Origin of the sequence: Polyangium sp. 15x6 (assembly GCF_029960785.1) — a bacterium.
Classification (GTDB): Bacteria; Myxococcota_A; Polyangia; order Polyangiales; family Polyangiaceae; genus Polyangium.
On the sequence record NZ_JASBQE010000085.1, the window covers coordinates 1 to 54,240 of the forward strand.

A 54,240-nucleotide genomic window follows, 5' to 3' on the forward strand; every position below is an offset into this window, starting at 1 on the left:
GCAGCGAAGGAGCCGCCACCCAGAGCGACGCCTGCTTCTCACGTGTTCGCCCCATCGACATGACGCGGACAAACTACCATCGTCGCCAGTTCTTGTCGATCCTCCTTCGGGATAAGTCCACGGGCTGCTAGCGACTCCACAGAAATGCAACCCGATCCGTGCGTTGGCGCATAACCCAAAGACGCCCGACCAGATCGTCGCCCTCGTCACCGTGGTTCCGATGGCTGTCGCCTCCAGGGAGGTGATCCCGCGCATCTCACCCAGGAGGGAGAACCTCGGCCACCTCAACGCCAGCGTCCCGGCCCCGCCAAACCCAACGGCGGGGAGCCCGTAGGGCACGACCAGAGCGGTCGCCCCGACCTCCAACGTTGGCCCTTGACTCTCACTCGGGTTTGTCGGAGGGGCGGGGACCGTCGTCACCTGGTAAAACGGATCCGGCGTACGCTGTCGAAGCGGGCCGTCATCGTCGTAGGCGACGAAGGGTCGCAGCGGGGGGGACGGGGCCGGCGAGCCCACCTCGATCTGCGGTCGCAGGAGCAGCCACTCCGGCGCGGGCTGCTTCCGCAGCTCCCACCGCCCGAGGTTCAGCGCGATCGCGTAGGCTGCATCCTGCACCAGCTCGCGACAATCGAGCTGCGTCGGGATGACGGCCTGCCACCGCTCGACCCCGTGCTCGTCCGAGGCAGAGACGTGCGCCTCGCTTTCGCGACCTTTGCGCGTAAGCTCGACACGGACGAGGGCGCGCGCATCATCCCGGACAACCGGATAACCGAACCCCGACGAGAGCCACATGATGAAGTCTTCGCGGCCCATGCAGCCGCGAATCGTGCGGGGCGGGGTGTATTCGAACCGGAACGCCACGCGGTTCGGCTCCTCGCCCGCGCTCACAGGCGCGAAGAGGAAGAGGGAAAGACAGAGGAGCGGGGCGAGGGCTGCGGCGCGCGGCATGGCAGGGAGAAGATACCGCAACCTGCACAGAAAAAGGCGGAGGCCAACGCGAACGTCTTGGTGCAACTCGGGTCAAGAGCGCACGCCCAACGTTGGCCTCCGAGGACAACCCTTACCGGCGACAAACGGGGCTGTCAAGTACCTTGACAAACTTTCGGTTCCGGGACGAACGGGGGGGCGGCAGTCCCTTGCCGCGTCGAAATCGATATCCGTGGAGAGCGAGCGGACCGTGATCGTCACCTCGAAGGGGGTGGACATCGCTTCGCGGCCCCGGACCCGGCGGACGTGGAAGGCGGCGTCCCACCCCCGAGGTTCAGGGCGAGTCATCGAGGCGACGTGCTCCCGCTTGCCAAGTCCGCTGAGCTCGTCGTACCGTCCGCTACATACGCGACGTCTCCGCCTTCCAGGCGCGGATCCGGCCCTCGTGGCCGCGGCCAAGCGTATTCGCGCCGCGTTGATTCCCGAGCTCGAAGAGCTCCGCGACAGCTACGCCGACGAGGCCGCCGCCGCCGTCCGGCGCAAGGACGACCTACCCGCACTCGAGGGCGATCTCGAGCTCTTCCCTACCGCCAAGGGCGGCACACTCCACGACTGGGCCAACGCATACGTCGGCGCAGGCGAAAAACTGTCGATACTCCTCAGCAAGCGAGCCGACGTGGAGACGGACGGTCGCAAGCACGCCTCGAAGCTCCGGTCGGAGATCGTGGCATTGCTGAACCGGGTGCGGAATGCCATCGCGGACGATGTCGCGGCGACGCCCGAATTGCCGCGGGATCTCGACGCGCAGATCTCCGGCTACCTCGACGAGCTCGAGCAACGACGCGAGGACGCAAATCGCGCGGCGAAGGCGACGAAAGAAGGACGCGGGGCCCAAGCCGGGCTGAACGTCACGCTCTCACGGACACGAACCCGCTCTGCGGGGAGGACGAGGCGGGCGGGTGAATTCGGCCGCTATCGGGTGAATCGGACCCGGATCGGCGGCGTCTTCGCCGCCATCGGCCGGCCCTGTTTGTCGAGCGCCGGCGAATACGTTCTCACCATCGCGCATTGCGCCGCGACCATGCCGAACCCGTGACCCGGATCGTTCAGGATCTGCACCCACTCCGGGGATCCATCGGCGGCGACCGCGACCGTCAGCGTGACCGTGGCCTCGTCGATCTCCGCCGCGTCGGCCGCTTTCGGGAATTCACAATCCCACGCGGTCTTCCCGGGCCCCGCCCCGGGTGGCGGCGGCGTGGCGTTGCTCGGAGCCGGCCCTTGTCGGTTCACGCCGAATGCGACTTTCGCGATTCCGCCTTGTTTCAAGAGATCCATCGTGTGCAAGACGTTTCTCCACGACGTCGACGAATCCGCCTGGATGATGGCCCTGACGTCCGGGACTCGTTCGTGCGCGCGCGCCGCTGCCGCGCGGATCTCCTCGTCGGTCTGGACCACGTTCCCGTCGATGATCGTCAAGCCGTTCGCGTTGAGCACGACGCTGAAGAGCATCAGGACGCCCGACCATTCCGCGGCCTGCGGCAGGTCCAACGGGATTGCCGGCACCGTCGGCGCGGCGTCGGGGGGCGCAGGCGCGGGTGGCGCCGGCGACGTCGGGGCGGCGGGCGGCGCGGCCGCCTGGCACGCGGCGAGCAGCGGGAGCAAGCCGAGGAGGGCGCGGCGGAAGGGCACGGGTTGTCGCATCGAACCCGCATCCTGCCACGAGATGGGCTCAGGGCGAGAGCTTCATCACGAAGATATCGTCATACCCGGCGCTCGAGAGCTCCGTGGCGCCGAAGCTGATCCTCCCGTCGAACGATCCCGCGAAGATCGTGTTCCCCTCGCGGTCGATGGCCATGGCTTCGGTCACCTGGGCAGCCCCGTCCCCGAACTGTTTGGCCCAGAGGAACGCTCCGTTCGGATCGAGCTTGAGCGCGAAGAGGTCGTAGCCTCCCTGGATGTTCACGAGCGGTTCGCCCACGCCGAACGAAAGAACGCCGAGGAAACTCCCCGTGACGATCACGTTGTCGGCCGCGTCCACGGCGATGGCCTTTCCCTCCTGCGAGGTGACGCTGCCGGATCGGAGGCTCCACAGGTGCTCGCCATTCGGGGCGAATTTCGCGACGAACAGGTCCGGGTCGCTGTTCGACGAGGTCGAGAGCGGCTCGCCGCCGAAGTTCACGGTGCCGGCCATGTCCCCCGTGAGGAGGATGTTGTTCTTGGAGTCGACGGCGAGCGCGCGGCTCCGCTGCTCCGTATACGCGGCCCCGAAGACCTTTTGCCAGAGCGGCGCCCCGTTCGTGTCGAACTTCGCGAGAAGAATGGCGCGGTTGCCGGGGCTCGCCTGGTCGGGGAGCGGCGCGCCAAGGCTCATCGTGCCCGAAAATGCTGTCTCCAGGACGATGTTGTCCAGGTGATCGACCACGACGCGGCACAGGAGGTGGTTCGGTGGGTCGCCCGGTGACCCATTGCCCAGGCGCTTGCTCCAGAGCGTATTGCCGTCCTTGTCGAGCTTGGCGAGGAAGATGTCTCGACCGCCCATCGCGTTGAGCGGCTGGCCCGGGATGAACTCCAGCGATCCGTCGAAATACCCGGCGATGATCGTATTGCCCTTCGAATCGACGGCGAGCGTCGTCGCGAGCTTCGGCATCGTGGAGCCGTCTCCGAATCCCTTCGCCCACACGGGCACGCCCTCCGGGGTGAGCCTCACGGCGAACACGTCGGACTTGCCGCCGGTGCTCATGAGCTTGACGCCGTTCAGCAGCGTGAGCTCCCCCTGGAATGAGCCGGCGAGGAAGATGTCTCGATCGGCGGAGACGGCGACGGCGTTGACGTACTGGGCATCCTGGTCGCCGGACCGAATGGCCCATTGAGCTGCGCCCGTCGCATCGAATTTGGCCAGGTAGATGTCCTCGAGCCCCGAATGCGGCAGCTCCTCGAGTCCATCGAACGAGAATTGGCCCTCGTAGTTCCCCACGAGGAAGATGGAGTCGTCCGTGGGATCGAGGGCGACGCCCGAGGCGTGCTGGTCGCCGAACTGGGCGCCGAACGCCTTTCCCCACAGAACATCCCCGGTCGCCGTGCCTCCGGTTCCGCCGGCGCCTCCCATCCCCCCGGCTCCACCGCTGCCACCCACGCTCGACGAGCTGGTGCTGCTCGTGCTGGCGCTCGGCGGTTTCGATGTGTCGAGCGAGAGGCATGCAGTGAGGATGGCCGCGGCCGTTCCTGCGAAGAGGATGGCACGAGAGGAGGCAGCCGCCGCGACCGAGCGTTGATGATGCGTTCGTTTCATGGCGGGCCTCTATTACTTTACGGCGAGAGCTTCACCACGAAAATATCGTCGTCCCCAGCGCTCGAGAGCTCCGTGTCGCCGAGGTTGATCTTCCCGTCGAACGCTCCCCCGAAGATCGTGTTCCCCTCGCGGTCGATGGCCATGGCTTCGGTCACCTGGACGTCCCCGTCCCCGAACCGCTTCGCCCACAGATACTTTCCATTCGGATCGAGCTTGAGCGCGAAGAGGTCGTATTGACCCCCATTGATTCCGCTGTTCACGAGCGCGTCGTCACCCGTGAACTGAAGGACGCCGGTATAACTGCCCGTGACGAGGACGTTGTCGCTTGCGTCCACGCCGATGGCCTTGCCCTCTTGCGCGCCGACGCTGCCCGCGCGGAAGCTCCAGAGGTGCGCTCCCTCGGGATCGAATTTCGCGACGAACAGGTCTGAATCGTCATTCGACGGGCTGGAGAGCTGCTCTCCGCCGAAGCTGATCGTGCCGGCGAGCTCGCCAGTCAGGAGGATGTTGTTGTTCGAATCGATCGCGAGGGCGTGGCTGCGTTGCTCGGTGTTGGCGGCGCCGAAGACCTTCTGCCAGAGCGGCGCGCCGTTCGTGTCGAGCTTCGCGAGCAGAATGGCGCGGTTGCCGGGGCTCGCCTGGTCGGGCAGCGGCGCGCCGAGGCTCATGGTGCCCGAGAAGGCCGTCTCCAGGACGATGTTGTCCTGGTGATCGAGCGCGACGCGGCAGAGGAGGGGGGTCGTCGAGCCGATCGCGGTTCCGTTGCCGAGGCGCTTGCTCCAGAGCGGATTGCCGTCCTTGTCGAGCTTCGCGAGGAAGACGTCTCGACTGCCCATCGCGTTGATCAGTTGGCCGTCGGCGAACTGGAGCGAACCCTCGAAATACCCCGCGATGATCGCATCGCCCTTCGAATCGAGGGCGATCGTCGTCGCGACCTTCGGCTGCATGCTGCCGTCTCCGAATCCCTTCGCCCACACGACCGCGCCTTTCGGGTCGAGCCTCACGGCGAACACGTCGGACTTGCCGCCGGTGCTCATGAGCTTGACGTCGTTCGGCAGGTTGAAGTCCCCCTCGAACGAGCCGGCGAGGAAGATGTGGCCATCGGCGGAGACGGCGATCCCATTGACGAACTGGGGAGAGAAGCCGCCGGCGTGGACGGACCATTGAAATGCGCCCATGGGGTCGAATTTGGCCAGGTAGATGTCCCCGCCCCCCGGATCCGTCAGGACGTCCATTCCATTGAACGAGAATTGGCCCTCGTAGTTCCCCGCGACGAAGATGGAATCGTCCGTGGGATCGAGGGCGACGGCCGAGGCGCGCTGGTCGCTGAACTGGGCGCCGAACGCCTTTCCCCAGAGGACCTCGCTCGTCGCCGCGCCGCCCGATCCGCCGGCCCCGCCGCCGCCCGTGCTCGACGAGCTGCCCGGCCCGCCCATCCCGCCCGCGCCCGCGTCGCGCTCGGGCGACGGGACGGCGTCGGGCGTGAGGCAAGCCGCGAGGAGGAGGACCGACGAGCCCAGAGCGACGATAGGTTTCATTGAAATCGACCCCCGATGGCAGCACCTGCGACATTCGGTCCGATCCAGGGGACGACCACGGGGCCCGCCGACGTCCCCCGAGAGGGCGAACGGGACCCGAGGACAAACCCCGTCACCGCCGCGCCGAGCGCCATCACGCCCCCGGCGCCGAGGCCCACGAAGAGCGCAAAATCCCGTTTCTTGCGGGCGTTGTCGTCCGCCGGATCGTATTCCGAGAGCGGCGGGCACCCGCGCTCGAGGTCGCCCCCGCAGAGCGCCTCTTGCCGCCCTTCGACGCGGGCCTGATCGACGCGGAAGGCCGCGGCCGCGACGCCGAGCGCGACGCCCCCGCCCGCGGCGACCCACGCCCAGGCCGGGATGCGCCCGCCGCCCGGCGTGGTCGCGTCGCCGCGCTCCGGTTCGAGCTTGATCGCAATCTCCTCCGTCTTGCCCTCGGCCGCGGTGAACGATTTGCGGATCGCGCGGAAGCCCGGCGCTTGCACGGCGATCGTCTGCGGGCCCGGGTCCACGGGAATGACGCTCCCGAGCATGGCCGCGGGCACCTCCTGGCCATTCCGCGTGATGTAAAGGCCGGCGGGCGGGTTCGCGACGGTGAGCTTCACGCGCGGCAGCTTCGGCTCGATCTGGGTGATGCCTTCCTTCGCGATCGTGTCGAGCGCGCTTTTCCGCTCCGCGCCGGGCGTCTCTTGATTGAGGACGAGCGCCCGCTTGTACGCGGACCAGGCTTTGGCGAGCTTGCCCTCGTGCTCGTAGCACTTCGCGAGGTTGAGCATCGTGCTCGGCGCTGAATACACCATCAGGCTCGCCTCGAACTTCGCGCAGCCGGCGGCCCAGTCGCCCTTCTCCACGAGCTCCCGCGCGCTCTCGAAGAGCGCGAGCGCCGCGGGATCCGGCACGGCGGGCTCCGCGGCGACCGCGGGGCGGGTCCACGCGGTCGCCGCGACGAGGCCGAGCCAGGCGGCGCGCCGGGAATGCCTAGAGAGTCTTGAGCTGATCATAAACAGAGGTCTTGCGGGCGGGCTTGGACGGTGCAGTCTGCGACGGAGGTTTCCCGCGAGGCGAAGCACTGGCGCTGGCTGTCGGCGCGGTCGGGAGCGCCGAAGCCGTCGTCGCGACCGGGACCAGCTCGGCTGTCGTGGGCGGCGCCTGCGCGGACGGCCGAGGCTCGGGCGGCGCAGCGTTCGTGCTCTCGGCCGGGGTCGCATTCGTGGCCCTGGTTTCCTCCTGCGCAGGCGGCCGCGCGAAAAGGACGACGAGCGACGCGCCCAGGAGCGAGGCCACGAGGGCAACGAGGATGGCCGCCACGCCGGTCTTCGATTTGGGTTTGTCCGAGGCGACCGCGTGCGCCGGGGCGAGGGCCAGAGGCCGGAGCTCGGCCTCCATGGGCCCCGGCAGCGCCACGCCGAGCGTCGTCGCGAGCGCGGCGATCTCCTCGGAAGCACGCTCGAACCTCACGGAAGGCACGATGTCGGTTGCCCGGGCAAACCACATGTCGAACGCGTCGGGGAGCGTCACGCCATATCGCTTCGCCCGCTGCGTCGGCGGCTCCTTCGCGCCCTGCATCATGGTCATCAGGAACGCATACACCGAGTCGCTCGTCTTCGACTCGTCCATCCAATACGGGTGCCCCACGAGCAGCGCATACGCGATGTGCCCGAGCGCATACAGATCGGAGCGCGGCCCGATCGTCCCGTCGCCCGTGATCTGCTCGGGCGACATGTACGGGGGCGTGCCGAGATTGCGGGTTTGTCGATCGGCGGCCTCGCTTTGCGCCACCATTTTGGCGATCCCGAAATCGAGCACCTTCACGCGCGGCGATCCGTCGTCGCGGTGCGTGACGAAGAGGTTCTCGGGCTTGAGATCGCGGTGCACGATGCCCGCGGCGTGGGTCTTGTCGAGGGCGCGCGCGACCTGCCAGAGCAGCGTCACGACCTCGGCCGGCGCGAACCGGCCGCGGTCGTGCAGGAGCGTCGCGAGGTCGTCGCCCTGGAGGAGCTCCATCGTGAGGAACGGCGCGCCCGTCTCGGGATCCACCCCGGCGTCGAACGTCTCGACGAGGTGCTCGCTCACGATGTCCGCGGTGATCGTGGCTTCGAGCTTGAACCGCTCGCGCATCTCGGCGTTCTGGATGATGGTCGGCAGCATCACCTTGAGCGCGCGCCGCCGCCGCGTCTTGAGGTCGACGACCTCGTAGACGACGCCCATCGCCCCGGCGTTGACGGAACGCACGATCTGGTAGTGACCGTGAAAAATCGTGCCTTCCGAGAGCTCCGTTCGCGAGGGGGCGTTCACGTGAACGCATCGTACCGCGGCCTCGCGCGGCGGTTCAAGAAGGAGGAGGCGCCGGGGGACTGCTCGTGATGGCGATTGCCGGCGCCCGCGGGGCGCGTTTCACTTGGGCGATTCCATGATGCATTTCTGATCGCATCCGTCGCCCGGCGTCTTGTTTCCGTCGTCGCACGACTCGAAGCCCGTCTGCACGATGCCGTCGCCGCAGCGCGGCCCGAGCGTGCAGCCCGCGGCGCATTCGCCGTAGCCGCCGTCGTTCGTCCCGTCGTCGCAGAGCTCGCCGAAGAGGCTGTCGATCTGGCCGTCGCCGCAGGACGCGGCCGTCTTGCAGCCCGGCGCGCACCCATTGCCGTACGGGGTCAAATTCACGCCGTCATCGCACTCCTCGTTGCCTTCCGGCTGCACGATGCCGTCGCCACAATACGGGCCCTTCTTGCAATCGGGCGTGCACGAGCCGTAGCTGCCGTCGTTCGTCCCGTCGTCGCAGGCCTCGTTCGGGGTGACGATGCCGTCGCCGCAGACGCTCTGGCAGGTCGATTTCGTGTTCACGAAGTTGGAGAGCGTCAGCCGGTAGTTCGATTGCGTCGTGTGCCGCTCGGCCTGGAGCACGACGGTCTCGTAGATCTTGCCGACCTCGAGCCCGAGCTCCACCGCCTTCGCCGCGTTCAGCAAGACGCTGCCGGAGAGCGCCCCGTGCACGCCGCCGAGGTTCACGGCGAGCCGCTTGTTCACGAAGACCCACACGTCGTCGTCACCCGTGAAATCGAGCTGCTCGTTGCCCTTGTACTCGAACCAGTACCGGACCTCGCTCGTGAAATGGAAGTTGTTCGCGTTCCCTTCGTTGCCGAATCCGAGCCCGTTCAGCGGGAAGAACGTCGTGTCGTCGAACCGGTACGCGCCCGAGGGCAGCTTGTTCAGCACGAGGTTCTGCAGGACCGTGAAGTTCACCCCGGCGACGTCGCGGTACCATTGATCGAAATTCGCCTTGCCCGAGGTGGTCGGCGTGGTCGGGTTGCCCGCGTAGACGGGTTTGCCGTCCGGGCCGAGCATGTTCTGCACGATCCCGAGGTCACTGCCGTTCGGTCCCTCGAAATCGGGGTGCGCGATCTTGAAGTCGCGCAGGACGATCGGGATCTCCAGCGTGTCCCCCGCATTCTGCGCGACGTCCTGGCAGGAAAAACCCGGCTCGATCTGGCAGGTCGAGGAGCAGCCGTCGCCGCTGGCGCTATTGCCGTCCTCGCATTGCTCGTCGTCGCCCGGCAGCTTGAGGCCGTCGCCGCAGGTCGACTTGCACGCGCCCATCATGCAGTCGGGCTCGCGCTGGCAAAACGGCGTGCAGCCGTCGCCCATGTCGTTGTTGCCGTCGTCGCAGGGCTCTTTGCCCTCGACCACGGCGTCGCCGCAGACGGTGGGCTTGCAAGGCATTCCAGGCGGACAAACCCACCCGATTTCGAGCTGGCAATTCGCGTCGCAGCCGTCGCCGGGCGCCATATTGCCGTCCTCGCATTCCTCCTGTCCCGCGAGGATGCTGTCGCCGCACGCGGCCGCCTGGCAGGCGGCGCCGATGACGGGGCATTGCCAGCCGAGCTCGACCTGGCAAAGCGCGTCGCAGCCGTCGCCCGGCACCGCATTCGTATCGTCGCACGTCTCGGCGCCCGTCACCTTGCCGTCGCCGCAGACGACCGTGCTTACGCAAGCCATGCCCGGCATGGGGCACGCGTAATCCTTCTCGATCACGCTGCAATCGTTGGAGCAGCCGTCCCCCGCGTTCACGTTGCCGTCGTCGCAGACTTCCCCCGGCTCGATGACCCCATTGCCGCACACCGGCCCGCAGGGCCCGCCGTCGCAATCGCCGCCGCCGCCCCCCGCGCCGCCCACGCCCCCCGCGCCGCCAGAGCCACCGGGCCCGACGAAAATGTCCCCGCCCTCGCCCCCGCCGCCCGAATCGCCGCCGTCGGGCGCGCCTCCGGTCCCGGTCCCGCCCGGCGTGCCGGGGTTCGACCCGCCTCCGCAGCCGACGGCGATCGCGGAGGCAAGGGAAACGGCCGCGAGGGGGAAGAAGATCAAGGCGTGTTTGTGTCGCATGGGCAAGCTCCTTTGCTGGGGGCAGGGTGTGCTTTGGGCACAATCATGGAAGATAGCGCGAACGGGCGGGCTTGCTCGCGGATGGCAAGGGCTTGACGGGTCCGCTGGCTCGCTCTAGCCCGAAGAGCCCCGAGGCCTTGCCCCGCTCCCCTCCGAACCCCCATGAAACTCCGAACGCCATGAGCGAAAACGACATCGCCACCCTGCGCCGCGCCCTCACCGAAGGCGCGCTCCTCCTCCGCGCGCCCGAGCTCGGGACGCTGTCGGTGCGCGGCAAGGACCGACAAACCTGGCTGAACGGGATGATCACCTGCGACCTCGGGCCGCTGAAAGCAGGGCAGGGCGCGTATGGATTCGCCGTCGCCAAGACCGGCAAGATCCTCGCGGAGTTGCGCATCCTGATCGACGACGACCGGATCCTCGTGGGCGCGCCGCGGGATCGGATCGCCACGCTCGTCGAGCACTTCGAGCACTACCTGATCATGGAGGACGTCGAGCTCGAGGACACGAGCGAGGAGGTCGCCTGGATCGTCGCGCACGGCCCCGGGGCGAAGGATCTGCCATCGCTCGCGCGCGCGCACGGCGCCCTCGCCGCGGCGTCGGTGGACATGTCGGGCAAGGGCGGGGCGCTCCTCGCGTTCGAGCCCAAAGACGTCGATGCCGCGCTCGGACGCTTGGAGCGCAAAGGATCAGCGCCGGTGCTCCTCGCGGACGAGGCCGCGTGGGACGCCTTGCGCGTGGAGATCGGCCTCGGCCGCTGGGGCAAGGATTTTTCCGGGGAGAACTATCCGCAGGAGGCTTCGCTCGAGGCTTTCGCGGTGTCGTTCCAGAAGGGCTGCTACCTCGGGCAGGAAGCGGTCTTCATGCTGCAGAACCGCGGGCACGTGAAGAAGAAGCTCGTGCCGATCTCGATCGAGGGCGACGCGGAGGTGCCTGCTTCCGCGGAGATCACCGATCCCACGGGGAAGGTGATCGGCGCCGTGACGAGCGCGGCGAAGGGCGTCGAGGCGGGTCGCGTGCTCGCGCTCGGGTACGTGAAGTACAAGCAAGCGGCGAAAGGCACGGCGATCTCGGTGGCAGGGCGGCCGGCCGTCGTTTCCTGAGGGATCGGCCAAAAAAAAGCGGCGCGCGGATCCGAGATCACGCGCGCCGCAAAGACGGCTTTTATCGGGCTTGGATCAGGGGAAGATGTCGCGCTCGCCGTAGGCGGCCGCGATGCGCTGGAGCGCGACGGCGTAAGCGGCGACGCGCATCGAGCACTTCTTCTGCCGCGCGAGCTCGACGACCTCGCGGTAGGCGCGCTGCATTGCCTTCTCCAGGCGCTCGTCGACCTCTTCGAGCGTCCAGTGCTCCGAGCGCTTGTTCTGCACCCACTCGTAGTAGCTGACGGTCACGCCGCCGGCGTTCGCGAGCACGTCGGGCAGGATGTCGATGCCACGATCGATCAGGATCTTCTCGCCCTCGGGCGAGCAGGGGCCGTTCGCGCCCTCGGCCACGAGCTTGACGTTCAGCGCCTTCGCCTCCTCGATGCCGATCTGGTTCTCCAGCGCGGCCGGGATGAAGATGTCCGCCTTGATCTTGAAGAACTCCTCGCGGCTGATCGTCTTGCCGCCCGGGTAGCCCGCGATCGAGCGGTTCTTCTTGACGTAGTCCTGGAGCTTGTGCGGGTTGAAGCCCTCGGGGTTGTAGAGGTAACCCGTGTGATCACCGACCGCGATCGTCGAGGCGCCGAGCCGCGACAGGATGAGCGAGGTGAACGAACCGACGTTGCCGAAGCCCTGCACGATGAGCGTCGCGCCGCCGAGCTGGAAGTCGCGCTCCTCGGCCCACTCCTGGATCGTGTAGACGAGGCCCTGGCCCGTGGCCTTCTCGCGCCCGAGCGTGCCGCCGCAGGCGACCGGCTTGCCCGTCACGACGCCCTTGACCGACTGGCGGAAGAGGCTGCCGACGGTGTTCATGTACGTATCCATGGCCCACGCCATGGCCTTCGCGTCCGTGCCGACGTCCGGCGCCGGGATATCCGTGTCCGGGCCGATGTTCGAGCCGAGCGCGTGGAAGAATCGACGCGTGATCCGCTGCAGCTCGTCGCGCGAGACCTTGTTCGGGTCGAACTTGACGCCGCCCTTGCCGCCGCCGAGCGGCAGGTTCATCAGCGCGCACTTCCAGGTCATCATCGCCGCGAGCGCCTTGACGTCGTCGAGCGAGACACCCTCGTGATAACGAATGCCGCCCTTGTACGGGCCGAGCAGGTTATTGTGCTGGACCCGGTAGCCCTTGAAGAGCCGGATCGAGCCGTCATCCATCTTCACGGGGAAGTTGATGATGATCTCGTTCTTCGGCTGGCTGAGGATCGTCTTGATGTACTCGGGCAAATCGATGACGCGGGCGGCCTCGTCCAGATAGCCCTGTACGACCTTGAAGAACTCGTACTTGTGGTGCTTCTCGACAGAGGCGGGCGGCACGCTCACGGACCCGGCAGTGCTCACCGTCTGTTGGTTATCCATGGGTGGCCGTTCTAGTCCGTGCCAAAGCCCAAATCCATTTTTTGTTTCGCGGTTCTGCGCACGCGCCGCGCGTCATTCGACGATGACGCGCGTCATCGACCCTTTTGCGAAAAAATTGCCATTTGTGCGGTGCAACATCACGCCCATGCGACGACACGCGTCATTGGGTGGTCACTCCATCGATCAAGGGCGAGGCCAGAAGAACAGGACGTAGATGTATGTGAACGTCCCCGTCACCATCAACGCATCGACACGATCGAGGATGCCGCCGTGCCCAGGCACGATGCCGCCCGAGTCCTTGACCCCGGCCGATCGCTTGATCATCGACTCCGCGAGATCTCCGGCCTGTCCGGCCGCACCCGCCACGAGCCCGAGCACGATCGCGTGCTCGAGGGGCAAACTCTTCAAGTAGAGATAGGTCCCCGCGACAGCACCGCCGACGGCCGCCGCGAGCCCGCCGATCGCGCCCTCGATCGTCTTCTTGGGGCTGACCGCCTCGTAAAGCTTGTGTTTGCCCAGGAACCGGCCCGCGAAGTACGCGCCGGTGTCGCTGAACCACGAGAGCATGAGCGCGAGGAGCACGAAGCCTGGGCCCGAATCACCGCCGTCGCGCCGCAAGAGCGCGAGCGAGCCGAGGCCGCCGCCGAGGTAGAGCGGACCGAACCCCATCGCCATCGCGCGGAGCGCCGCGGTTTCGATCGACCCGAGCCGCGCGAGCGTGAGGAAGAGCGCGACCGTCGGCAGGAGGAAGAGCAGGGCGACGAGCGCAGCCGCGTTCGTCGTAAAGAACCAGAGCGTCGCCATCACGCCGAGCGACAAGAGGACGCCGAGGACCCGCGAGGTGCGATCCTGCGGGTGCGTCATGCCGAACAGCTCTATCGCGCCCACGGCGAGCGCAAGCGCGAGGAAGAGCGCCCAGCCCCACGCAGGGCCGAGATAAAGCAGCGCGAGGAGGAGGGGGATGGCGACGACCGCCGAGAGGAGGCGCATCGCGAGGTTGCTACGGGCCAAGGTCAAACCCCAATCGCCCCGCCGTCGAGGGGCGAAGCCGTGCGCGGAGACGTAGCATGCGAGAGGACGCGACCGAAGCGTCTCTCGCGGCGCTGGTAGCTCGCGAGCGCCTCGAAGAGGTCCTCTTCCTTGAAGTCGGGCCAGAGGACGTCGGTGAAGGCGAGCTCGGCGTACGCCGCGCCGAAGAGCAGGAAGTTCGAGATCCGATGCTCGCCGCCGGTGCGAATGATGAGGTCGGGCTCGCCGACGCCGAGGCTCGGCAAGCGCGAGGCGATCGCCCGGGTGTCGATCGTCTGCGGGTCGAGCTTGCCCTCGCGCGCCTCGACCGCGAGGTCCCGCGCCGCCCGCGCGATCTCCTCCTGGCCGCCGTACGAGAGCGCGAGCGCCAGCGTCATCTTGCGGTTGTCGCCCGAGGCCATGCGCAGCGGATCGAGCGCGTCCCGCACGAACGGCGGCAGTCGCTCGAGGTCGCCGATCGCCACGAGCCGGATCTCGTTGTCGAGGATCTCGTTCCGCTCCGAGACCAGAAACTCGTGCAAGAGCCCCATCAAGGCGTCGACCTCACCGGTCGGCCGCGCCCAGTTCTGTTCGCTGAACGCGTACAAGGTCAGCGCCGTCAGGCCGAGCCGCCGCGCCGCTCGGACCACCCTCCGGACCGCTGCGCTTCCGGCCTTGTGGCCAGCCTCACGAGGTTCGCCGCGCAACTCGGCCCAACGGCCGTTGCCGTCCATGATGATCCCGACGTGGTGTGGGAGGTTGCTCGCGTCTACGTACGTCATCACAGTCTCGAACGCCCGAGGGGGTTCGGGGCTTCGGACGCCGAAGGCGATCCGTAGCCCCGAGCGCTAAACCAGAGTTCGGGGCTTCGGATGCCGAAGGCGATCCGTAGCCCCGAGCGCGAACCGCGGCGCGGCGCAGTTTCCCCTGTTGACTACCGACTGTCGACTGTTGAGTCTCCCGCCATGAGCATCGGCCTAGGTTTGACCGTCACGCTTCGCGTCCGTATCGGAGCCCACGACGCCCACTACGCGGGCGAGCTCGTCGATGGGGCGCGGATCCTCGGGCTCTTCGGCGACGTCGCCACGGAGCTGCTCATCCGCCTCGACGGCGACGAGGGCCTCTTCCGCGCCTACGAGGCCGTGGAGTTCCTCGCGCCCGTCCGTGCCGGCGACTACATCGAGGCGACCGGCGTCATCACGAAGGTCGGCAATACGTCGCGCACGATGGCCTTCGAGGCCCGCAAGGTCGTCGCGAACGTGCGTGATCCCGCGCTCTCGCCCTCCGCGGCGGACGCGTTCGCCGAGCCCGTCGTGGTCTGCCGCGCGATCGGCACGTGCGTGGTGCCGAAGGATCTGCAGCGCCGGCCGCGTCTCGTGCTCCCCGCGCTCTCCTCGCCCGGCCCCGAGCTCGTGGCGAAGCTGCCCGAGCCGCGCCCGATCATCACGCCGCCGCCGAACGTGATCGTCACGCCGCCCGAGTCGCCGCTCGTGCTCACGGCCGCGATCGTGGGCGCCGAGGTGACGCGCGCGCACACGCCCTACCTGCCGATCACGGCGCAGGAGCTCGCCGACGAGGCCGCTCGTTGCCGCGACGCGGGCGCCGCCGTGATCCACCTGCATGTGCGCAACGCCGACGGGACGCCGTCGCAGTCGACCGAGCTCTTCGGCGAGGCGATCGCTCGCATCCGCGAGAAGACGGACGTCATCATCCAGACCTCGACCGGCGGCGCCGTCGGCATGAGCGTCGAGGAGCGGCTCGGCCCGCTCGCGTGCAAGCCCGAGATGGCCACGCTGAACTGCGGCACGATCAACTTCGGCGACGACATCTTCGTGAACACGCGCCCCGACATCCGCGCGATCGCGCGTCGCATCCGCGAGGCCGGCAGCATCGCGGAGCTCGAGTGTTACGAGGTCGGTCACATCCACGAGGCGCTCGCGCTGCTCAAGGAAGGCCTCATCGGCGCGCCGCTGCACTTCCAGTTCGTCCTCGGCGTGCCCGGCGCGATCATGCCGAGCGAGGAGGTCGTGCAGTTCATGCGCTCGCAGATCCCCGCCGGCGCGACGTGGGCCGTCGCCGCGGTCGGTCGCTACCAGCGGCCCATGACCGAGCTCGCGATCAAGCTCGGAGGCCACGCGCGCGTCGGCCTCGAAGACAACATCTACCTGGAGAAGGGCGTCCTCGCCGAAGGCAGCGCGCCGCTCGTCGCGCGCGCCGCTGCGTACGCGAGGAGCCTCGGCCGCGAGATCGTCGACCCCGATCGCGCCCGCGTGCTCCTCGGTATCACCACGGCCGCCGCGTGATCGTGCGATCCCAGAACATCCTCGTCCAGAAGCCATGACGTCGCCGCGAGGCACATTTGTCGACACCCTCGCGGCGCACGCGCGCTCGCGTGGACCGTTCGTCCTCGGGATCGCGCTCGTCGCGCTCCTGATCCGCGTCGCCACGAGCCCCGCGCCTCCCGCGCGCAGCGTCGAGGCAATCGCGGCCATGCTCGGCGCCTCCGTCGGTGGCTCCGTCCGGCCCGAAGATTTCGTGTGGGAAGAGCGCGGCGGGCTGGTGCACGACGCCATGCTCGGCCGGCGCGTGCTGTTCCTGGCGGCGCGGCCAAGTGGTCCGAATGCTACGCCCACGAACGATCTCTACCGCGCGGAGGTACGTATCTCGCGCGGCGGTAGGCCGGTCGCCGTGCGCAGGGTCGTCAACCTGACGAACACGCCGCTCGGGCACGAGCACGACCTCGTCGCGCACGGCCGCTGGGCCGCGTATGCCACGAGCGCGGATGGCCTCGTCCAGGGGATCACCGTCCTCGATCTCGCGGGCGACGCGGCCTCGCAGGCCGCGCGTACCCGGAGCGAGCGCCTGCGCGCCTCCGTGGAGAACTGGCTCTCCGAGGGCGCGCGGCGTGGCATCGGGGAGACCGCGGTGCTCTTCGGCGTGCCGCCCAAGGAAGCGCGCTTCGAGCTCACGGAGGACATGCTCGTCATGGCCCTCGGCGAGGCCGCGCTGCCCGCCGCGGTGACGCTCGAAGGCGCCTCGGTGAACCCCGGCCCGCGCGACGAGCACGCGCTCGCGGCGCAGCGACTCCCTCACGACGTGACCCCGTGGTCGCGGTTCCTTGAAGAGACCACGCGTGAGCTCATCGGCGAGGGCGCGGCCGGCCGCGTGAAGCGGATCGCCACGAGCGCCCGGACCACGGCGATTCGCCTGCGCGAGGCGACCGCGTCGCCGCCGCCCGAGCTCCCGGCCGCGCCGGCACCGGAGACGCCCTCGGACGAAGGCTTCCCGCCGCCGCGCGTGGCCACGAAGCGCGACCGGACCTTGCCCGGCGAGGGCCTGTGGATCCCGGCGCCGGCGGCGCATCCCTTGCCGATGAGCAAGCCCGAGGCGCCGCCCGCGATCTTCACGACGCTCGTCCGCCCCGATCCCGATCGCCCGCACGCCGTCGTGCACCTCGTCGCGATGGATGGCCGTCGCCTCGAGCTGCGCCCGATGCCCGGCACGCTCGCGCCGCGCACGCCCACGGGCCTGCGCGGCGAGGGCCGCATCCCGGCCGCCGACGTGCCCGCCGCCGTCGCCGTGTTCGCGGGCGGCCCGCCGGCAAACACGTCTCCGCTCGGCCTCGTCGTCGAGCGCCGCGCCTTCCTGCCGCCGCGCCCGGACGCCTCCACGCTCGCCATCGATCGCTTCGGCCGTCCCTCGATCGGCGCCTGGCCCTTCGGCGCAGACGTGCCTGCGGGGATCCGCTCCCTCCGGCAAACCGGCGCGCCGCTCGTCACGTCGGGCCACATCGGAAAGCTCTCCGAGGCCGACGCCGTCCTCGCCGATCGCTCCGCGCTCTGCGTGACCGAAGCGGGCCACCTGATCTACGGCTGGGGCGAGGCCTTGCCTGCGGAGCTCCTCGCGCGCGCGTTCGTGCTCGCCGGCTGCCGCGAGGCCCTCCCGCTCGCCACGAGCCCGGATCCCACGGGCATCGGCTTCTTCCAGCGAACGGGCGACGAGATCGGCGCGCGCGCGCACGCGGCCGGCATGTCCCTCGCCCCCGAGCGCGCGCTCTCCGGCTCGCCCACCGAGCTCGTCTACGTCGTCGTGCGCAAGGCGAACCCGGACGCGCCGCTGCCCGAGGGCGTCGCGTGGGAGCCGGATCCCGGCACGCAGCCCGCGCCGCTCTGGCAACCGGGCATCTACACGGCGACCGTCTCCAAGCTCGGCGCGCAGGTGCGCCTCGCGTGGTTTGCCCCCGAGCGCTTCACCTTCCACATCCGCGCCGGCGAGAAGGAGCTCTCGCACCGCTTCGGCGGCACCTTCCCGGCCGCGCTCTCCGATGCCGAGCGGCCCCACGTCCTCGCCGCCATCGGCCTCGGCACGGGCCGGCGCAAGGCCCCGCGTGGCCTCGCCATCGACGGCTCCATCGGCATCAAGTTCGGCCCTGGCGCCGGCGTGCTCGTCGTCTCCGACGGCCCCGTGCGCATCGACAAGAGCGAAGCCTTCACGCCCACGCCCGACGCCGACGCGACCGAGCTTCCTCTCACCGCGGACGAGGGCCGACCTCTCCCCGAGGCGCGCGTCGTCGGCTCGATGCGCCCGCGCGCGGCCCTCTGCGCGCTCGGCGACGGTGCGGTCCTCCTCGCGTCGACCACCTTCGACACGGACGAAGCCACGACCGAAGCGCTCGTGGACGCTGGATGCTCGCGTGTCGTGGCGCTCGATCGCGGCGCGCACCTCAACGCCTTCGTCCACCGCGCCGGCGGCGACGCGCCGCCCGAGGCGCGTTACGAACAGACGACGCTCTACGCCCTCGAGAGCCCCATGCGGGGCCGCGCGTCCACGTTGGTTGATTCTACGAAAGCAAACTAGTTGCGTGCGCCCCTCTTCCGAACGGGAGAGGGGAGGGGGCGGCTAGGCCGCGGCGCGCTGGATGAGGATCTTCAGCCGCCCGAGGGCGCGCGCGTGGAGCTGCGACACGCGCGGCTCGCTCACGCCGAGATGCGCGCCGATGTCCTTCAGCTTCACGCCGTCGAAGTAGTGCATGCCGACGATCTGCCGTTCGCGCTCGGGCAGCTGCTCCATCGCCCGGAAGAGCGCGCGGTACGACTCGCGGGCCTCGTACGCTGCCGCCGGGTCCTCGTCCTCGGCGATGAGGTGCACCTGCTCCTCCGTCGGCGTGAGCTCGTGCAGGCTCACGAGGCACGTCGGCCGCGCGGTGCTCGACTCGCCGTCTCGCGCGGCCGTCACCGCGGCGCGCCTTCGCCGGCTCAGCCAGTCCTGGGCGCGCAGCTCGTCCACCACCGCGCCGCGGATGCGCATGCGCGCGTACCACTCGAACGTCTCGCCCCCGTTGCCGCCGTTTCTGCGGAGCGAGTCGAGCAGCCCGAACACGCCTGCGGCGAGCAGGTCGTCCCGCAGCACGTTGGCCGGCAGCCGCCGCGCGATTTGCGCGACGATCTGGTTCACGAGCGGCAGGTAACTCTTGAGGGTCTGCGCGCACACCGGTGCCAGGCTCCCCTCCGGGAGCGCGCGTGCTCTCCGAGGTCTCACGTCGGACACCGGGCCTTCGGGGATCGAGCGGCGACTGACCATGCTGGCGGGCTCTTGCGGGGCGCAGGGCGACACCATGGACGTGCACCCGCTCAGATCCGCCTGGGCGATGACGGTCGCGTCTCGTTCCTGAACATCCTGTCGGTGGAAGTAGGACTGCTGCATCTGTTCAGGGACCTCGTGATGTAAGCAACGTTCGTGGCACATCCTTGTGAGGTGGCAAGGAACGGCTCGTCCCAAACGTACACTGGTCCCGTCCTCCAGAGAAGGACCGCAGACGAATCTACACCACGCATTCTGCACCAGGAAATTCCCTCAGACTCTCAGGAAAATCCCTACGGTTGCCTTGCCGAAGCTGGGTCAGTTCTGACCCGCCTTCGGCGCGTTTCGAGGCGTCGGATCCTGCGTACTGGAGTTTCCAGTTGAAGGATCAACGACTTGCGAAGGGGGGGGATGGGTATCCCCGGACCCACCTCCCTGCGCGGGGGGTGTAGTCGGCGTTTCTTTTCCTGCCCCACTGGGGGCAGGGGTTGCGCCCGAAGGCGCTTGATCCACGTCCGCGGTCGACTCGTCCGCCGAAGCCTGGGCCACGGGGGAATCGTAGCGGGGGGCCTCACCTGGCCTGGAGTAGTCGATCCAGAAGGCCTTCGTGGTCCGAACGTCGAGGTGAACGAATGTGCTGTTCGGGTAGTAACCTACCCCAGCATTGCGGAAGGTCCGACAGAAATCGCGCAGCATCGTGTTCGGCACGCCCTCGATGCTGAAATCGATCGCCCTGCCCAGGTTGTGGTTGCTGTGCTTCGTGTACTGGGTGGGGGAATAGGGCCGGAACCCACTCGTGATGTGGATCGTGCGCCCGCCGAAGTGATCGCTGACCATGCCGATCAGCGTGGCGAGGCGCGGATCGATCGCGGTCTTCGCGCCGGAAGGCCCGTGCCGCATCATCTTGCCGAGCCCCGTGAGCGCCGACGGCACGAGCCGCCCGTGCTTCGTGAGCAGCTGCGTCTCGAGCCGATCGGTGCCGCGCACGAGCTTCACGAACCCCGGACGCTTCGGCTTCATCACGAGCGGCTCGGGCTTCGCGGGCTTCGCGTCGCCCTTCTTTTTTCCCTTGCCAGCGGCGGCGTTCTCCTTCGTGTCCGCCTTCTTGCCGTCCTTCTTCGCTCGCTTCGCGGCTTCCGCTTCCTTCCCCTTTTCGGGGATCACGAGCTCCTGACCGGGCTTGAGGAGCTGCCCAGGACGCAGCCCATTTGCCGCTCGGATCGCATCCACCGTCGTGCGATACCGCTTGGCGATCTGGACGAGCACCTGCCCCTTGGCAACGACGTGAACGACGTCCCCCGCCTCCGCGTATACTGAGGCGAGCGCGACCGCGGCGCCGGCCAGCAAGGCCACGCAGCGGAGCCGGAACGAAGATCGAGCCGGTTTCGAGGCGAAAGCGTCCATGTGTGATGTGTTCAACGTTGCTCGGGGGCCCGATACGTACACGCACCCAAGGCTGTCTTACCTTCGGTACGCGGAACCGTTCGATGCGTAAAGCACTATTTTGGCCGTGGATTGGCGGGGGTGCGATGCTGGCTCCGACCCCCTCCCGGGGTCTGGCCGGCGGAACCCCTCCGGGCCGCAGTTACGAGGACCAGGACTGATCGATGGCGGACGGAAACAACCTGGTGGGCGTCGACATCGGTTCGAGCGCCATCAAGGTGTGCCAGCTCAAGGAAGGGCGCAAAGGGCTGTCGTTGGTCCGGGCCGGCTACTGCCCGCTGCCGCCGCAGAGCATCGTCGACGGCCACGTGATGAACGCCTCTGCGATCGTCGCGGCCGTGGGCCGTGCGCTCGCCGACGCGAAGATCAAGCAGCGCGAGGTGGCGCTGAGCATCAGCGGCCAGGCCGTGATCATCCGCAAGATCACGGTGCCGCTCATGACCCAGAACGAGCTCGACGAGCAGATCCAGTGGGAGGCGGAGCAGCACATCCCCTTCGACATCAAGGACGTGCACGTCGACTACGAGGTGCTCCGCCGCCGGCCCGAGGCAGGGCAGATGGATCTTCTGCTCGTCGCCGCAAAGCGCGAAGAGGTCAGCGACTACTTGGAAGTCGCACGGCAAGCCAAGCTCAAACCTCTCGTCCTCGACATCGACGCCTTCACCGTCCAGAACCTCTTCGAGTACGGCCGCGGCATCCCCGCCGATCAGACGTTCGCGATCATCAACGTCGGCGCCTCGCTCACCTCGATCAACATCGTCTCGCGCGGCGCGAGCTCGTTCACGCGCGACATCCCGAACGCCGGCAACTACGTCACCGAGCAGATCCAGAAGCAGCTCGGCGTGACGTTCGAACAGGCCGAGGAGCTCAAGTGCCAGAGCGTGGCGCAGCCCTTCGGCCCCACGGCCCAGGTGCCGCCGATCGTCGACACCGTCTGCGACACGATCGCCGGTGAGATCCAGCGCTCGCTCGACTTCTTTCTCGCCACGAGCGGCGAGCCCGAGATGCACCGGATCTACCTCACGGGCGGCACCTCGAACCTGCCGGCGCTGCCTGCGGCGATCTCGCGGCGCTCGCGCGTGCAGGTGGAGCTGCTCCAGCCGCTCGAGCGCGTGGCCGTCGAGGGCAAGGACATCAGCGCCGACATGCTCCGCACCCGCGGCTCGCAGCTCTGCGTGGCCCTGGGTCTCGCCATGCGCAAGGACAAGGAGAAGCGCGCGTGATCCGGATCAACCTCCTGCCGCACAAGCGCGGCGCGGCGACGGGGGCCCCGAGCCAGCGCTGGCTCGTCGTCGTGCTCGCCGTGGTGCTGCTCGAGATCGTGGGGCTCTTCCTCTTCTACCAGTCGAAGCGCGAGGAGCTCGACGCGCAGAACCGCACGAACGCGCAGCTCAAGAGCCAGATCGACGACATCAAGCGGCTCGTCGCCGACCACGACGAGCTCAAGAAGGCCCTCGCCGTGCTCCGCGCGCGGGAAGAGGCGATCGCGAAGCTCCAGGCCGGCCGCACCGGTCCGACCGCGGTCCTGCTCGAGCTCGCGCAGATCATGACGACCGGCAAGGGGCCCTCGGCCGATCCGGACAAACTCGCGAAGCTGCGCAAGGACAACCCCCTCGCCGTCTTCAACCCGGCCTGGGACTCGCGCAGGCTCTGGCTCACGGGCTACCTCGAAGGGCAACGCACGGTGCGCATCGAGGGCCTCGCGCGCGACGGCAACGACGTCTACGAGCTCGCGCAGCGGCTCAAGCTCTCGCCCTACTTCTACGAGGTCACGCTTTTGCCGGGAAAGAAGGACGAGGACCGCGTCTCGAAGATCGATCTCGTGAGCTTCGCGCTCCAGCTCAAGGTGAGGTACTGATGGCCGCCAAAGCCCCCGCGGCGGGCAGCTCGTCGCTCGATCGCCTGCCCCTCGCCGGAAAGATCGGCGTCGGCCTCCTGTTCCTGACGCTCGTCGGCGCGCTCTTCTTCGTCTTCGTCTACGAGGACCTCTCGAACGAGCTCGCGGCTGCCAAGCAACGCGAAGGCACGCTCCGCGGCGAGCTGCGCGCGGCCGAGGCCGTGCGCGACGCCTACCAGAAGGACCGCGACGAGAAGATCCGCAGCGAGGCGCGCGCCGAGCAGACGAAGAAGATTCTGCCCGACGAGCCCGAGACGCCCGCGTTCCTCGCCTCGCTCCAGCAGACGGCCACCATCGCCGGCGTGAACCTCACGAGCTGGACGCCCATCGACGAGCTCCCGCAAGAGTTCTTCGCGAAGGTGCCGATGAAGCTCACGCTCACTGGCCGCTACCACCAGATCGCAAAGTTCTTCCACGGCGTGGGGCAGATCGACCGCATCATCAACATGGAAGACATCCAGATGAAGCTGTCGACGAAGAACGGCACGGTGAAGCCCGAGAACCCCGGCGAGCCCGAGGTCAACGTCGAGTGCCTCGCGACCGCGTTCCGCGCCCTCAGGCTCGACGGCAAGGACGGCGCGAAGCGAAGGGGGACCGGGAAGTGAAGAGCGCGCGCTCGCTTTTCTGGCTCCTCTTCGCCGCGCTCGTGCTGATCGTGTTCGCCTCCGGCTGCGAGGAAGACGAGCTCTGGGTGCCGCCCCCGAGCGCGACCCCATCGCCCGGCGCCGCGCCCGACGGCGGCGTGGGCACGGACGGCGGGCCGCAGACGGCCGCGAAGAAAGATCAACCGGAGCTGCCGCAACGCGAGTTCGTCGAGGCCGACTTCACCGAGACCGAGAAGAACCGTGACCCGTTCCGCGGCTTCGCGAGCGTGTTCGCGCAGCAGGCCAAGGGCCGCGCCGTCGTGCAGCGGACCGTGGTGATCGAGCGGTACGCGCTCGACGAGCTCAAGCTCTCCGGCCTCGTCACGCGCTCGCAGCCCCGCGCGCTCTTCATCGACCCCGCGAACGTGGGGTGGGTCGTCAAGGTCGGCGATTACGTGGGCAAGCCCGAGATCGTGCGCACCGGTGGGCCTGCCGGGATCGACGTCGCCATCAACTGGCGCGTCGATCGTATTCGCGAGGGGGACGTCGTCTTTGTTCGCGAGGACCCGGCACATCCGGAAATCGCCCCCGTCACGCGCGTGATCGCGCTCTTCCCCGAGGAAAACGCCGGGAACGAGGCCCGGCGGTAGCGACGAACTGGGCCCGTCTCGCGCGGTTTGGGTAGGATCGGGGGCATGCTGACGAAACCGCGCTCCGCGATGCTGCTCGCGGCGCTCCTCTCCTTCGTCCCCGCGAGGGCACACGCCGACGGCAACACGCGGCTCGAAGTACGGGACGTCAAGCTCGCGAAGGCCGGCGAAGGCGAGGCTCGCGTCTCCGTCGCGACGAGCGCCGAGCCGCGCTTCTTCGCGCGCGTCGACAGCGGCGGAAAGCGCCTCGTGATCGACATCGCGGGTGCGGAGATCAAGGGCGCGCCCGCGGCCATCACGCAAGGCAACGCCCTCGTCGGCGGCGTCCTCACGCAGACCTTCGATCAGGACGGCAAGAAGATCACGCGTGTCCTCGTGCAGCTCGCGCGCACGGCCGAGTACCGCATCAGCGCGACGCCCACGGGCCTCGTCGTCGACCTCGCGGCCGCCGACGCGACCGCGCCGATGCGCGCGCCCGCGCCCGTGGTGACGTCGTCGTCGCCCTCCACGACGCCGAAGGCCGAGGCGCGCAAGGTCGAGCAAGCCACTGGCGCAGCCGTCACGAACGTCCGCTACGACCACCAGGCTGGCAAGGATCGCGTCACGGTCGAGCTCAACGAGAGCGTGAAGTTCTCGTACGTGACCTCGGCGAGCGGCCGCTCGATCCTCGAGCTCGAAGGCGCGCGTCTGCCCGACGCGCTCGAACGCAAGCTCGACGTGAGCGCCTTCGGCGGCACCATCACGGCGATCTCCACGTACCGGCGCAAGAGCGACCCCTCCCGCGTCGTCGTCGAGGTCGAGCCGAAGGGCGACGCGAGCGGCGTCGTCTCGCGGGAAGGCAACACGCTCGTCCTCACGTTCGCGGACACGGCGGCGCACCCGATGCTCAGCGGCGTCGGCGCCGACGGCGGGGCCGCGCGCCGCGTGCGCACGGTGGCGCGGGAAGAGGACGTCCTGGCGACGCCGAACACCTCGCGCGCCGCCGAGACGACGATCGACGGCGAAGAGGCCGCGGGCTTCTTGCCGACCACGCTCGCGCAGCAACGCCGCTTCACGGGCCGGCGCATCGACCTCGACCTCAAGGACGCCGACATCCACAACGTCCTGCGCCTCATCTCCGACGTCGGCCGCGTCAACATCGTCACCTCCGACGACGTGAAGGGCAACGTCACGATCCGGATGCGCAACGTCCCTTGGGATCAGGCGCTCGAGACCGTCCTCCAGGCCAAGGGCCTCGGCATGGTCCGCCAGGGCAACATGATCCGCGTCGCGCCCCAGGCCGAGCTCAACAAGGAGCGCGAGCTCGACCTCGCGCGCAGGCGGAGCGAGCTCGCGCTCGCGCCGCTCGAGACGCGCCTCATCCCGGTGAACTACGCCGTCGCGAAGGAGCTCCAGGCGCGTGGCAAGGACCTGCTCTCGCCGCGCGGCTCGCTCGCCGTCGACGAGCGCACGAACGTCCTCGTGGCGCGTGACGTCGCGGGCAACCTCGACCAGCTCGAGGAACTCGTGCGCGCGCTCGACACACAGACGCCGCAGGTCCTCATCGAGGCGCGTATCGTCGAGGCCACGAGCCGCTACCTGCGCGACGTCGGCATCCAGTGGGGCGGCGACGGCACCTTCAGCCCTGCGACCGGCAACCCGACGGGCCTCGTCTTCCCCTCGCAGATCGGCCTCACCGGCGGCGCGAGTGATCAGACGACGCCCACGGGCGGCCTCTCGCCGTTCCAGAACACCGTCCCGAACCCGAACTTCGCGGTCAACTTGCCGGCCACCACGGGCACGGGCCTCGGCGGCGCGATCGGCATGACGCTCGGCTCGATCGACAACACGATCAACCTCTCCGTGCGCCTCTCGGCGGCCGAGGCGAGCGGCCTTTTGCGGATCGTCTCGAGCCCGCGCATCCTCACGCTCGACAACCGCGAGGCGCGCATCAGCCAGGGCACGCTCATCCCGTTCTCGCAGATCAGCGCGCAGGGCGTGCAGACGACGTTCCAGGAGGCGAAGCTCCAGCTCCTCGTCAAGCCGCACGTCACGAGCGACGGCAGCGTCTCGATGCACGTCAAGATCAACCGCGACGAGCCCGACTTCAACCAGACCTCGGCGCGCGGCGATCCCACCATCTTGAAGCGCGAAGCCGAGACCGACCTGCTCATCATGGACGGCCACACCGCGGTCATCGGCGGCATCTTCACGCGCAACACGGGCAGAAACCTCGATCAGGTCCCCGTGCTCGGCGACATCCCGATCCTCGGCGTGCTCTTCCAGCGCCGCAGGTCGAGCGACAGCCGCAGCGAGCTCGTCATCTTCATCACGCCGCGCATCGTCAATCGGGCGGAGTCGCTCGGAAAGTAGCGTCTGCGCGTACCGGGGGGCGCTTGCAACGCTTGCAAGCGCCTCTTTGCGTGGACCGGGAGCCGCTTGCAACGCTTGCAAGCGGCTCTTTGTATGGTCACGGAGCCGGTTGCAACGCGTGCAGGCGGCTCTTTGTGTGTTCAGGGAGCCGGTTGCAACGCGTGCAGGCGGCTCTTTGTATGGTCACGGAGCCGGTTGCAACGCGTGCAGGCGGCATCCGGTACGCGCAAAGTGCGGTTTGCACGCGTTGCAAGCGGAGGCGGGGAGGCGCGGAGGGCCGATGGCTGCGGTGGAGCGTCACGCTCGGTCCGAGTCCTTCCGAGCCGCCGCTGCCCGAGGGGCGCTGCGTTGCGATTCGGTCGCGGCTCCGCTCTTGCCAAGTTTGGCTGGTCAGGACACGCTCGCTGCGAGGTACGGACGTGAACCGCAAATTCTAGGTCTTCATCTCCTCCACCTACAACGACCTCCGGAAGGAGCGGCAGACCGCCGTCCAAGCGGTGCTCGACGCCGGGCACATCCCCGCCGGCATGGAGCTCTTCTCGGCCGGGGACGAAGCCCAGCTTGAGGTGATCAAGCGTTGGATCGACGACTCCGACGTCTACATGCTGATCCTGGGCGCGCGGTACGGCTCGATCGAGCCGACAACGAAGAAGAGCTACACCCACGTCGAGTACGAGTACGCCGTGGAGCGAGGAAAGCCGGTCTTTGCTGTCTATATCGCGGACGCGGTCTTCAACGAGCGCGTCACCAAGGAACTCGCCTTGGAGATCGCGAACGAGGATCGCACAAGGTACAAAGAGTTTCGGGAGCTCGTGAAGTCGAAGATGTGCAGCGAATTCAGCGACCCGAAAGACATCACGATTGCCGTCCTCAAGACGCTCAACGACTTCGGGCGGAGGCCAGACTTGCAAAATGCAGGCTGGGTTCGCCGTCGAGATGTTCCCGACACGGCCAAGTTGACGAGCGAATCCGCCCAGCTCAACGCTGATATCGCACGACTCACCACGGAGATCGCGCGGCTGACGGCCGAGAACAGTGCGCTACGTGTGAAGTCCGAGGGGGCGGGGAGTAATGCCGAGGAAGATCGGCTTGGAAGCTTCACGTACCGCCAGCTCGTCGCGACGCTTGGCGCCACACGCGTAGGCGGGCGTTCGCTTCTCGATAATATGGTGACATTTGCGAATGACTTCGTCATGGGTGTCGCGGATCCTGAATCCACCGTTGGACAAAGAAGCAATGCGCCGCCGATGCTCTACAACGACGTCGCGCCCAAGCTTGCCACCTTCGGGCTTCTGAAGCGGGACACGATATACGGCGCACAAGCCTTCCGTACTTCGGAGGCTGGTGATCTCTTCCTTGCAAGATTGGCCGTGGAACGCGCGGGGGCGGCGTAGGAGGTCCGGCCGGTGCTCGTGGCCCCGCTCCCCGGGCCAACAATCCGCCGCCGATTTCTTTGCCTCCCGCCCACCCGACGCTAGGTTCCCCCCGATGACCCCGCACTCGAACTGGTTTCGCGCGGCCACCGCGGCCCTCCTCGGCCTCGCCTCGGCGGGCGCGTGCGGCGCGGCCATGCCCGAGGCCGATTCCACGAAGCAAACCGCCTCCACGTCCGAAGCGGACGAGCTCGCCCGCAAGCGCGCGGAAGGCGAGGGCGCCGATTCTCCGTCGAAATGCCCTCACGGCGCCCTCGAAGATCCGCACCGCGGGTTCGTCCGTTGCTTGCGCCCCGACGAGCGTGACGCCGGCTGGCTCCCGCCGCCCCCGCAACCCGAGCCGTCCTCCCCGGACGCCGGCACGGACGCGGCCCCGCCGCCCGAGACGACCCCGCCGCCGCCTCCGCCTCCGCCGCCTCCGCCGCCGCCTCCGGAGAAACCCGCGGAAAAACCCAAGCCCGGGCCTCCGCCCCTCGTCACGATCTCCGCGCCCAAATTCGAGGGCGGCGACGTGCCTCGCGCCGAGAAATTCATCAACTCGAACCTCGAAGGCATTGCCAAGTGCATCGCCGACAATGGCGGCCTCGAGGCGGCGAAGGGCTCGCTCAAGGTGACGTTCCTCGTCCGCGCGCGCGGACGCGCCGAGGGCGTCGAGATCGAGAGCAAGAAGGGCATCACCGAGGAGGCGGCGTCCTGCATCCGCTTGCTCCTCAAGAACCGCGCCGTCGGCGCCCCGAGCTCGGACCCCGTCGGCGTCACGGTCACCTTCTCGCTCGAACGACCTCGCTGACGATCGTATCCTGCCGGCATGGCACGGCAGCGCTTCCTCTCCTTGTCCTCGGGCACGGGCGCCCTGATCCTCGCCTTCCTCGGCGCGGGCGCGCGCCTCCCCGACGTCGGCCCGAGCTCGGCCCGCGTCGTCTCGCCCGGCTTCCCGCTCGACGCGCCCGCTTATGGTCCTTCCAAGGGAAAACAGACGACCCCCGCGGTCGCCTATGACGGAACGAACTGGCTCGTCGTGTGGGAAGACCAAGAGGGAGGCGGTTTTTCCTCGGGTCTGCGCGGCGTCCTCGTGGGCCCCTCGGGCGCGCCGCTCGATCCGCAGGGGTTCGAGATCGAGCCGTCCGTCGGGGTAAACCTCGCGCCCGTCGCGGCCTGGGACGGCGCGGCCTGGGTCGTCGCGTGGGAGAGCGGCGTCTCCGGCGACGATACGAGCTTCGACATTCGCGCGCGTCGCTTCGGGCCGACCGGCGTCCCGCTCGGCGATTCGTTCATCCTCGGCGGCGCCGCCAATGCGCAGCGCGCCCCGGCGATGGCCGTCGGCAGCAGCCGTGTCCTCGTCGTCTGGGAGGATCTTCGCAATGGCACGTCGAACGACATCTTCGGCGCGCGCATCCTCTCGAACGGCGTCTTGCTCGACCCGCTCGGCCTTCCCATCGGCGCGGCCACGAACGAGCAGAGCCGCCCCTCGGTCGCCTGGGACGGCGCGAGCTTCGTCGTCGCCTGGCAGGACTATCGCAGCGGCACGAACCAGGACATTTACGCGACGCGTGTGACGCCCGCGGGCGTCGTCCTCGATTCCGCGGGCATTGCCGTCTCCACGGTCGCGGGCAGCCAGATGTACCCGTCCGTCGCCAGCAATGGCCAAAGCTCGCTCCTCGTCTGGCGTGATTACCGCAGCGGCAGCTCGTACGACATCTACGGCGCGCGCGTCGATCCGAACGGCGTGGTCCTCGACGCCGCGGGCCTGCTCGTCTCGGCCGCGTCGGGCGCGCAGCGATACCCCCAGGTCGCCTGGGACGGCGTGAACTTCGTCGCCGTCTGGGAAGACATACGTCATGGCGGCGGCGTGTACGATCTTTATGCCACCCGCATCGATTCCCAGGGCACGGTCCTCGATCCGGCCGGGTTCGCCGTGATCAAAGGCGGCACGGACGACCTCTCCGTCGCGCTCGCCCCCGGCGCGACCCATACCCTCGCCGTCTGGGATGTCGATAGAGAGGATCGCGACATCGTCGGCGCGCGTATCAGCCAGGGAGGCACGGCCGTCGACGCGCCCCCGGCGCTCCTCTCCACGGCGCCGAACGAGGAGCGCGTCGGCGACGCGGCGTTCGACGGGACGAACTGGTTCGTCGTCTGGGCGGATTCGCGAAATGGAGAGAGCGTCATTGCCGGCGTCCGCGTGAGCCCTGCGGGGACGGTCCTCGACGCCTCGGCGATCCTCGTCGCCACCGGCCAGGGCCCCGTCGCGGATCCGCGCGTCGCGTTCGACGGGAAAAACCACCTCGTGGTATGGACCGACCGGCGCACGACGCAAAACCAGTCGGACGTCTACGCGGCGCGCGTGACCCCAGGAGGCGCCGTCCTCGATCCCAACGGATTTCCCGTCGCCACGGGCACCTCGTCGCAGGAATCGCCCTCCGTCGCGTCCACGGGCAGCGCCTGGCTCGTCGCCTGGCTCGACGACCGCAATGGCCCCACGGCCTGGGACATCTATGGCGCGCGCGTCTCGCCTTTCGGCGCGGTGCAGGACCCGCAGGGCTTTCCGATCACGACCGCGCCGGGCTCCCAGTTCATCTCGGACATGGCTTCGAATGGCTCGATCTTCCTCGCCGTGGCCGCCGATCACCGCACCGACACGAAGGGCGACGTCTACGCCTTCCGGATCGACTCGAGCGGCGCGGTCCTCGACGGCGCGGGCATTCCCGTCGCGGTCGCGCCGAATGCGCAGACGAACCCCTCGGTCGGCTTCGACGGCAAGGATTTCCTCGTCGTCTGGTCGGACGACCGAGCGGCCACGGCCCCCGACATCCACGCCGCGCGGGTCACGGCCGCGGGCACCGTCCTCGATCCGGACAGCCTCGTGCTCGCGGCGACCCCGAGCGCCGAGCGCGCGCCTTCCGTGGCCTTCGACGGCGCGCGCCACATCGTCACGTATTCGATTGCCTCGGACGGCGCGAACGACATCGCGGGGCTCCGACTGCACACGGACGGCACGCCCGTGGACGTGATGCCTTTCGTGATCAGCGCGCAGCCGGCGGAGGAAAACCCTTCGATCGCTTGCGCGGGGCCGCCTGGAAGTGTGCTCGTCGCGTACGGGGCGCAGGACGACGGGACGGATCGAATTCGCGTCCGGGCGAGCGTCGTGACGGACGATGGTAGCGGCGGAGCCGGCGGCGCAGGAGGCGGAAGCGGGGCCGGAGGCGGAAGCGGAGGCGCAGGCGGAAGCGGAGGCGCAGGCGGAAGCGGAGGCACAGGCGGCGTCGGCGGAAGTGGTGGCACAGGCGGCGGAAGTGGTGGCGCAGGCGGCGGAAGTGGTGGCGCAGGCGCAGGCGGAGCCGGTGGCGGAAGTGGCGGCGCAGGTGGCGCAGGCGGCATCGCTGGAAACGGCGGCGCAGGCGGCAGCGCCGGCGCGGGCGGCGAGGGCGGCTTTGGCGGAATGGGTGGTGGGGCTTCGTCGGGCGGCGGTGATCGGCCTTCGGGTCCGATCCTCGTCGATGACGGTTGTGGATGCCGGATGACCGACGACGCATCGGGGACCTCGCCGGCCCTCCTCTCCCTCGCCGCGCTTTTTCTCCTGCGGAGACGCCGGTTCGAGCGTAAGCTCCGGTCCGCGTGACGACGGCGGGGGATCCATCGGTGGGCAGGGAGCTACGTTTCGGCGCGCACAGGCTCGTGTTCGAGGAGCCTGACACGGTCCATATCGAGCTTTGCGGCGAGCTCGGCGACGAGCTCCAGCCGATGGTCGAGGCCCTCGAGGCCTGGTGCGTGGGCCGCCCCTACATACTCACGCTCGCCTCGGTCGCGCGCGTCACGACCTGGACCGCGGGCGCGCGGAAGGTCGCATTGTCTTCGCACCAGATTCGCCTCCCGCCGCGCGCCCTCGCCCTTTATGGGGGAGGTTTCGCCTTGCGCATGTCCGTCGAAATGCTGATGCGCGCGACCGCCGTACTCGGCGCCCGTGATCGGCACTTCTTCCACGGCCACGACGAGGCCGAGGCGCGCGCGTGGCTCACGGACATGCGCCCGAAGCTCGCGGGCGCGGCGAAGGCATAACCGCGCCCGCGCGTCGTCACGCGATTACCCCTCGTTCCGCGGCGCGAGCCAGCGCGCGAGCTCCTCCGGCGACCGATCGAGCACGACGTCCCCGACGCGCACCGCGCCGAGCTTGGCGAGCCGGTCGGCCAGGGTTTGTCGCTCCGGCGTGGTCAACGGGCGCCCGAGGCGCCGTTCGAACTGGTGCGCGAGAGTCTCGAGACGCCCCTGCAGGCGCCCAACCTTGCGTCCCTCTTTACGCCCTTCCTTACGGCCTTCTCTGAAGAACCAGTTTTGCACGACCAACCTCCCGGGCAGCGCAGAGACTACCACATCCCGTAGCCCTTTCACACGATGGTTTGTCTCCGCGAAGACGGTCATGGCGGCGCAGAGCTCCTCGAACTCCGTGGCTGAGCTTTGCGCGCGCAAAATCTCCACCACCTCCGCCAGTTTGTCCGCGTCCACATCACGCGTCAGGGGCGCGAAAATCAACCAGAACGGACTTCCTTGTTCGGTTGCTCGTCGCACGAGCTCAGCCACGGTCCGCTGGTAGACCGGCTCCACGCGGAAGGAGACCCCGGAAAACGGCCGATCGTCCGGCGAGGTTCGGTACACGCCCTGCTCGGGCCAGGGTTCGTCGCGGCCAGCCAGGAGCACGAGCACGCTCTCGATGCGCGGCGGCCTCTCTTCAGGGGTCGTCCCGCGCCGCGCGCGCGCCTCGTCCCCCAGCGCGAGCGCCGTCAGGGTGTTGTATTCGAACATGCGCCACGACACGTCGCGCGTCATGGCCCGCGCCCATTCCACGTGCAGCAGCCGTTTTCCCTCGGCCGCCTTCACGAGCAGCGCTCGATCGAGCCGCCGCTGTCGCGACGTCACCTGTGTTTCGACCCATTCCACAGGCTCGATGGGCCCCTCGCAATCGAGCAACGCCCGCGCGACCGCGTGGGGCAGCTTCCGCGAGACGTGCCGGAGGATCAGATCGATGTCGTCCTCCGCCAAGGCTCGCCCCGCCCTTCGCTCGGTCGCTTGCACGCGCGGGCCGAGAGCGATCCTCGTGCCAGCACAAAACCCCTGAAAACCCCCACGCTCTTCGGCCTCCTCGGGTGGCGCCGTCGTTTCCCGCCGGGCGCCCGCCGGCCCCTCCCGAGCGGCCCCTCGGCCCCGGCCGTGGCCTCTTCGCGAGCGTAGCCCGGGGCGGAACCGGTGCTAAGGTGCGCGCGCCGCCGTGTCCGACCCTCAACTCCTCCAGCGCGAGATCGCTCGCCGCAAGACCTTCGCCATCATCTCCCACCCCGACGCGGGCAAGACCACGCTCACCGAGAAGCTCCTGCTCTACGGCGGGGCCATCCAGCTCGCGGGCGCGGTCAAGGCCAAGCGCGCGCGCGCGCACGCCGTCAGCGACTACCTGGAGATGGAGCGCGAGCGCGGCATCTCCATCCAGTCGAGCGTCCTGCAGTTCCCTTACAAGGGCCGCCTGCTCTCGCTCGTCGACACCCCGGGCCACGCCGACTTCAGCGAGGACACCTACCGCGCGCTCATGGCCACCGACGCGGCCATCATGCTCCTCGACTCGGCCAAGGGCGTCGAGGCGCAGACGAAGAAGCTCTTCCGCGTCTGCAAGCTCCGCTCGATGCCCATCTTCAGCTTCGTCAACAAGATGGACCGGCCCGGCCGTGATCCGTTCGAGCTCATCGGCGAAGTCGAGGAGGTCCTCGGCATCGGCGTCTACCCGATCACCTGGCCCATCACCGTCCGTGGCCAGTTCAAGGGCGTCTACCACCGCATCCTCCGGCAGGTGTTTCTCTTTCAGCAAGTCGCCCACGGCGCCGAGATGGCGCCCATGCAGGCCCACGATCTCTACGCGCCCGATCTCGAGGAGGCCGTGGAAGAGGAGGGCGTCAAGCAGCTCCGCGAGGACGTCGAGCTCCTCGACGCGGCCGGCGACGCCCTCGACACGGGCAAGCTCGCGCGCGGCGAGGTCACGCCGATGTTCTTCGGCAGCGCATTGACGAATTTCGGCCTCCCGCAGCTCCTCGATTCCTTCGTGGAGATGATGCCGCAGCCGGCCCCTCGCGCGAGCGACAAGGGCGCGATCACCCCCGACGACGAGCGATTCACCGCGTTCGTCTTCAAGATCCAGGCGAACATGGATCGCGCCCACCGCGACCGTATTGCGTTCGTCCGTGTCTGCTCCGGCCGGTACGAGCGCGGCATGAAGGTCCGCCACGTCCGGCTCGATCGCGACATTCGCCTCACGAACCCCGTGCAATTCCTCGCCCAGGAGCGCACCGTCGTCGACGACGGGTTCGCGGGCGACATCATCGGCGTCTTCGATCCGGGCATCTTCCTCATCGGCGACACCCTCACGGACGGCGCGAACGTCAAATACGCGCCGCTCCCGCAGTTCCCGCCCGAGCATTTCGGCCGCGTGGTGATGGTCGATCCGATGAAACGCAAGCAGCTCAAGAAGGGCCTCGAGCAGCTCGCGCAGGAGGGCAGCGTGCAGCTCTTCCGGCCGCCGGAGGGCCGCGAGGGCGAGTCCATTCTCGGCGCCGTCGGCGAGCTCCAGTTCGACGTCGTCAAGCACCGCCTCCTCAACGAATACGGCGCGGACGTGCGGATCGAGCGCCTCTCGTGGAACATCGCGCGCTGGGTCGAGGGCGAGCCCGTGCCCCTCGCGGAGCTCGAATCGCAGCTCTACGGTTATGGCGCGCTCGACGTGCATGGCCAGCCCGTCGTCCTTTTCAAGGGCGACTGGCAGCTCGAGACCTGCGCGAAGGCCTTCCCGAAGACCCGCTTCGTCGAGCTCGGCGCGGGCGCGCTCAAATTGCCCACGGCGGACTGAGCGCGCACCCGAGGACGCCCTTCGGGGCGCGACCGGCGCATGATACAAGGGATCATGCGCCTTCGATCTCCCTCTTTCCTTCTCCTCACGGCACTCTCCCTCCTCGTGGCGCCGGCTTGCGGCCCGGACGCGGAACCGCCCCCGACCATTGCCCCCGTCCGACCGAACCCGCCGGCGCAGAACGACCCTGCGTTCACCGTGACCGGCGTCCCGCGCTACGTCCTCGCAGGCGATGGCCTCACGGTGCCCACGAAGGCCTTTGTGATCGGCGTCAAGGCGCCCAAGGACGTCCTCGACATCGACGCCTGGATCGACGGCGCCGCGGAGCCGGTCCCTCTCGTCTTCAACGCCGACACCATCCAGTCGGAGGGCGAGGTCCCGACACTGGAGCTCCCGATCGGCAACCATTCCTTCATGCTCTCCGTGCGCGGCTCGAAGGAGGCCTTTTTTCGAGCCGAGTTCGTCAAGGGGCACGCCCTCTACATGGTCATCTCGACGGACTGGGATTTTTCGGATGTCGACGACCGCGTCCTCGACCACCATACGGAACTCCACACGGCGCACCCCGAGCTCAAGATCACGCACCTCATCGGTCCGTACATCTTCACGGATCCTGCCGTTTCCCAGCAGCGCCGCGACGACCTCGTGAGCTTCGCCCAGGGCATGCGCAGCACGTACGGCGACGAGATCGGCCTCCACATCCACCCGTATTGCAACTTCGTCGAGGCGGCGGGTGTGGCTTGTAAAACCGCGCCTTCCGTCGCCGATCCGGCCGGTGATCCCACCGGCTACACCGTGCGCCTCGGGGCCTACAGCCGCGAGGAATGGAAAACCCTCTTCGGCAAGGCCAACGAGATCTGGGAGCAGGTCGGCTTCGGCAAGCCCACCTCCTTCCGCGCCGGCGCGTGGACACTGGAGACGCACGTCGCGCAGGCCCTCGTCGACACGGGCTTTCGGGTCGACTCCTCCGCGAACAACTGGAAGCTCATGGACGAGTGGATCGGCTACGACATCTACGAGTTCAACAAGACGCAATGGGCGTCCATCGGCGACACGAGCCAGCCTTATCGTCCGACCGAGGACAGCATCGTCGCCGGCGGCAAGGGCCCCGAGCTCGGCCTCCTGGAGGTCCCGGACAACGGCTGCATGGTCGATTACTGGGCCGTCGAGGAAATGGAAAACATCTTCGACGCGAACTGGAGCGGCGGCGCGCTCGTCGCGCCCACGCAGGTCTCGACGGGCTTCCACCCCGCGACCACGCAGTATTACTCCCCGTACGAGTTCGATCGCCTCGACGCGTTCTTCACGTACGTCGACCAGTTCCTCGCCTCGAAGCACGAGGGCCCGGTCATTTACATCAACATGACCGACGCCACGAAGGTCTGGTGAACATCAATCGCGATCGCGCCGCGTCCTCTGCGCCCGGATCGCCGTCTCCGGGGGCAGGACCGGCGTGACGCCCGTCCACGCTTCCAGCGCATCGAGCGCTTTCGCGCGGTCCGGCTCCATCAGATCGACGATCGACGCGGAATGGTTTATCCCCGGCGCGAGGAACCAGTAGCTGTCCTTCGCATTCCCGAGCTCGAAGGCCGCCGCCGTGTAGGGATCGGTCTCCCCGTACACGAAAAGGAGCCGCTCCCCCTCCGCCGAGATCCAGGTGGAAATGTCCTGCATCGCCGACGCATCGAACACCGGCGTCTTGCCGGGCGTGAGGTACGTCTCCGGCACGTCGATCCCGGGGAACTGCAACAGATCCGCGACGTTCGACTCCTCGACCGCCGGATACCCGAGCTCCGTGGCGGCTTGCCAGTAATAAGGCTCGTACGTGAGGAACTCCTCGTCCGACCAGAGGCTCGGTGAGGCGATCTCGTCGAGGAACGTCCACACATCGTCGTCTGTCGGCGCGACGCTCATGTCGGGACAAACGCTCTCGTCGTAATACTGCCAGAACGTGAAAATGAGCTGCAGCGTGGCCACCTCGAGCGCCTTCTCCCGCCCGAGCAGCTCGTAACCGAGCCCGTTCTCCGCGGCCTGCGCGTCGATCCGCGCGAGCATCGCCTCGCGCCGCAAGAGCACCTCCCGCTGGAAAACCTTCAGCGCGTCCTTGCAGGTCGAGCTCCCGAGCGACGCCACGAAATCGAGGTATCGCGCGTCCTGCGTGCCGAAGCTGTGCGGCGCCACGTACGCGACCGTCCCGTCCACGTCGTCCGGGAAAAACCGCCGGTGGTACACGGACGTCATCCCGCCCTTGCTCGCGCCGGACGAGATCCATTTGCCCGTGTAGATCGGCTTCAGCGCCAGGGCGATGCGGTGGTGATCGGCCGCGGCTTGCTCGATCGTCAGGAGCGACCAGTCGGCCGGCTCCGGCCGCGAGGGAGAAAAGAACCGTTGCTCCACGAAGAGCTGATTCGCGCCGAGAAAATCGGCGGGCTCCCGGATCCTTTGCCGTGCCGGGTTGACGTTGTACCCCGACGTGCCGAGCACGAACGGCGCGGCCTCGTCCCTGTGGTGCAGGAGCAAGCGCTGCCGGAAGACGGGCCCGCCCGCCGCGCCGTGATCCGCCGGCTGCTCGTACTCCATCACGAAATATCGATACCCCTCGACCCCCGAGTTCTCCTCCGTCACCACCATTCCGGGGATGGCCTCGAGCCGGTCGAGAATATCGACCTCCGGCGGCGGGGGCGTCGCGGGTTCGTCCGAGCAGGCGGGCAGAAATCCAAGGGCGAGCGGGGCCACGAGGCAAGCCGCGCCCCGCATCGTTCGAGACATCATCGTTCCCTCAGAGCGGCGCGACCTTCACCCAGAATCGCGGCTCGTACGTGAAGAGCGCGTTGACGCTGCCCGACCCCATGACGCCGAAGCCGAGCGGGGTGAAACCGATGGCGAAATGCGAGGTGAGCGGGAAGCCGAAGCTGAACTGGAATCGTGAGCCGAACCCGTTCGCGGGCTCGAAATAGGCCGAGTCGAATGACACCCGTGAGTAGAACGGGACGGCCGTGAAATCAAGCTCAGCGTACCTGCCGATCCCCGTCACGAACCGGAGGGGCACGCCGATGCCCCATTGCGCCGCGTCGGTCGTCCCCACGAAGCGCCCTTCGAGGCCGACCTCGAAGCGCTGCCGGGGCCCTGTCGCGATGCGGTACGTCGCTTCGAGATCCACGAGCGCGCCGTCCTTCACGGCGAACCTGCCCGGCGCGAAATACCCTCCGCCCGCGAGCCCGATGCCGAAGCGGAGCTTGTTGTACTCCCTCTGCGGATCCGCGGGTTTCTCCTCCGGCGGAAGCTCCTCGGCCGGCACCGACCTCACGCCCGTCGGCGGCGTCGCGCCCTGCGGAGGCGGCGGATACGGGTAGGGGTAGGGATACGGATAGGGCGCAGCGCCCTGCGGAGGCGGCGGATACGGGTAGGGATACGGATAGGGCGCAGCGCCTTGCGGGGGCGGCGGATACGGATAGGGATACGCCGAGCCCTGCGGCGGCGGATACGGCTGCGCCTGCTGCACGGGCGGGGGCGGCGGGACGCTGGTTTGTCCCGCCGGCGCCTGCGTGGTTTGTCCCGCCTTCGCCGGCTGCTTGGGCGCATACAGCGTCGGCGACTGCGTGGTTTGTCCCGCCTTTGCCGGCTGCGCCGCGGCCTCCTCCGGCACGACGAGCGCCGCCGCCGCCAGCATGGCCGAGGCCAGGGAGAGCCGCGGACCCTTCCGGGCGAGCAGAACCGCCGCGCCCACCGCGAAGAGCAGCACGATCGACACGACCTGCGCCGAGCTCAAGGGCCCGTACGTCCCGCGCGACGCGTCGCCGCGCAGCATTTCCAGGAAAAACCGCCCCACGGCATAAAGCGCGATCCACGTCCCGAACGCCCGCCCGTCGCGCCGCGGCCCGAGCAGCCACAGCGACGCGATCGCGGCCGCCACGAGCCCCACCGCGGCCTCGTAGAGCTGCGTCGGATGCACGGGCAGGCTCGGCGCGCCTCGAGGCACCCAGCCGAGCGATGCGTGATCGAGCGCCGCCGGGCTCTCCGCCGGGAAACGCACCCCGAACAGCCCCGCCGTCGGTTTGCCGTAATCACACCCGGCGAGGAAACAGCCCGTTCGGACGAACCCGTACGAGATCCCGCAAAGCGGAACCGCCCGATCCAGGAAAGGCAGCGCCTTCGCGCCCCCGCGGCGCAGCACCCAGGCCGCCGCGAGCGCCCCCATCAAGAGCCCGCCATACGCCGCGCGTCCCGCGTGGAGCAGCGGATTGAGGGATCCCGCGGCGATCGCCTCCGGCACGGCCCGCAGCCATTCGAAGACGTATCCCCCCGCGAGCGCCCCGGCATAGGCCGCGATGAGCGCCCGCCCTTCGAGCCCCGCGTCGGCCCCGTCGCGCCGCGACAGTTTTTGCGTCGCGGCCGCGCCGAGCAGCGCCGCGAGCCCGACCATCATCATGTAATCGGGCGCGAGCCACCCGGGCAGCCCGTGGCGCTCGAGCCAGGCCACGATGAGCGTTCTCATGGCCGCCTCCGACGCGAAAGGAGATACAGATACGCGACGGGGAGCGCGAGCCAGAATGCCGTTCCTACCGGCGCGGGCAGGGGCGACCGCCCCGGCCGCCGCGCGACGGCGCACTGGCTGCCTTTGCAGTTGTTGTTGCAGTCCTTGCAGTTCTGGTTGCAGTCCGCGCAATTATCATTGCACTTCGAGCAATTGTCGTTGCACTTCGAGCAATCGTCGTTGCATCCGCCGCACGAGTCGCCCGAGCAACCCCCGCAGCTCGACGAGCTACTGCCGCCCGACGGCTCGCCCGAGAGACTCCCGTCCGCGAGGCATTGCGCGAGCAAATTCATGCAGCTCTCGCTCGCCACGAACGCGAGCGCGTCCTCCCGCGTCGTCACGGGCAGCGCCGCGCACGCGGAGCCGCCCGACTCCACGCACGCCCGCACTCCGTCGATGTTCATGAGCGCGAGCACGCAGAGCGCCGCCGCGTTCGCCGGGCTCTGGTTCACCCACGTGCACTCCGCATTCGCGTCGGAGAACGTCGGATCCGTCACGTCGTGCCCACACGACCCGCTCGTCGCGCAGCCGCACGTCGTCTGCACCTGCAGCGAGCACTCCTCCACGCTGTCGGGCAGCTTGTACGGATTGAAATCGACCGACAGAGGCTTCGATCCCGGCATCCCCGGCATCGCCACGACCGCGGGGACCGGCACGACGTTCGCGCCCTCCTCCTCCAGCGCCGCGAGCGCGACGAGCCACGACGCATTCACGTAGACCTTGTCCTCGAAGGCCCAGGCGCCCATCGGCAGGCCCGTGGTCCGAACGATCTCCTTCGCCTCCGAGCGTTTCGCGAGGTCCCGCACCCAGCGCCCCGCGCGCCCTTCGAGCGCCGCCTCTTCGAGCGCCGCCGTCGTGCTCCCCGGGCGCCCTCGCATCTTGGGCGGCCCCTCGCTCGCGTCGCCGGTCTCCTTGGCATCACGCGCTTCGAGGTGGAGCTCCGCGCCCTCTCGCTCGATCGCGCCGAGCACGAGCGCATCCTTTCCTTGCTCCTCGCGCTCCTCGTCCGCGGCGCCCGCGAGCGCGTCGATCGTCGCGACGTCCTGCGGCGGGATCACGAGCCGCTCCTCCACGGGAGCGATCCCGGCCTCTTCCAGCCGCTGCGCCACTTCGCGTCGCGTCTCCTTGGGCAGCGACGCCATCACCTCGGGCGCCGCGCGGAGCGCGTCTCGCAACGGAAGCGCGTCATAAGGCGGCGCCTCCTCCCCGCATCCCGTGGCGAGCAGCGCGGTCACGAACAGCGCCCCGCACGTCCCCCAGAGCCTCCCCAACCTCCGCATCGTGGCCCCCTTCCTATTCCCGGGCGATCCACGAATATCAGACCCTTTTCCGCGCGCCAAGCCCCTCCGGAGATTCGGCTACTCGTCGCCGCGCGTCAAAATCATGTCGGTGGCCAGCCCACGCACGTTTTTGCAAAGCTACGCAAGCCGTATCGACCTCTTCGGGCCGGACTGCGAAAATGGCGTGGCACCAGGCGTGGGCGGAACGGCCTGCCCATTGCAATCGCCTTTCGGAGGCCCCGCTACGTGAAAGACGCCGCCCCGGCGCCCGGCCAAACCAGTTCTTTCGAGGCTCAGCCCCCGGGCAACGTCGTCTTCGGCGTCGCCGCCCGCGCGGGGCCGTCTGTCAACGCCGCCGCTCGGTCCGCGTGCGGGCCTCTTCCTCGCCCATCTCCGCCTCGGCGAGCGCCTCTTCCTCGGACGAATGCGAAGGCACCCGCGCCCCCGTCCCCACGCGGACCCGCGGCGCGCCGATACGCGCGCCAGCCACGTCCTTCACGTAATACCGGAGCGTCCCATCGTCGTCGAGCTCCAGCGTGACCCGTCCATCCGGCCGTTTCGCCATTTCCGTGAGCAATGCGTCGGCCTCTGCCTCGGTGACGTTCACGGCGCGCGCGAGCTCGGCCGGCGTGACCGAGCCGGCATTGCGCCGCGCCACCGCCAGGACCGCCTGCTCCTGCGCCCCGCGCTCGCGCTCCTTGCCCGTCTTCCAGAGCAAGCGGCCGCCCAGGATGAACAGGAGGCCGAACAGCACGCTCATGCCACCCAGGAACCCGCCGACGATCCACGCGACCGTCGCATTCAGGAGCCCGATCAGCCCCCCGAGCGTGAGCGCCAGGAGGATGCCCGTGATCAGGATGATCCACCCGGCCACGCTCGCCACGCCCCCGCCGATCTTCGACGGCTGGCCCGCGACGTTGACGGGCGTGTCCTCCAGAAGCGAGCGAGGCGCGCCGCAGGCCGTGCAATACGCGCGAGCTCCTCGCACGATGGTGGGCGCATCCTGACGGCAGTTCTGGCATCTCATCGTTCGGGCTCCGGCTCCTGGCGGCCGAACATAAGACTCGTCTTTCCCGTTGTCGCGGGGAAAGCAGACAGGCGACGGCCGAACCGCTCAGGGCGCAGGCGGGTGCACGAGGATCCGCTGGGTCTGCTTCCACGACACGAGGTCGGCCGTGCGCACGGTCGCCGAGACCTCCCAGCGCAGCTCGTTGTTCGGCGCGCCAAACGAGGGCGGCGCGCGCAGCGGAATACGAAACATCTCCTGCACCACGGTCACGCGTCCCTGTGGCAACCGCAGCCGCGCCCGATCGACCGCGCGACGCTCGCCGTGGAGCGAATGACGATAATGCCGCGGCTCGTCCGGCTCGCTCGACGGGCGCACCACGACCTCCTGCGCCGCGAGCGAAACGATGATCTCCTTCAGCACCTCGGGCCGGCCCGGCTTGAACGAGACCGACACCGTGATCACCTCGCCCGCCCGCACGATCTCCGGATGCACCGCGAGCTCGGGCGGACCGAGTCGTTCGCGCAGCGTGCGCCGCCTTAGGTGCGCGAACAGCGCCGAGAGCCCGCCGACGAGCAGGACCAGCGCGAAGACCCGCGCGAAGGCCCCCGCGCGCAGGACGAGCAGCGCCGCGCTCGCCGCCGCGAGCGCCACGCCGACGATGGGATGTTCGAGGGTCTTCGGCTCGTCACGCTTGCCGAGCGTGGCCTCCGGCAAGGGCCCGGGGTTGTACACGAGCGCGTGACGCGACGGCGCCGTTCGATAACTCGTCGCCGTGAGCGCGCGCGCCTCCTCGGTCCACGGCAGGAGCAGAATGCGCGCCTCGACGCGCTCGCGCGACGCCCAGCCGAGCTTCGCCTCCACGCGCAAGGTCCAGCTCACCGTGAGAATGTGCCCGTGATACGTGAGCGGGCCGGCCGGCGCCGGAATCTCGAAAGGCACGACCGTCGACTCGCCGGCCGGGAGCGCGAGGCCCGCGGCGAGGACGATGGGCGCGCCGCGCACGGCATACGGTTCGCCGCGGCTCTCGACGTCCCAATCGAGCGAGGCCACGAGCTCGTCGCAGCGCTTGCTTTCGGGACAAACGATCTCCACGCGCCCGGTGATGAGCTCACCGGGCCTGTGGACGGCGTCGCGACGGTCGAGGTGGAGGGTCAGCCGGGGCGACACGGCGTGGCCCTCGGTTGCCTCAGAAGCGCGCCGAGACGCTGGCGCCGAAGCCGAGGAAGTTCGGGCTGATGAAGGTGCGGAGCGCCAGCGTGCCCTCGCTCGGGTCACGCTCGACGTACGTGCCGTTGTTGTCGCGGACGTACTGGACCCAGAGGAGCGCCGACATGATGGTCGACAGGTCCCATCGCAGGCTCGCGCGCGCCTGGAAGATGGGCACCGAGCCCTGGTTGACGGGCAGGATGGCGATGTTGCCCTGCTCGCGCACGACGACGGTGCGCGAGATGGGGGCGTTCGACGCGTCCACCTGGGAGGTGGAGAACGTCGACGGGAACTGGAGGCCCGCGCCGAGCCCGACGGTGAGCCGCGGGGCCGGGATGTGATAATCGGAGGCGACGGCCAGGAAGAACTCGTTCGCGGTCGCGGCGTCGTTCGGCAGCGACTGGAACGGAATGTAGCTCGGCTGGTTGCGCAGGACGTACGGCAGGTCGCGGTAGATGGCCGTGAAGCTGCCGCGCAAGAAGCCGGATTTCACGTTCGCCTGCACCGCCGCGGCCCGCGCCTGCTGGTACGTGGTCCCGCCGGCGACGTCGAAATCCTTCACGCGTTGCCAGAGGTTCGTCCCCTCGAGCGCGAGCGACCACGTCGTCTTGCCGGGGTTGTAGACCTCCGGCTTGAAGATGATCATCGGCTTGTTCGGATCGTTCCGGTACAGCGCGAAATCGATCGACTGCGGCACCGGCGTGCTCTTGTCGTGGACCAGGATCCGCATCGAGGCGCCGGCCGTGTGGATGCTCTGCCCCGCGACGTCGGGCAGATCGAACTTGCCCTGCTGGAAGAAGCCGCCGCCGAGGTCGATGTGGAGGTAATCGTTCACGTCGACGCTGCCGCCGCCGAGCAGACCGTAGTTCGTCTGGCCGATGCGGATCTCCTCGACCTCGCTCGTGCCCGGCGTCAGCGTCTGCTCGACCTGCACGATCGTCGCGGTCTTCATGCCGAAGTACACGCTCCACTTGTCGCCCGTGTATTCGATCTTTCCGCCGGGGGCGCCGCCCTGCACGCGCGGGAAGATCGATTGATTGATGAACGGGTTCGTGCCGCCCCAGGAGATGTCGTAGAGGTAGCCGAGGCGGAAGCGGTCGGTGTCGAGCGGCCAGAGCGTCACCGAGATGCCACGCTTGCCGTTCTTGTCGCCGTCCGTGTGATAGAAGGCGCGGATGAACGAGCCAGCGTCGTAGAGCGATTGATTGAGGTTGTTCGTCGCGCGCGCGAGCGAGGCGAGGTCGAAGCGCAGGACCATCGACGCCTCGGTGTCGAGGCCCTTGATGAACCCCGGCATCTTCTTGTAGAGCGCGAGGTGCGTCAGGTTCTCGCGGCCGGCGAAGCGCGAGTTCAGGTTGTCGAAGAAGAGCCGGTAGGTCCGCCGATCCCCGATCGAGAGGTCAGGTGAGAGCGGCTGCGCCTGCCCCGTCTGGTGCAGCACGTCGTCATCGCCCATGACCCACGTCAGGCGCGTATCCATGAAATCGCCGATACGCACCGACGGCGGATTGTTGTCGACCGTCTTCACCGGCGCCGGCTCGGCCATGAGCACGGACACCGCGGCGGGCTTCACCGGCTTCGGCGTCTCGACGGCGGCGGGCGGCGCGGGCGGGGGCGGCGGCGGCGCCTCGGTCGTCGTCGGAGGCGGCGGAGGCGTGGTCCCGCCGGGGTTCGTCTCCGCGGGCTGAGGGGTTGCCCCGCCAGGCTGTGCCGCCGGATCCGTCGGCGGAACCGGCTGGGCAGACGCGCCGGCGGCCGCGAGGAGGAGGGCAGGGATCAGGGCCAGGGGAGCGCCGGCGGCCTTGCGGAGTCGCATGCGGGAATGCATGAGCTATCGAGGGTCCTTCAGTTCGAGCCTTGATCGTTGTCGTCGATGGTCCGGAGGCGTACGCAGGCTTTCGTGGACGGCACGGTCGCTTTCACGCACCCCTGCGTCTGGCACACGAGATCGTCCGAGCAGCGCGTCTCGACGGTCCAGTTCAGCGAGCCTCCCGAGAAATTGCGGAGCGTGCCCGTGACGGCGTCGAGCGTCTCGCCCTTGTGCCCCGTCGGATCGAAGCTCGCCGCGGTGCCGGTCTGGATCTGGATCTGCGTGTTCCCTTTGAAGACCTTGTAATTGCCGCGCGCCGAATACGAGGTCCACTCGGTACACTCGGGATCCGCGGAGCAGGCGTCCGAACACGCGCCCTCGGCCTGGCTCGCGAAATCGACCTGGCCGTCGCCGTTGAGATCACAATTCGAGTGATCCGCGTCCGGAACGTTGTCGACCACGGGCTTCGGGCCGAACTTCGTGGCCACACGGAACCCCTCGATCCGCACGAGGCCGGATTCGAGTTTTTCCATCGCGTCCGCGTTCCCGATCGTGGCGTCGTCGAGCACGGCCGGATCCGGCACCTCGCACGTGTCCTCGCCCTCGAGCGGATAACTCACGACGTACGAGGGGAACGAGAGCTCCGTGAAGCCGAAGAACTCGACCACGGTGCCCGTCAGGAACGTCACGCGGTCGCAGACGCGCATGCCCGGCGGCGTGGAGAAATTGAACGCGAAGATGTGGTTGTACCCCGTCGCCTGCTCCGACAGGTCCGTCACGTAAAAGCCGTCGCTCGCGACGCGCGTCACGACGAGCGGCTTCGGCCGGTGGGTATTGATCTCGATGGCCTCGTAAGGGAACGGCGTCGCCGCGCCGAGGCCCTGGATGTCGCTGATGCGCGGCAGCTCGTAATGCACGGGCGGCGAGATGCCGGCCGCGAACGTGCCCACGTCCTCGTTGTCGTCGTCCGCGAACGCGCAGCCGGGATCGGCGGGGAAATCGATGAGCACGTCGCCATCGTCGTCCTTGCCGTTCGAGCAGGCGGGCTTGTCCGCGAGGGGCACGGGCGCATACCCGAGGTCCTCGATCCAGAGCCGCGCCGGGCCATACACGGCCGTCACCGTGGCGACGCCCTGCGCCTTGCCGCCCACCATCTTGATGTTCCGGCCCGCCGCGCCCTCGCCCGTGACGCCGAGGACGGTGCCCGGCTCGACGCTGACCCGCACCGTGCCATTGAAATCGACCGGCTCACCATAAGGCGAGCGCGCCTCGATCTCGAACGCCCACGTATCCTCGCGGTCCCCGCGGTTCGCGGGCAGCGGCGTGTCGTCCGAGGGCGCGTTCGCGCCGTTCACCTGCGTGATCACCACGCGGAACGTCGACGCGCCGCTCGGCAGCGGGACCTGATCGGTACAGCCGGCGAGCGCGAGGAGCGAGGCGAGGCCGAGAGTTGCCCTCTGCGTAGCGGTGGAAAGCTTCATTGCCCGACCATCCGGATGCGACCATCGGAGAAGTTTCCGATGTAACGATCCACGCAAGCGAGGAACTTGCAGGTCTCGCCCGCCGTCCGGCAGGGCGCGAGACCTTGCTCGCATTCTCGCTCGACCGCGGCGGTCGGCGCATTCTCGCAGACCGACCGCTGGAACGCCGCGATGTCGTTGCGGCAGGCGCGGAGCACGCACGTCCCGCTCGAGCAGGGGCGGGCCGGGTCGGAGCTGCAGATGTCGCCCTCGATGACGGACTCGGGGCAGGCGCAGACGAAGTCCTTGTCGAGCTTCTCGCAATCGGCGTCGACCTTGCAGCCGATGGGCTCGTCGTGGTCACACACGCCGTCGTTCGTGCACGTGGCGGCGAGCCCGAGGAGCGAGGAGCACTCGTCCGATTGCGTGCCGTTGCCGTTCTGATCGGCGGGGCAGGGGGGCCGGATCGTGCAGGGGTCGCCGGCGCGGATGTAATCGATGAGCGCGTCGCGCTGCTGGATCTGCGTGTCGAACTGCGTCGTGTTGCGCTGCAGGACGCGGAAGCCGCTGCCGCCGGCCGCGAGGTAGTTCGACGTGGCGAGCTCGTAGCTCGCGAGCGAGTCGAACGGCTGCCAGCAGACGCCGCCCTCGACGTCGCAGCTCCCGAGGCCCTTGTCGGGGCATTGCGCGTCGCTCGTGCAGGGGACCTTGGGGTTTCGCGCGCCGATGTAGATGTTCGTCGCGACGCCGGGCGGGCTGTCGGGCGTCTTCTGCTGCGTGCAATCGACCACGATGCGGGCGCCCGCGATCTGCACCTGCGAGACGCAGCCGCGGCCCGCGGACCTGCGCGCCACGAAATCGAAGAGGTCCTGCACCTCGACGCCCGAGAGCTGCATCTTCGAGATCGAGTTGTCGAACGGGAAGATGTTGTACATCTGCTCGACGGTCACCGGCCCGGGCACGAGATCGGCGCGAATACCCGTGGTGTTCGTCAGCGAGAAATCGGTCTGCACGCCGAGGCGCAGCCACATCGCGGTGGAGATCATGTTGCCGAGCGGAGAATCGCCGCCGCTCGTGGAGAAGCGCCGCGACCCGTCGCGCGCATATCCCACGAGCAGCTCGAGGTTCGCCAGCGCGTCGAGGCTCTGCGAATAAGGCTCGAGCGTGGCGAGCACGAGCGGATCCTCGGGCACGTCCTCGGTGACGGGGAAGAGGCGGTAATCGTTGGAGATGACCTCGAACCCGTTCGCCGGGTCGTATTCGGACTCGCCGCCGTTCTCGCCGGGGAAATCGACCGGGTCGTTGGAGAGGACGAGGTCGAGCCGGCCGACGTACTTGGCGAAGGCGCCGGAGTGGGCGAGGACGACATCGCGCGGCCGGCAATACCTGCGGATCTTGCCGCCGCCCGCGTTCGGGTCGTTCAGCTCGATGTAGTAGCTGTTCACCTCGGCGTCGTAATTGGCCGAGCAATCCCGCACCCGCTTCGGCGGCTGGAGCACGATGTGGTTGTGCCCGCCGAGCACGACGTCGATGCCCGTCGTATTCTGGATCATGCGCTCGTCGACCTCGAGGCCGAGGTGCGTGACGAAGACGACGACGTCGACGATGGGGCGGAGCAGGTCGGTGTAGAACTGGGCGACCTCGACGGTGTTGAGCGGGGTGATCCCGAGCCGGTTCGGCGCGTCGAAGATCGAGGTCATGCTCGACAGGTTGCCCATGCCGATGAGGCCGACGCGCAGGCCGTCGAGGTGGTAGACGGTGTAGGGCTGGAGGACGGCGCCGAGGGGCGAGGCGCCGGGCTGCGCGGGGTCTTCGAGCAGGTAATTGGCGGCGAGGACAGGGAAGCTCGCCCAGTTCTGGAGCTGGATGCCGAGGTTCAAGGCGCCGCGGTCGAACTCGTGGTTCGCCACGAGCATCGCGTCGGCGCCCATGGCGCTGAGGGCGCGAATCTCGGCCTCGCCGGAGAAGAAGTTGAAGACGGGCGCGCCCTGGAAGCAGTCGCCGCCGTCGACGTGGAGGACGCGCGAGGCGCGCGCCCGTTCCCTGCCGACGATATGCGAGATCCGTGCAGCGCCGCCGACGTTGGCGATGCTGAGCGCCTCACCGAGCCCGAGCCCGGAGTCGACCTGTCCGAGCTGGAGGTTGTACGGATAGAGGCGCGAGTGGATGTCGGAGGTGTGGATCAGGGTCAGATGGGTCTGACCCTTGAGCCGTGGGGTGGGCGCGGACTCTTCACAGCCCGAGCCCAGGGCCAAGGTCGCGACGAGGGGGGCGGCCAGGAGGGGAGCCAAGAAGCGTCGGAAGCGCATCGAGCGGGCGTAACCTAGGCAGGATGCCCCGCGTGGCTCAAGGGAAAAACGTGGTAGGAGAACACACCACTCGCATGCAGGATCCAGGGTTCGCCCGGATGCCCGCGAAAAACGGGGCGGTTCGAGGTGCCAGGCCGGAGCCACGCCGCTGTGCGTCGTGACGCGCGTCAGTAAGGAGGAGGCGACGTCACGGAATCGTCACCCGGGAGTGCTTGACAAACGGGGCGGTTTGGATCTTGCGAACGGCCGAGGAGGCGGGGAGGGAAGTAAGGAGGCGAGGGAGCGCTCAGGCGTGGCTCGGGGCCTTGGCTTCCGTGGCGGGCGCGGGATCGGTTTCGGTGCGCGCTTGCTTGTTCTTGCGGCGCTGATCGGCGGCCTTCTTCGCGTACCGGGAGCGGTATTCCAGGGTCTTGTTGAAGGCCGCCTGCACGGACGGGTCGCCGTGGAGGGCGGTGGCGTCGACGAATCCACCGATGCGGCTGATGTCGGCCTCGCGCGCGTCCTCGTAGTAGACCTCGCTCTCCTGGAGGACTTCGGCGAGCTTGAGGACGTCCTTCTTGAGCGCCCGGATCTCGTCGAGCGTGGCGGTCTTGTCGACGATCCTCTGCCACATGCTGGTGTGAATGCCGAGCGTCTCTCCGTACTGCGGGATGGCCTTCGAGAGTTCGTCGAAGACCTCCGGAAAACCAACCTTCTCGCGCTGCGCGCCCGCGAGCTTGCCATTGGCAAGGTCCACGAGCTTCGGGCGAACATTCGAAACGTCGATGATGCTGGGGCCCATATAGGGAGCGATCGTATCGTTCATGAAAACCTCCATGCCCGCACCTCGATGGAAGGAGCGAGACGTACTGGGGTGAGGGCGGCGTTGAGACGCCCGAGGGCGCGCTGCGATTCGACGGAAATTTGCTGTGTCGGTGTCGCGTCAGGGTCGTGGACGCGGTGGGGGGAATGCGCGGACGCGGTTGGCGAGGTCCAGGAGGCCAGGGAGAATCGCGCGGACGCGGTTACGGAGGTCCAGGGGTCCGGGGGAAATCGCGCGGACGCGGTCGCCAAGGGTGAGGACGCGGTTGCCGAGGGGGAGGACGCGGTTGCCAAGGGTGAGGACGCGGTTGTCGAGGGGGAGCGCCCGATGGAGATCGCTCGGACACCGTTGCCAAGGGTGAGGACGCGGTTACCGAGGGTGCGGAGGCGGTTGCCGAGGGTGCGGAGGCGGTTGCCGAGGGTGCGGAGGCGATGGGGAACCGATCGGACAGCGTTGCCAAGGGTGAGGAGGCGATGGGAATCCGCGTGGAGGCGGTTGCCGAGGGTGCGGAGGCGATGGGGAAGCGCGTGGACGCGGTTGCCGCGGGCGAGGAGGCGATGGGATTTCGCGCGGTCGCGGTTGGCGAGGGGGAGGACGCGATGGGATCCTCGCGGGCGCGCTTGCCGAGGGATCGAACGCGGTTACTGAGGGCTTGGGCGCAGGGGGGGAACCGCTCGGGCGTGGTTGCTGAGGGCTCGGGCGCGGTCGTCGAGGGCGCGGGTGCGGTTGCCTAGAGCGAGGACGCGGTTGTCTAGAGCGAGGACGCGATGAGGAGGAGGTGCAGCGGTCAAAGACGGCGGCAACATGTGCAGAAGAAGAAGGAGACCCCCCATCACTGGAACAAGGGCACGGCAGCCGAGCAATGCCTGTCCAACTCGGTCGGGGCCTTGCAGCTATTCACCCGTCTGGACGTAGTGCCCAGCACGCAGGCCGTAAGCGCAAGAGCCCGCATGCAGGCCGTACGCAACGACCTGAGAGGACTCACGCATGAGTGTCGTCACCCCAGTTTCGCGCGGAAACGCACCGCCCGAGCTTGGGGGCTCGTCCGTCGCTTTCAATAGTGGCTCGTCTCGTTGGCGCCTGGGGCCGCCAGGCTTCCTGTTGACCTGCTAGTAGTAGTCGACCTGCCCGTAGTAGTAGAGGAGGCGATGACACCTGACGTAGATGGGGATAGTCTGAGGACATGTCGCCCCCGACCGCCCTTCTCGTCGCACGTTACCGCGCTTTTGCGGGCGAGGAGACGCTGCCCCTGCGGCCCCTCACACTACTTTACGGACGCAACAACTCGGGCAAGAGCGCTCTCGCTCGCGCGCTAGCCATCATTGGTGCGTCCGTGACGGAGGCGGCGAAGGGCGCGCTGGTGACACTACCCGAAATTATCCGCGAGGGCGACTTCACGGACCTGGCTTGGCAAGGGGACGCGGGCGACTACACCTTCGACATCGGACTGCGCTGGGACGACGGGGAAGTGCGGGAAGTCCGCTACACGCTTGACGGCGGCTCAGGGCGTCCGTCCTACGTCAAGGAGCTGCTCCTTCGCGGCGCAGACGGCAGGGTGCTATGGGCCGGGCTCACGCCTCCTGCACCTGGCCGCCCGATGCGCCCCCAAACTGGGCACAGCGGCGGCGAACAGCGGCTCGCCGGGCTCGTACCCCTGGACTCGGACGTGCCCGTCTTGCAGGGTCTGGCAGCGCGCATGAAGACCCTCCATGGTCGAGTTCGGTGGATCGATGGCGTGCGGGCTCGCCCGGCCCGAGTTGTAAAACGCACCGGGACCGCGCCCGCTAACCTGAGACCTGACGGGTCGAACGCGGCCAGCTTTCTCGTCGAGCAACCGGAGTTGGTCGAGGAGATCGGGCGGTTCTACGCTGACTTGACCCCTGCTCGGGAGCTGGAGGTCAGGGAGGTGCTCGATTTGGGTCACCGGATCACCTTGAACCCCAAGAACCGGGCGAGCTTTCGGATCGATCTTGTGGACACAGGCGAGGGTATGGCGCAGGTGCTGCCCGTGCTGGTGGCTGTGGCATTAGCGGCGCGGGGGGGGCCTTCCGCCCTGCTCGCGGTGGAGGAGCCGGAGAGCCACCTTCACCCCGACGCACAAGCCGTCCTGGCCCGGTATCTCTGCCGGGTCGCCGGGAGCGAGAAACCCCCCACGCTCGTCATGGAAACTCATAGCCGAGTGTTTCTCCTGGGGATTCAGCTCGCCGTTGCACAGGGACGACTGCCTTGTGATCGCGTCGGATTGGCTTGGGTCGATCAGGACGCGGAAGGGCGTAGCACCATCACGCCCGTGGAACTCTCGCCTTCCGGCCACCCGCGCGAGGGCTGGCCGATCGCAGCTTTCGCTGAAGATCTTCGTCTGGCCAGCGATCTTGCGCGGCTGGATATTGCGCGAGGCCCCTGAACATGCGCGTCACTCTCGACCGCACGCTGTTCGACGTGCAATCTCCACCAGAGGCCGTAGCGCTCGTGGACTTACTCAGTACAGCCGTGCGCGATCTCCACGGCCACGCAATGCTGACCGATCCGCCATACCTGCCCGGTCAGGACAACGGACCGATCGACGTGTGGCTGAATGGCAGGAATTGGCACGAAGCGCAAGCCTTTCGTACATTGCTGACCAATGGTTTGCTCACCGCAGCGGGCCCCCGCTCCGCAGGCGTATCCGACTCGTCCTGGCCACGACGATGGCACCTTGCGGGTCCGCTCGAGATCCGCGTGGAGCGCCGAGGGCAGAGCGATTGGAGGAATCGGGTGCTGACCCTTGCCGACGCCGTCGACTTACTGAGCGAGCCTGTCCATCTAGTTATGGAAAATGCGTGGACGGAACTTGCCTTCGTGCGGCACCTGGCGGGCCCGACGAATGGCACGACGCTGCAAGCATTGCTGGACCGCCCCGGCCGGGTAGCGACTCATGGTGGAGGATCGGGTGAAGCCAAAAAGTGGGTCGAGGCCCTGACCGAGAACCCACCGACGTCCAGAACCTGGCGCCGAATGTTACGAACATGGGTGCTTTTCGATAATGATGCTGGCGATCTGGATGTCCGTCAGCTATCCCGACATGCGATTGCGCTCATTCATGCATGCGAGTCAGTCGTGGCCATCCACGGCGCGGGGCTGTCCTGGGTCTGCTTGCGCAGAAGGGAACTAGAATCCTACATGCCCGACAGTGCGCTGCATGCGGAGGCGCCCATGGACCGAGTCCCGTTCGTCCAAAAGGTCATCTCATGGCGCTCTGATCCCTCCTGGGCGCCTTTGGCATGGGCGCTGGATCTGAAAAAGGGGCTCCATGGCGACCTTGTCGAGAGCTTATCCCAGGCAGATCGCACCGAATTGAAGAATAAAAAGATTCCTCTCCAAGCCCACATGCTCAAGCCCCCCTTTGCGGGACTCTCTCCGGGGGATGTAAGCATCTTGGCGCGCGGGCTGGGAGAAAAGCTAGGAGAGGCCCTTCGTGCAACACCTGACCGGGCCTGGACGTACCAGTTTCCCGCAGAGTACGACCGCGGTCCTGCAGATCAGGCGCCGCGATTCTTGTTCGTACAATCCCTCTTCGATCGGATGTAGCGATGGAACGCAAGATGTTTGACACGCCCGTGCTGCCTCGTCTGGAGACGATCCTAACAGAGGTGAAGTCCGGCGACCTCGTGATCCCCGAATTCCAGCGCCCTTTCGTTTGGGATGACGATCGGCGGCTAAATTTGCTGGATAGCATCGTCGAGGGCATGCCGATCGGCAGTCTGCTAGTGTGGCGCACGAACAGGCGCGATTTGCGTACTTACGAGCGGGTAGGCGGAGTCAGGCTTGAAGGACCGCGGAAGGGCGACGAGAAGCTCAATTATCTCATTGACGGCCATCAACGCATCTCCACCCTCTTCGGTGCGCTGTACTCAGGAGATCGCGAGCCGTCCGAGGACGACGCGCGCTGGCCTTTATATTATGACTTGGAAGCGGGGCAACGCCCGGCCTTCCGGGTGCCCCCACGTCGCGGCTCCGTGTCCGCTCATTGGCTGCCGCTCAGCACTCTGCTCGACGGTGACAAGCTCTTCGATTTTACCCAGCGCCTGCGCGAGAAAGGCAGGCGTGACCTCGCCAAGGACGCAGAACGCCTGGCCAATATTTTTCGCGATTATATCATCCCAATCGTTCCTTTGGTGACCGAGGAGCTGAACGTGGTCACGGATGCGTTTGTGCGCATCAACAGCCAGGGCAAAGGCATGAGCGAGGCCCATATGCTACGGGCCCTTACCCACCTCGGAGCTATCGACACTGACAGCCACTTCAAGGAGGTTCGTGCTCGTCTCGATCCCTTGGGTTGGGGTACGCTGGACGATCAGGTGCTGGTCAACGTCCTCAAGGCTCAGCTCGACCTGGATGTGTACGCATCCGATGTGCGCGGCGTGCATGAGAAGCTGAAGCAGGACCCGGCGCCCCTTAAAGGACTCGCAGGTGTCCTGGAAGAGGCTGTGGACTTCCTGGCCAAGGTCGGAGTGCGGGGACCAGGAGCGCTACCTTATACCTACCAACTCGTCACGTTGGCGACGCTGGCAGCTTGGCACCCAGGGATTCTGGGGCGTCCCGAGTTGCAGAGTCGCTTGCGTGAATGGTTTTGGATCACGACCTACACGGAGCTGTTCTCGGGGATCACCGGCAGCCGGATCCGGGATAGCATCCACCAGCTCAGCGATGAACTAACGCATGGCGGCCCTCCCATGAGGTTGGATCTCGCGGCGGTCAAGCCACTGACGCAGATTCGGGGCTCTACGGGTCGCACGCGGGCATTTCTGCTCTTCTTGGCGCAGCTCCCTAGCGATGAGGACGCTCGGCAGCGCCGGCAAGAGCGGCTCGGGATGGACGACACTCGAGCAGCTACCATCCTCATCGCGGGCGCAGCAGGTGGAGACCCCGGCAACCGCGTCATCGCAGATTTCACGGAACAGCGGGTTCTTCGTGGAGCCATCAAGTTCGGCGTAATGGATCCGAAGATTGCCGATGAATTCGGCATGCCGCACGAGGCTCTTAATGCCCTGCCGGATCAGCGTGCTTTTCTGGACGCGCGAACAAGATGGCTCGTAGAGCAGGAGAAGGAATTTATCAAAACGTTTAATCTCGAGGTGAGCGATAGCGAGTCGTGAGGACCTGAGGGCCCACCTCATCACGCCCGTCCACCAGATGCCTTGCCGCGACGAACGGGAACTGCTTCTGGCTGCCCGGCGAGCCCCGACCTCGCCGTCCAGCTTCTAGTTCTACTGCGGGACATTAGAATCAAGCAAGAGGGGTTGGCGCATGTTGGTGGCGTGGGATGGCGGCTCTCTACAGGAGGACCCGTGCATGACATCGCCGGTGCGGTGACAGAATGGGCACCGTGGCA

Annotated in this window: 39 protein-coding genes; 18 read left to right on the plus strand and 21 right to left on the minus strand. The window is 68.0% G+C overall.

The annotated features are described in order from the left end of the window. Nucleotides 1–1,899 precede the first annotated feature (1,899 nt). The 6 genes from QHF83_RS39930 to QHF83_RS39955 form a co-directional block, all read right to left on the minus strand. Nucleotides 1,900–2,628 carry a hypothetical protein gene (locus QHF83_RS39930; RefSeq protein ID WP_282423330.1) on the minus strand — a complete coding sequence of 243 codons (729 nt, stop codon included), beginning with the start codon at nucleotides 2,626–2,628 and terminating at the stop codon, nucleotides 1,900–1,902. A 28-nt stretch (nucleotides 2,629–2,656) separates the two neighbouring features. Continuing rightward, a complete protein-coding gene (locus tag QHF83_RS39935; RefSeq protein ID WP_282423331.1) occupies nucleotides 2,657–4,216 on the minus strand; it encodes a hypothetical protein in 1,560 nt (519 codons plus the stop codon). A 17-nt stretch (nucleotides 4,217–4,233) separates the two neighbouring features. Beyond that, on the minus strand, nucleotides 4,234–5,754 hold the full coding sequence (locus QHF83_RS39940; RefSeq protein ID WP_282423332.1) for a hypothetical protein: 1,521 nt from the start codon (nucleotides 5,752–5,754) through the stop codon (nucleotides 4,234–4,236). Beyond that, nucleotides 5,751–6,752 (minus strand): hypothetical protein, encoded by a 1,002-nt coding sequence (locus QHF83_RS39945; protein WP_282423333.1) that lies wholly within the window; start codon nucleotides 6,750–6,752, stop codon nucleotides 5,751–5,753. The genes QHF83_RS39940 and QHF83_RS39945 overlap by 4 nt, the downstream gene beginning before the upstream one ends. Next, on the minus strand, nucleotides 6,730–8,046 hold the full coding sequence (locus QHF83_RS39950) for a serine/threonine protein kinase (protein ID WP_282423334.1): 1,317 nt from the start codon (nucleotides 8,044–8,046) through the stop codon (nucleotides 6,730–6,732). The genes QHF83_RS39945 and QHF83_RS39950 overlap by 23 nt, the downstream gene beginning before the upstream one ends. 99 nt (nucleotides 8,047–8,145) lie before the next feature. Further along, the gene (locus QHF83_RS39955; RefSeq protein ID WP_282423335.1) at nucleotides 8,146–10,128 is read right to left on the minus strand and encodes a DUF4215 domain-containing protein; all 1,983 of its coding nucleotides are present in this window, start codon (nucleotides 10,126–10,128) and stop codon (nucleotides 8,146–8,148) included. A gap of 179 nt (nucleotides 10,129–10,307) precedes the next feature. Here QHF83_RS39955 and QHF83_RS39960 point away from each other — a divergent pair, with 179 nt between their 5' ends. Continuing rightward, complete coding sequence (locus tag QHF83_RS39960; RefSeq protein ID WP_282423336.1) at nucleotides 10,308–11,231, plus strand: glycine cleavage T C-terminal barrel domain-containing protein; 924 nt, start codon at nucleotides 10,308–10,310, stop codon at nucleotides 11,229–11,231. A 75-nt stretch (nucleotides 11,232–11,306) separates the two neighbouring features. Here QHF83_RS39960 and QHF83_RS39965 read toward each other — a convergent pair whose 3' ends face one another. The 3 genes from QHF83_RS39965 to uppS form a co-directional block, all read right to left on the minus strand. Then, a complete protein-coding gene (locus tag QHF83_RS39965) occupies nucleotides 11,307–12,632 on the minus strand; it encodes a Glu/Leu/Phe/Val dehydrogenase (RefSeq protein WP_282423337.1) in 1,326 nt (441 codons plus the stop codon). Nucleotides 12,633–12,815: 183 nt separating this feature from the next. Further along, complete coding sequence (locus tag QHF83_RS39970) at nucleotides 12,816–13,643, minus strand: phosphatidate cytidylyltransferase (protein WP_282423338.1); 828 nt, start codon at nucleotides 13,641–13,643, stop codon at nucleotides 12,816–12,818. A 2-nt stretch (nucleotides 13,644–13,645) separates the two neighbouring features. Beyond that, on the minus strand, nucleotides 13,646–14,422 hold the full coding sequence (gene uppS, locus QHF83_RS39975; RefSeq protein ID WP_282423339.1) for a polyprenyl diphosphate synthase: 777 nt from the start codon (nucleotides 14,420–14,422) through the stop codon (nucleotides 13,646–13,648). Between the two features lie 183 nt (nucleotides 14,423–14,605). On the opposite strand from uppS, the gene QHF83_RS39980 reads away from it, so the two are divergent. Beyond that, nucleotides 14,606–15,943, plus strand: coding sequence for a 3-keto-5-aminohexanoate cleavage protein (locus QHF83_RS39980; RefSeq protein WP_282423340.1), 1,338 nt, complete (start codon nucleotides 14,606–14,608; stop codon nucleotides 15,941–15,943). 34 nt (nucleotides 15,944–15,977) lie between these two features. Next, the gene (locus QHF83_RS39985; protein ID WP_282423341.1) at nucleotides 15,978–18,497 is read left to right on the plus strand and encodes a hypothetical protein; all 2,520 of its coding nucleotides are present in this window, start codon (nucleotides 15,978–15,980) and stop codon (nucleotides 18,495–18,497) included. A 42-nt stretch (nucleotides 18,498–18,539) separates the two neighbouring features. On the opposite strand, the gene QHF83_RS39990 is transcribed toward QHF83_RS39985, so the two are convergent. After that, entirely contained in the window at nucleotides 18,540–19,130 is a 591-nt protein-coding gene (locus QHF83_RS39990; protein WP_282423342.1) for a sigma-70 family RNA polymerase sigma factor, read from the minus strand. A gap of 408 nt (nucleotides 19,131–19,538) precedes the next feature. Then, entirely contained in the window at nucleotides 19,539–20,573 is a 1,035-nt protein-coding gene (locus QHF83_RS39995) for a DUF882 domain-containing protein (RefSeq protein ID WP_282423343.1), read from the minus strand. Nucleotides 20,574–20,827: 254 nt separating this feature from the next. On the opposite strand from QHF83_RS39995, the gene pilM reads away from it, so the two are divergent. From pilM to QHF83_RS40040, 9 genes are all read left to right on the plus strand, one after another. Beyond that, nucleotides 20,828–21,886, plus strand: a complete 1,059-nt coding sequence (gene pilM / locus QHF83_RS40000; RefSeq protein ID WP_282423344.1) for a type IV pilus assembly protein PilM — start codon at nucleotides 20,828–20,830, stop codon at nucleotides 21,884–21,886. Next, nucleotides 21,883–22,521, plus strand: a complete 639-nt coding sequence (locus QHF83_RS40005; RefSeq protein ID WP_282423345.1) for a PilN domain-containing protein — start codon at nucleotides 21,883–21,885, stop codon at nucleotides 22,519–22,521. The genes pilM and QHF83_RS40005 overlap by 4 nt, the downstream gene beginning before the upstream one ends. Then, on the plus strand, nucleotides 22,521–23,165 hold the full coding sequence (gene pilO, locus QHF83_RS40010) for a type 4a pilus biogenesis protein PilO (RefSeq protein WP_282423346.1): 645 nt from the start codon (nucleotides 22,521–22,523) through the stop codon (nucleotides 23,163–23,165). The genes QHF83_RS40005 and pilO overlap by 1 nt, the downstream gene beginning before the upstream one ends. Then, the gene (locus QHF83_RS40015) at nucleotides 23,162–23,794 is read left to right on the plus strand and encodes a pilus assembly protein PilP (RefSeq protein ID WP_282423347.1); all 633 of its coding nucleotides are present in this window, start codon (nucleotides 23,162–23,164) and stop codon (nucleotides 23,792–23,794) included. Before pilO ends, QHF83_RS40015 begins: the two co-directional genes overlap by 4 nt. Before the next feature lie 45 nt (nucleotides 23,795–23,839). Next, nucleotides 23,840–26,146: a type IV pilus secretin PilQ gene (pilQ, locus tag QHF83_RS40020; RefSeq protein WP_282423348.1), complete on the plus strand. Its 2,307-nt coding sequence runs from the start codon at nucleotides 23,840–23,842 to the stop codon at nucleotides 26,144–26,146. Between the two features lie 443 nt (nucleotides 26,147–26,589). Further along, nucleotides 26,590–27,540, plus strand: coding sequence for a DUF4062 domain-containing protein (locus QHF83_RS40025; RefSeq protein WP_282423368.1), 951 nt, complete (start codon nucleotides 26,590–26,592; stop codon nucleotides 27,538–27,540). A 94-nt stretch (nucleotides 27,541–27,634) separates the two neighbouring features. Then, on the plus strand, nucleotides 27,635–28,369 hold the full coding sequence (locus QHF83_RS40030) for a hypothetical protein (protein ID WP_282423349.1): 735 nt from the start codon (nucleotides 27,635–27,637) through the stop codon (nucleotides 28,367–28,369). Nucleotides 28,370–28,387: 18 nt separating this feature from the next. Continuing rightward, complete coding sequence (locus tag QHF83_RS40035; protein ID WP_282423350.1) at nucleotides 28,388–31,198, plus strand: hypothetical protein; 2,811 nt, start codon at nucleotides 28,388–28,390, stop codon at nucleotides 31,196–31,198. Further along, nucleotides 31,195–31,635: a hypothetical protein gene (locus tag QHF83_RS40040; RefSeq protein ID WP_282423351.1), complete on the plus strand. Its 441-nt coding sequence runs from the start codon at nucleotides 31,195–31,197 to the stop codon at nucleotides 31,633–31,635. Before QHF83_RS40035 ends, QHF83_RS40040 begins: the two co-directional genes overlap by 4 nt. A gap of 24 nt (nucleotides 31,636–31,659) precedes the next feature. On the opposite strand, the gene QHF83_RS40045 is transcribed toward QHF83_RS40040, so the two are convergent. After that, entirely contained in the window at nucleotides 31,660–32,613 is a 954-nt protein-coding gene (locus tag QHF83_RS40045) for a hypothetical protein (RefSeq protein WP_282423352.1), read from the minus strand. A 226-nt stretch (nucleotides 32,614–32,839) separates the two neighbouring features. Between QHF83_RS40045 and QHF83_RS40050 the strand changes: the two genes are divergently transcribed. Together QHF83_RS40050 and QHF83_RS40055 are read left to right on the plus strand one after the other, a co-directional pair. Further along, nucleotides 32,840–34,459, plus strand: a complete 1,620-nt coding sequence (locus QHF83_RS40050) for a peptide chain release factor 3 (protein ID WP_282423353.1) — start codon at nucleotides 32,840–32,842, stop codon at nucleotides 34,457–34,459. Between the two features lie 54 nt (nucleotides 34,460–34,513). Further along, entirely contained in the window at nucleotides 34,514–35,848 is a 1,335-nt protein-coding gene (locus tag QHF83_RS40055) for a hypothetical protein (RefSeq protein WP_282423354.1), read from the plus strand. A gap of 3 nt (nucleotides 35,849–35,851) precedes the next feature. Here QHF83_RS40055 and QHF83_RS40060 read toward each other — a convergent pair whose 3' ends face one another. The 9 genes from QHF83_RS40060 to QHF83_RS40100 all read right to left on the minus strand — a co-directional run bounded on the left by QHF83_RS40060 (nucleotide 35,852) and on the right by QHF83_RS40100 (nucleotide 48,872). Then, nucleotides 35,852–37,231 (minus strand): S28 family serine protease, encoded by a 1,380-nt coding sequence (locus QHF83_RS40060; RefSeq protein WP_282423355.1) that lies wholly within the window; start codon nucleotides 37,229–37,231, stop codon nucleotides 35,852–35,854. A 7-nt stretch (nucleotides 37,232–37,238) separates the two neighbouring features. Next, nucleotides 37,239–38,954, minus strand: a complete 1,716-nt coding sequence (locus tag QHF83_RS40065; protein ID WP_282423356.1) for a prolipoprotein diacylglyceryl transferase family protein — start codon at nucleotides 38,952–38,954, stop codon at nucleotides 37,239–37,241. Beyond that, nucleotides 38,951–40,273, minus strand: a complete 1,323-nt coding sequence (locus QHF83_RS40070; protein ID WP_282423357.1) for a hypothetical protein — start codon at nucleotides 40,271–40,273, stop codon at nucleotides 38,951–38,953. Before QHF83_RS40070 ends, QHF83_RS40065 begins: the two co-directional genes overlap by 4 nt. 346 nt (nucleotides 40,274–40,619) lie before the next feature. Next, the gene (locus tag QHF83_RS40075; RefSeq protein ID WP_282423358.1) at nucleotides 40,620–41,261 is read right to left on the minus strand and encodes a hypothetical protein; all 642 of its coding nucleotides are present in this window, start codon (nucleotides 41,259–41,261) and stop codon (nucleotides 40,620–40,622) included. A 126-nt stretch (nucleotides 41,262–41,387) separates the two neighbouring features. Beyond that, complete coding sequence (locus QHF83_RS40080) at nucleotides 41,388–42,449, minus strand: hypothetical protein (RefSeq protein ID WP_282423359.1); 1,062 nt, start codon at nucleotides 42,447–42,449, stop codon at nucleotides 41,388–41,390. Between the two features lie 19 nt (nucleotides 42,450–42,468). Next, the gene (locus tag QHF83_RS40085) at nucleotides 42,469–44,304 is read right to left on the minus strand and encodes a hypothetical protein (RefSeq protein WP_282423360.1); all 1,836 of its coding nucleotides are present in this window, start codon (nucleotides 44,302–44,304) and stop codon (nucleotides 42,469–42,471) included. A gap of 29 nt (nucleotides 44,305–44,333) precedes the next feature. After that, nucleotides 44,334–45,779: a hypothetical protein gene (locus tag QHF83_RS40090; RefSeq protein ID WP_282423361.1), complete on the minus strand. Its 1,446-nt coding sequence runs from the start codon at nucleotides 45,777–45,779 to the stop codon at nucleotides 44,334–44,336. After that, the gene (locus QHF83_RS40095) at nucleotides 45,776–48,067 is read right to left on the minus strand and encodes a bifunctional UDP-sugar hydrolase/5'-nucleotidase (RefSeq protein ID WP_282423362.1); all 2,292 of its coding nucleotides are present in this window, start codon (nucleotides 48,065–48,067) and stop codon (nucleotides 45,776–45,778) included. The genes QHF83_RS40090 and QHF83_RS40095 overlap by 4 nt, the downstream gene beginning before the upstream one ends. A gap of 286 nt (nucleotides 48,068–48,353) precedes the next feature. Further along, on the minus strand, nucleotides 48,354–48,872 hold the full coding sequence (locus QHF83_RS40100; protein ID WP_282423363.1) for a hypothetical protein: 519 nt from the start codon (nucleotides 48,870–48,872) through the stop codon (nucleotides 48,354–48,356). Nucleotides 48,873–49,300: 428 nt separating this feature from the next. On the opposite strand from QHF83_RS40100, the gene QHF83_RS40105 reads away from it, so the two are divergent. The 4 genes from QHF83_RS40105 to QHF83_RS40120 all read left to right on the plus strand — a co-directional run bounded on the left by QHF83_RS40105 (nucleotide 49,301) and on the right by QHF83_RS40120 (nucleotide 54,004). Continuing rightward, nucleotides 49,301–49,603: a hypothetical protein gene (locus QHF83_RS40105; RefSeq protein ID WP_282423364.1), complete on the plus strand. Its 303-nt coding sequence runs from the start codon at nucleotides 49,301–49,303 to the stop codon at nucleotides 49,601–49,603. A 449-nt stretch (nucleotides 49,604–50,052) separates the two neighbouring features. Continuing rightward, complete coding sequence (locus QHF83_RS40110) at nucleotides 50,053–51,273, plus strand: ATP-binding protein (RefSeq protein WP_282423365.1); 1,221 nt, start codon at nucleotides 50,053–50,055, stop codon at nucleotides 51,271–51,273. A 2-nt stretch (nucleotides 51,274–51,275) separates the two neighbouring features. Further along, nucleotides 51,276–52,436 (plus strand): hypothetical protein, encoded by a 1,161-nt coding sequence (locus QHF83_RS40115; protein ID WP_282423366.1) that lies wholly within the window; start codon nucleotides 51,276–51,278, stop codon nucleotides 52,434–52,436. A 2-nt stretch (nucleotides 52,437–52,438) separates the two neighbouring features. Then, nucleotides 52,439–54,004: a DUF262 domain-containing protein gene (locus QHF83_RS40120; protein WP_282423367.1), complete on the plus strand. Its 1,566-nt coding sequence runs from the start codon at nucleotides 52,439–52,441 to the stop codon at nucleotides 54,002–54,004. The last annotated feature ends 236 nt before the right edge of the window (nucleotides 54,005–54,240 follow it).

Bases quoted from the DNA above. Each gene is read 5' to 3' on its own strand.
- QHF83_RS40115 (WP_282423366.1), top strand. From the start codon at position 51,276: ATGCGCGTCACTCTCGACCGCACGCTGTTCGACGTGCAATCTCCACCA.
- pilM (WP_282423344.1), top strand. From the start codon at position 20,828: ATGGCGGACGGAAACAACCTGGTGGGCGTCGACATCGGTTCGAGCGCC.
- QHF83_RS40060 (WP_282423355.1), bottom strand. From the start codon at position 37,231: ATGATGTCTCGAACGATGCGGGGCGCGGCTTGCCTCGTGGCCCCGCTC.
- QHF83_RS40090 (WP_282423361.1), bottom strand. From the start codon at position 45,779: ATGAAGCTTTCCACCGCTACGCAGAGGGCAACTCTCGGCCTCGCCTCG.
- QHF83_RS40110 (WP_282423365.1), top strand. From the start codon at position 50,053: ATGTCGCCCCCGACCGCCCTTCTCGTCGCACGTTACCGCGCTTTTGCG.
- pilO (WP_282423346.1), top strand. From the start codon at position 22,521: ATGGCCGCCAAAGCCCCCGCGGCGGGCAGCTCGTCGCTCGATCGCCTG.
- QHF83_RS39940 (WP_282423332.1), bottom strand. From the start codon at position 5,754: ATGAAACCTATCGTCGCTCTGGGCTCGTCGGTCCTCCTCCTCGCGGCT.
- QHF83_RS40095 (WP_282423362.1), bottom strand. From the start codon at position 48,067: ATGCGCTTCCGACGCTTCTTGGCTCCCCTCCTGGCCGCCCCCCTCGTC.
- QHF83_RS40035 (WP_282423350.1), top strand. From the start codon at position 28,388: ATGGCACGGCAGCGCTTCCTCTCCTTGTCCTCGGGCACGGGCGCCCTG.
- QHF83_RS39945 (WP_282423333.1), bottom strand. From the start codon at position 6,752: ATGATCAGCTCAAGACTCTCTAGGCATTCCCGGCGCGCCGCCTGGCTC.
- QHF83_RS40105 (WP_282423364.1), top strand. From the start codon at position 49,301: ATGGGGAACCGATCGGACAGCGTTGCCAAGGGTGAGGAGGCGATGGGA.
- QHF83_RS40085 (WP_282423360.1), bottom strand. From the start codon at position 44,304: ATGCGACTCCGCAAGGCCGCCGGCGCTCCCCTGGCCCTGATCCCTGCC.
- QHF83_RS40055 (WP_282423354.1), top strand. From the start codon at position 34,514: ATGCGCCTTCGATCTCCCTCTTTCCTTCTCCTCACGGCACTCTCCCTC.
- QHF83_RS39980 (WP_282423340.1), top strand. From the start codon at position 14,606: ATGAGCATCGGCCTAGGTTTGACCGTCACGCTTCGCGTCCGTATCGGA.
- QHF83_RS40065 (WP_282423356.1), bottom strand. From the start codon at position 38,954: ATGAGAACGCTCATCGTGGCCTGGCTCGAGCGCCACGGGCTGCCCGGG.
- QHF83_RS40100 (WP_282423363.1), bottom strand. From the start codon at position 48,872: ATGAACGATACGATCGCTCCCTATATGGGCCCCAGCATCATCGACGTT.
- QHF83_RS39955 (WP_282423335.1), bottom strand. From the start codon at position 10,128: ATGCGACACAAACACGCCTTGATCTTCTTCCCCCTCGCGGCCGTTTCC.
- QHF83_RS39965 (WP_282423337.1), bottom strand. From the start codon at position 12,632: ATGGATAACCAACAGACGGTGAGCACTGCCGGGTCCGTGAGCGTGCCG.
- pilQ (WP_282423348.1), top strand. From the start codon at position 23,840: ATGCTGACGAAACCGCGCTCCGCGATGCTGCTCGCGGCGCTCCTCTCC.
- QHF83_RS39930 (WP_282423330.1), bottom strand. From the start codon at position 2,628: ATGCGACAACCCGTGCCCTTCCGCCGCGCCCTCCTCGGCTTGCTCCCG.
- QHF83_RS40120 (WP_282423367.1), top strand. From the start codon at position 52,439: ATGGAACGCAAGATGTTTGACACGCCCGTGCTGCCTCGTCTGGAGACG.
- QHF83_RS39935 (WP_282423331.1), bottom strand. From the start codon at position 4,216: ATGAAACGAACGCATCATCAACGCTCGGTCGCGGCGGCTGCCTCCTCT.
- QHF83_RS40030 (WP_282423349.1), top strand. From the start codon at position 27,635: ATGACCCCGCACTCGAACTGGTTTCGCGCGGCCACCGCGGCCCTCCTC.
- QHF83_RS39985 (WP_282423341.1), top strand. From the start codon at position 15,978: ATGACGTCGCCGCGAGGCACATTTGTCGACACCCTCGCGGCGCACGCG.
- QHF83_RS40070 (WP_282423357.1), bottom strand. From the start codon at position 40,273: ATGCGGAGGTTGGGGAGGCTCTGGGGGACGTGCGGGGCGCTGTTCGTG.
- uppS (WP_282423339.1), bottom strand. From the start codon at position 14,422: ATGACGTACGTAGACGCGAGCAACCTCCCACACCACGTCGGGATCATC.
- QHF83_RS39960 (WP_282423336.1), top strand. From the start codon at position 10,308: ATGAGCGAAAACGACATCGCCACCCTGCGCCGCGCCCTCACCGAAGGC.